The organism is Stenotrophomonas sp. 22DLJC03 (assembly GCF_056861405.1).
Window position 1 is genome coordinate 224682 of record NZ_JBSPUG010000001.1, and the last position, 57671, is coordinate 282352.

The window sequence follows — 57671 nt, forward strand, 5'->3', positions numbered from 1 at the left end:
CCAGCGCATCCTGCAGCGCCGGGCTGGTCAGGCGAACGTCGTGGCCAAGCACCACCGGACCGGGAGCGAGCTGCGCAGCCAGGGCGACACCAATGCGGCGGGCCAACTCTTCGTTCAGTTCTTCCGGCACACGGCCGCGGATATCGTAGGCCTTGAAGGCGGGCAGGGGCATCGATCAGATCCTTTGTGAGCTCAGTCTTTCATTGTAGCGCCCGACCCGTATGGGAATCGTTTCCATCAGGCAACGCCAGGTGACTGATGTTCGATATCAGGCCTGCGCTGGCCGCCTGCCGGCCCGGCCAGGGCGTTTGGCCGGTGCGCCCGGCAACGGTGCCAGCAGCGCCTGCACGTCCTCTTCGCTGAAACGTGGTCCGGCGCTGCCGCCGCCTTCAAGAATCGATTCGGCCAGCATCGCCTTGCGCTCCTGCAGCTCGGCGATCCGCTCTTCGATGCTACCGGCGGCAATCAGCCGGTAGACGAAGACCGGCTGCTGCTGGCCGATGCGATGGGCACGGTCACTCGCCTGGTTCTCGGCGGCCGGATTCCACCAGGGATCGAAGTGGATGACGGTGTCGGCAGCGGTCAGGTTCAGCCCCACGCCACCGGCCTTCAGGCTGATCAGGAACAGCGGCACTTCGCCCTGCATGAAACGCTGTACTGGCGTGACCCGGTCCTGGGTATCGCCGGTCAGGGTCACATAGGCCAGGCCCAGCCCGTCGAGCGCCTGCGCGATCAGCGCCAGCATGCCGGTGAACTGCGAGAACAACAGGATGCGGCGACCTTCCTCGACCATCGACGGCAGCATCTCACGCAACAGTTCCAACTTGGCCGAACCGGCATTGCGTGCCGGCGTTTCGCCCGGCAGCAGACGCGGATCGCAGCAGACCTGGCGCAGCTTCAGCAGCGCATCCAGTACCCTGATGTGGCTGCGTGCCAGTCCGCTGTCGCTGATCGCCTCGCGGACCTGCTTCTCCATCGCCGCACGCACGGTTTCATAGAGATCACGCTGCCCGCCCTCCATCGTTACCGCACGGGTGATGAGGGTCTTTGGTGGCAGCTCGGCAGCCACCTGGTCCTTGCGCCGGCGCAGGATGAAAGGGCGCAGCCGCTGTGCCAGCAGCTGGGCACGGCGCTGGTCGCTGCCGCGTTCGATGGGGTGGCGCCAATGCTGGTTGAACTGCTTTTCGCTGCCGAGCAGCCCGGGCAGCAGGAAGTCGAACTGCGTCCACAATTCGCCCAGATGGTTCTCCAGCGGCGTACCGGTCAGGCATAGACGGTGGCGGGCCCGCAGCGTGCGCAGCGTGACTGCCGCACGTGATTTCGGGTTCTTCACCTGCTGCGCCTCATCCAGGATCAGCAGATGGTAGGAGTGCGCCTGCAATGCCTGCTCGTCGCGCCACAGCAGGGGATAGGTGGTGAGCACGAGGTCATGTGCGGGAATCGCGTCGAACAGCGTCTCGCGGGCCGGTCCGTGCAGGGTCAGCACGCGCAGGTCCGGGGTGAAGCGTGCCGCTTCGCTCTGCCAGTTGTGCAGCAGCGAGGTCGGCACCACCAGCAGCGCCGGCCGGTCCAGACGGCCGCTTTCCTTTTCGACCAGCAGATGGGCCAGGGTCTGCAGGGTCTTGCCCAGCCCCATGTCATCGGCCAGTACGCCGCCCAGCCCCTGCTGGCGCAGGTACTGCAGCCACGACAGGCCTTCCAGCTGGTAGGGGCGCAGCGTAGCGTGCAGCCCTTTGGGGGGCGGTACCGCGGCCATGGCCGGCGCATTCAGCAGGCGCTGCACGCGCGCACGGGTATCGTCGCTGGCGTGCAGGCGCAGCTGGGCGGCTTCCTGCAGTGCCTGCAGGCGGCCGCGGTCATGTGCCTGCAGGCGCAGGGATTGTCCAGAGTCGCTGAACAGATCCGCCAGCAGCGCGATCACCGGTTTCAGGCGACCCGCCCGCAAGGCGAGGCGTTCATTGTCCGCCGTCGTCAGCAGCACGTTTTCGTCATCGCTGATCGCATCCAGCTGGCCGCGCAGCCAGCGTGGATCCGATTGCAGTACGGCCTGCAACAACGGAACCAGCGCGACGCTGCGGCCATCGACCTCGATGGTCAGGGCCAGGTCGAACGTGGCGCTGTCGGCCGGCGCCGCCTGCAGGTCCAGATCAATCTGGTCTACGCGGAAGATGCGATGGCGGAAGGCATCGTCGGTCTCCATCTTCCAGCCCAGTGCCTCCAGCCGCAGCACGTCCTCCAAAAGGAAGCGGGTCCAGTCGAAACTGCGCAGCTCGAACAGTGGCCCGCCACCATCCAGCGCGATGCGCGGTTGCCGTTCGCGGTGCAGGTGCACGCTGTGAAGTTCAGTTTCCCGCCGTGCCTCCTCGTGCAGGTCACGCGGCAGCAGGTAGAGCTGTCCCTCGGCGTCATGCACGAACAGCGACGGGTCATCGAGAAAGCGCACGTGCTCGTCGTACTCGAAGGCGACGGTAGCGACGTCCAGCCACTGCGAGGCATCGCGCTCGGTGAGCCAGGCAGGACGGTATTCCATGCTGTGCAGATGGAGAATAGGCGTCATCGCCTGGATCTGCAGGGTAGGCAGTGTCGGATGGGCGGCCGGACGCAGCGAGCCGCTGTCTCCCTCCAATGAGGTCTCCAGTGCAGCCAGCAGCACGGCGGCAACATGCTCGCATTGACCTCCCGCAGGACAGGTGCAGCGACTCTGCAGGGGGCTATGCGGTGTGCGGGCACTGGCTTCCAGGTCGATCATCACCTGCCGGGCTTCGACCTGCGCGGTCAGCAGCGGCGCCCTGTAGCCCAGTTCACGCACTGCCGATACGCGTTGTCTGCCCTTTTCCAGTGTCCCCGCATCCAGCCAGCGGGACAGTTCCCCTCCGGTGAATACTTCGGCCATGCGTCGTCCTGTCCTCTCCATCTGCCGCAGGCGTTGCCCGGGGCACGCAAGCGGGGAAGGGGACATTCTACGGATTGGCAGCCCGTCATGCCGAGTCATGCTGCGGCGCATCCCAGCCGGTAACGGGTGTGCCGCTAGAATGGCGGGATTCTCACCGGGTAGGGCAGTAGAGATGCAGCAATCGACTTCCAGCAGCACGCGCAGCAAGCGTTTCGCCTCTGCGGCAGATGCACTGCAGGGTGTGATCGCCGATGGCCAGACCCTGGCCGTGGGCGGCTTCGGCCTGTGTGGCATTCCCGAGGCGCTGATCGCCGCGCTGCGCGACAGTGGCGCCAAGGGCCTGACCGTGATCTCAAACAATGCCGGCGTTGACGGCTTCGGCCTCGGGCAGCTGCTGGAAACCCGGCAGATCAGGAAGATGATCTCGTCCTACGTGGGCGAGAACAAGGAATTCGAGCGCCAGTTCCTGGCCGGCGAGCTGGAGCTGGAATTCAATCCGCAGGGCACCCTGGCCGAGCGCCTGCGTGCCGGCGGCGCGGGCATCCCGGCGTTCTTCACCGCCACCGGGTACGGCACCGTGGTGGCCGAAGGCAAGGAAACCCGCGAGTTCGACGGCAAGCACTACGTGATGGAGACCGCGCTGCGTGCCGACGTGGCGCTGGTCAAGGCGTGGAAGGCCGACGAGGCTGGCAACCTGGTGTTCCGCAAGACCGCACGCAACTTCAATCCGGCCTGCGCGATGGCCGGCAAGGTCTGCATCGTGGAAGTGGAAGAGGTAGTGCCGGTCGGCGCGATCGATCCCGACCAGGTGCACCTGCCGGGCATCTACGTGCACCGGATCGTGCACAACCCCACCCCCGAAAAACGTATCGAACAGCGCACCATCCGCGCGGAGGGCAACTGACATGGCGTGGACCCGCGATGAAATGGCGGCACGCGCCGCCCGCGAACTGACCGACGGTGCATACGTGAACCTGGGCATCGGCCTGCCGACCCTGGTTGCCAACCATATTCCCGAAGGCGTGGACGTGTGGCTGCAGTCGGAAAACGGCCTGCTTGGCATCGGTCCGTTCCCGACCGAAGCCGAGGTCGACGCCGACCTGATCAACGCCGGCAAGCAGACCGTCACCGCGCGTGCCGGCGCCAGCTACTTCGGCAGCCACGACAGCTTCGCGATGATCCGCGGTGGCCACGTCAACCTGGCCATCCTCGGCGCCATGCAGGTCACCGACAAGGGCGACCTGGCCAACTGGATGGTGCCCGGCAAGATGGTCAAGGGCATGGGCGGGGCGATGGACCTGGTAGCTGGCGTACAGCGCGTGGTGGTGCTGATGGAGCACACCGCCAAGAACGGCGAACACAAGATCCTCGCCGAATGCACGCTGCCGCTGACCGGTGTGGGCGTGGTCGACCGCATCATCACCGACCTGGCTGTGTTCGACGTGACTGACCAGGGCCTGTTGCTGGTGGAAGCGGCACCGGGCGTCAGCGATGACGAGCTGAAGGAAAAGACCGGGGTCGCGTTCCAGCGCGGCTGATCGATACGGGGAGGGGGGCGTTGTGCCCCCTTCATCCTCAGCTGCGTCGGGCGTAGGCGTACTCGTCGCTGCTGGCATCGGCCTCGCCGAGGCACGCTGCGGCTGTCGTGACGCGCAGTCCGGCGTGTTCACAGCAGGCGCCCAGCACACGTTCAATGGCATGGGCCAGCGTTCCGTCGATCTGGCCCTTCTCGTCCTCGAACGCGCTGCGATGCAGATGCGCGTCCAGCAATGGACGCAGGGCCTGCAGCCGCCACCAGCCCATGCTGCCGGCGCCAAATTGACTGGCGTCCTCTGGTGTTTCCAGCCCAAGTCGCGCCTGCAGTCGTGCCAATGCGGGACCATTGCCGCCCACGAAGGCGGCGACGGGCAACAGATGTCCTTCGGCGACCACCATGCCCAGTGCGGGGTCGGCCTGGAACGCGGCATGGATGCGTGCGGCACGTCCGCCCTGTACCAGTCGTTGCAGTAGTTCCTGCCGCCACTGGTCGCCATCGGCGCGATGGGTCGAACGCTTCGTGTGGAGTTTCAGCACCACATCGTGATCAGCCTGCAGCAGCCGTTCGGAGACCTCAAGGAACGGAAGAATGTCGCGACCATGGTTATCTACGGCGATGACCTCACCCTGCAGCCCATGTGCCACAAGAGCCTGCCTGGCCAGATCCACCTGTTGTGCCGGCGTAGTCACCACGATTGTCCAGTCGAGGGCGGCCTCGCGCAGTGCGGACAATACCTCCGGCAGCGTTTCCAGATACCAGGCGTGGAGATGTACTGCCGGTTTCTGACGCAGTGCCGGAGCAGGCGCCAGCGCATCGCGGGTGGCCTGCAGCCAGGCATGGCCCAGCCGCGCATCCGGTTCCAGCACGGCGCCTTCTGCCCATTCGTTCCAGGCGTTGATGAAGACCATGCGCTGCGCCTGCGGTGCAGCGGACAGGCGCTCATGGATCGTGGTGCGCAGCCAGTCGCGATAACCGCGCGGTGATGCATGCAGGTAGACGCGGCCGCGACCGGAGCGACGCGCCTCATTGTCCCAGCCGGGGTTCACGCCAGGGTAGAGCGGATAGTCTGGCAGCGGCCGTGATGCGATCTCGGTGGCCAGTTCGCGCCAGTCGCGGACATCGCCATTGAAGGCCGGATTGAGCAACCATTGCTGCGCTGACAGGGAGCGCGGATTGCTCATGTTCGGCGGGAACTCTACTGCCGCATCGAAGCCGATGTCGCGGGGATCCGGGCGCTCGAAGCCCTGCACGTACGCCAGATGGATTTCGCCGACGCCATTGTCGCGGCACCAGCGGCGCCAGCGCTCGGTGGTCGCCCGGGCGTCGGGCAGCAGGTGCGGGCGATAGACCAGCAGCATTGGCCGGCCCTCGACCTTCAATGCGCGGCGGTCGCGCAGGTAGGGCGCGACATGTGCGATGAAGGCCAGATCATCCTCGGCGCTGTGCTGCTGGCCGATCAGGATGTCCTCGTCGCGGCCGTCCCAGCGTCGTGCCCAGTTCTCGTTGGCCCAGCACAGGCAGAACGGCAGTTCGATGCTGTCGTCGGCCAGCCATTGGCGCAGCGGGTCCTCCATCAAAGTGCGGCCACTGAACCAGTAGTAGTAGAAGCAGAACGCGCCGATGCCGTACTCAGCTGCGAGGCGTGCCTGGTCCCGCATCACCTGAGGGTTGCGCAGGTCGTAGAAGCCCAGGTCTGCCGGCAGGCGCGGCTGGACGTGGCCCTCGAACTGAGGCAGCGCGCGGGTCACGTTGCGCCATTCGGTAAAGCCCTTGCCCCACCAAGCGTCATTCTCGGGAAATGTGTGGAACTGCGGCAGGTAGAACGCGACCAGCGTCGCCGGCAAAGGAGACGGCAAGGTCGCCTCACGCCATGGCACGTGGCCGATCGCCGGCTCGTCTGCACGCCAGCGCAGCTGGGCGCTGGCGCCGGTGCCCCCCTCAGCCTGCTGGCCCTTGGGTGGCGGCGGTACCCAGTCGCCATGCCGCGCCAACAGCCGGGTGCGCAGCCGGTCACGCTGCGCCTGTGGCAGCGGCAAGGCCCGGAACATGGCGCGCAGCAACGGGAACAGCGATTGGCGTACGCTCATCGGGCTGGGCCCCACGAAAGGGGGCAAGCGGACGGCATCAGCATCTGGGCAATGGTCATGGGGCCATTTTCGGTGCTGGCGGTCATGACAGCAAACGCCGGCGTGCTAGCGTGTGGCCATGCTGTTCCCAGATGACCTGCCCGATGCCGACGTCCAGCACCTGCCGGGCTGGCTGGCCGCAGCCGATGCCGATCGGCTCCTGACCGCGCTGCAGGCCGAAGTCCCGTGGGAGGTCCACCGGATCCGCATGTTCGGCAACTGGGTGGATTCGCCGCGGTTGAGTTGCTGGATCGGCGATCCGCAGGCGCGCTACCGCTATTCCGGTGCTGAATTCGTGCCGCACCCCTGGCCGCTGTCGCTACAGGGTGTGCGTGAGCATCTGGAAACCAAAGGCATCGGCCGCTTCAACAGCGTGCTGCTGAATCGCTATCGCGGCGGTGGCGACTACATGGGCTGGCACAGCGACGACGAGCCGGAGCTGGGGCCGGCGCCGCTGGTCGCCTCACTCAGCCTGGGCGCAGTGCGGCGGTTCCTGCTGCGCCGGCGCGATGACCCGGCGCGGAAGGCCGAATTCCTGCTTGGCCATGGCGACCTGCTGCTGATGGCCGGCCAGACCCAGCGCTTCTACCAGCATGCGTTGCCGAAGACGGCGCGGGTGCAGGGTGAGCGCATCAACCTGACCTTCCGCTGGATTACGCCGCGTTGACGAAGAAGGGGTCAGGTCCCTTTCCTGCCGGAAAGGGACCTGACCCCGTAACTCACGTGCCCGGCGAATGCGGCGATCAGCGCGCGATGGTCGGCTGGTCGGCCTGCCCGCTCTGCAGCGTCCAACCGACCACATCCTGCGCCAGCTGCTGCAGGCCACGTTCGAAGGCGGCGGTCACCGCCGGCACGTCGGTGCTGCCGACCGGCTGCGACTGGCGGAAGGTACGGTCAGCGACCACGCGCTGGTCGGCGACGTGGATCAGCTTGGCGTTGACCTCGATCACCACCGTCGGCGTCGCCTGGCCCTGGTAGTCCGATTCGAAACGGCGCACGTCGGTGGACAGCTTGTAGTCGGCACGGATGCCGGCGGTGCTGCGGGCCACGCCACGGATACGGCCGGAATCCTCGAAGCCGCGCAGCAGGGTGTCCTCGATCATGTCGGTGGCCGGCTGCGCCCAGCTGGCCCCCTTGTAGATCTCCAGCTGCGATGGCGTCGGCCGCACGTTGATGCGTGGGCTGTCGACCATGCGTGCGGCGCTGGGCTTGGCCAGCACCAGCTGCCAGCTGGCCTGCGGCCACGCCGGATCCGGCTTCACCTGCACGGACGGCGAATACAGCGTCACCGCGGTCTTTTCGCTGCTGCCGAGGATGGAGCAGCCGCCCAGCAGGGCGACCATCGAAGCGGCCAGCAGCAGGCGCGGAAGGGTGGTCGGGCTCATTGGGGTTCGAACTCCTTCGGGGCGTCGCGGCCAAGCAGGTAGCGCGCGGGGTTGTTCTCGAGGCGGTCGCTGACCCGGCGCAGGTCGCGGATCAGCCCGCGCAGTTCGGTCAGCGTCGGGCCCAGCTGGCCGAGGCCGTCGTTGGCAAAGCTGTTGATCGCGGCACGGTTCTCGCCAAGGATCGAATCGGCGTTGCCGGCGGCCGAGTCGAGCTTGACCAGGGTGCCGTCGAGCTTGTCGATGATGCCCGGCAGCTGCTGCACCAGGTTCTTGTCCAGCCGCTCGATGGTGCCGTTGGTGGTCTTCAGCGTGGTGTCGAGGCTGCGTGCGGCGTCACGCGCGCTGAGCAGCAGTGCCTGGGTGCCCTGGTCGCGGTCGGCCAGGCCGCCGCTGATGGTTTCCAGGTTGGCCAACGTTGCGTTGATCGACGCAACGTTGCGGTCGCTGAGGATCTGGTCCATGCGCTCGACAATGCGGTTGGCGACGTCGGTGATGTTCTGCAGGGCCGACGGCGTGGTCGGAATGATCGGCGCCGGGTCCTTGTTGACGGTGGTCAGTGCCGGCGACTGCGGCGTACCACCGCTGAGCTGGATGATCGACGGGCCGGTCAGGCTGGTGATCGCCAGCTTGGCACGGGTATCGGTCTTCACCGGCGTGTTGGAGTTCAGGCGTATGCGTGCCACCACCTGGCGCGGGTCGTCCGGTACCAGGTTCAGTTCGGTGATCGAGCCCACCGCGATGCCGTTGTACTGCACCGGGCTGCCCACCGACAGGCCGGTGACCGCCTCGCGGAACACCACGCGGTATTCCTGCCAGGTGCGGTCGGAGGAGTACTTGGCGGCCCACAGGCCGAAGGCCAGCAGGGCCAGGCCGGTGATCAGGGTGAACGCGCCGATCAGCACGTAGTTGGCTTTGGTTTCCATGGCTCAGGCACTCTCGATCTGTTCGCCACGCGCGGCACGCGCGCGGGGTCCGTGGAAGTATTCCTGGATCCACGGATGATCCAGTTTCTCGATGTCAGGCAAGGGGGCGTTGGCCACCACCTTGCGGTCGGCGATCACCGCCACCCGGTCGCAGATCGCGTACAGCGTGTCCAGGTCGTGGGTGATAAGGAACACGGTCAGGCCCAGTGCTTCCTGCAGGGTCTTGATCAGGCGGTCGAACGCCGCCGCGCCGATCGGGTCCAGTCCAGCAGTGGGTTCATCCAGGAACAGCAGCGGCGGGTCCAGGGCCAATGCACGGGCCAGGCCGGCACGCTTGCGCATGCCGCCGGACAGCTGCGAGGGCAGCTTGTTGATCGCGTCGGCGGGCAGGCCGGCCAGCTTCACCTTCAGCAGCGCCAGTTCGTAGTGCCAGCGCTCGGGCAGTTCGCGGTGATGCTCCTTCAGCGGTACCTGCACGTTCTCGCCCACGGTCAGCGAAGAGAACAACGCACCGTCCTGGAACAGCACGCCGGTGTTGCGTTCGATGTGCAGGCGGCTCTCGGCGTCGTCGGCGCGCGCATCGCGGCCGAGCACTTCGATCTGCCCGGCATCAGGCACGCGCAGGCCGAGGATCGAGCGCATCAGCACCGATTTGCCGGTACCCGAACCGCCCACCACGCCGAGGATTTCGCCTCGGCGCACGTCCAGGTCCAGGTCCTCGTGCACGGTCTGGCTGCCGAAACGGTTGACCAGTCCGCGCACGCGGATGGCCAGCTCGTGGCCGTCGTCGTCCTGCATGGGAATTTCTTCGGGCGTCGGATGCGTGCTCATGTCACCAGTCCATGTGCATGAACCACAACGCCGCGAAGGCATCGATGATGATCACCAGCGAAATCGTCTGCACCACGCTGGAGGTGGTGCGTTCGCCGACCGACTGCGCCGTGCCTTCGACCTTCAGGCCTTCCAGGCAGCCGATCAGGCCGATCACCAGCGCGAACACCGGCGCCTTGGACAGGCCGACCAGCATGTGCCGCACTTCCATCGTGTCGTGCATGCGGGCGATATACATCTGCGGCGGGATATCCAGGTCGAACGCGCCGACGGTGATGCCGCCGGCCAGGCCGGCGACCATTGCAATGAAGGTCAGCAGCGGCAGGGTGACCAGCAACGCCAGCAGCCGTGGCAGTACCAGCAGGTCGATCGGGTCCAGGCCCAGCGTGCGCATCGCATCGATTTCCTCGCGCGCCTTCATCGCACCGATCTGCGCGGTGAACGCGCTGGCGGTGCGGCCGGCCAGCACGATCGCGGTCAGCAGCACGGCGAACTCGCGCAGGAAGGCGATGTTGACCAGTTCGACCACGTAAATCTCGGCGCCGAAATCGCGCAGGATGGTCGAGCCGAGGAAGGCGATCACCGCGCCGACCAGATAGGACAGCAGCGCCACCAGCGGTACCGCGTCCAGCCCGACCTGCTCCATCTGGTGCACGGTCGCGGTCATGCGGAAACGGCGCGGCTCCTTGACCAGGCGGGCGGCCTTGACCAGGTTCTCGCCAAGGAAACTGCACAGCGCCTTGATGTTGTGGCCGGTGGTGTGGACGCTGACACCCAGCCGCTCCAGCGCGGCCAGCACGCCGAAATCGCGCTTGGGCTTGGGCCGGTCGTCGGCCACTTCCTCGATGGTGCACACCAGCGCCTGATGGTCCGGACGGAACTGCAGCGCGTCCTCGCCGAGGTCGGCGCGATGGGCCACGCGCAGCACCTGCAGCACGCCCGCCGAATCCATCTTCTCGATGCCGGTGGCATCGATGCCGGTCAACGTGTCGGGAACGTCGCGCAGGACTTCGGCCGCGGCCAGCGCGGTCTTCAGGGTCCAGGTACCGGACAGGCGGATCAGGCCCGGGTCATGGGCATCCTGTTCGAGCTGGGGGGCGTGGTTCGGGGTCACTTGGGCCATTCGGGTCGCAGCATAACCGTTCTGAATCGGGCTTCGCGTCGAACTCGGATGAATTTCTCCGGTAAGCCCCAGCCTAGGTAATACTACGGCGCATGTCCGCAGACGCTCACACGATCCCCACGCCCCAGGCCACCTACGCACAGCGCGTGGCCTTTGTTTCCGAGATCGCCGGACGCCTGCACAGCTACGGCACAACGGCCCAGCGCCTGGAAACGGCAGTGGTGGCACTGGCACGCCAGCTCGATCTGGATTGTGAACCGTGGTCGAATCCCACCGGTATCATTCTCAGCTTCAGCGACCCGGCGCAGGCGATCGGCTCCAGTGACATCACCCGCGTGATCCGCCTGGCGCCCGGTGAAAACGATCTGCACAAGCTCAGCGTCGCCGACCATATCGCCGAGGAAGTGGCCAATGGGCGGATGAGCATCGCCCAGGGCCACACCGCGCTGCGCCAGCTGGACAAGGATCCGGGCCGGCGCGGCAAGCTGCGCACCATCCTTTCGTTTACTCTCGGTGCGGCCGGCGTGGCCGGCATGTGGAAGCTGCCGTGGCTGGACATCGCCACCGCCGGTGTCATCGGCTTGATGATCGGCCTGCTCGGCATGGTCACCGATCGCCGCCCGGCCACCCGCGAGGCAGCCGAGGCACTGGCTGCGCTGCTGGCCGGCCTCGTGGCCACGCTGGTGGCCTCCTTCGTTGGCGCGCTCAACCTCAACACGGTGATCATCGCCTCGCTGGTGGTGCTGCTGCCGGGCATGTCCCTGACCAATGCGGTCAACGAGCTGGCCAGCCAGCACTGGGTGTCGGGTACCGCGCGCTTCGCCGGTGCGTTGACCACCATCATGAAGCTCAGCGTAGGCGCGATGATCGCGGTGACCCTGGCCGACGTGCTCGGCCTGGATCCGGTGATCCGTGCGACGCGTCCGCAGGGGCCGTGGGTCGAGTGGGGGTCGCTGCTTACCGCGGCCTTCGCTTTCGCGATGCTGTTCAAGGCCAACCGCCGCGACTATCCGTGGGTGATCGCCGCCTCGGTGGCCGGCTATGCGATCTCAAAGTTCGGCGGCCATGCCTGGGGAGCGCCGGCAGGCATCTTCCTGTCGGCGATGCTGCTGACCGCCGGTGGCAACCTGTTCGGCCGCCTGGTCGGGCGCCCGGGCGCGATCATCCGCCTGCCCGGCATCATCATGATGGTGCCCGGCAGCACCAGCCTGCGTGGCGTGCTGACCCTGGTCCAGCAGCAGGACGTAGGCGCCGGCCAAAGCGTGTTCCTGACCGTACTGAACGTGGTGATGGCGCTGGTCGCCGGCCTGCTATTCGGCAACCTGCTGATGCCGGCCCGCAAAACCCTGTAGGTGTGGACCGTTGGTCCACACACCGAAGAATGAAAAACGCCGGCTTTCGCCGGCGTTTTTCATTGCATTCCAATCCGGCCTCAGGCCTTCTTGATCAGGAAATCTTCCGGCTTCTTGTTGCCCTTGGAGGTCAGTTCGGCCATCCAGCGCGGCTGCTTGCCACGGCCGGTCCAGGTTTCCTTCGGGTTGGCCGGGTTGCGGTACTTCGGCGCAACCTTGCCCAGCTTGCGGCCAGCGGTCTTCGAGGGGGCCTTGGCGACCTTGGCCACTTTGCGCGCGCGCGGGGCCGGGGCATCGCCGAACAGTTCCTCGATGGTGTAACCCTCGGTCTTGGCCAGCTTGATCAGCTGGGCCCGGACCTTGGTGATCGGCCGGCGCTTGGCGACGATGGTCTGCTGCTTCTTGGCGGTGCGGATCAGGGCGCCCAGCTCGCGTGCCGACAGGCCGGTCAGGTCAATGCTCATTTACGGTTACTCCGGAAACTAATGTGTGGACGGGACGAGCCAGTCCATGGCGTCGGCGGACAGAATAGTGATGAATTAATCAGAGCACAAATGCAGGCAGGACAGGGCTTGGCGGCATGCCGGCTGCATTGCGTCGATTTTGACCGGATTATGTCCGCTGCAATATCGATCAGATGAACACAACGCAAAAAAAGACCGGGGCATGCCCCGGTCATTTCTTGATCAACCCTGCAGGCGCTGCAGCAGGGTGGCCTTGTCCAGGCTTTCCGCTTCGCTGGCGCGGCGCGAGCGGTACTCGTAGGTACCGGCGGCAAGGCCACGTTCGCTCACCACCACGCGGTGCGGAATACCGATCAGTTCCATGTCGGCGAACATCGCGCCCGGGCGCAGGCCACGGTCGTCCAACGCAGCGTCCAGGCCCGCATCACGCAGTTCCTGCAGCAGGTTGGCGGCGGCGTCGGCCACGGTGGCGTCCCCCTTCGGGTTGATCACGCACACCACCACCTGCCACGGCGCCATCGCGTCCGGCCAGATGATGCCGGCATCGTCATGGTTCTGTTCGATCGCGGCAGCCACCACGCGCGAGATACCGATGCCGTAGCAACCCATCGCCATCACCGCCGCCTTGCCGTTCTCGTCCAGCACGGTGGCATCAAGCGCTCGGGCGTACGTACGGCCGAGCTGGAACACGTGACCGACTTCGATGCCGCGGGCGATCTTCAGCTCACCGCCGTCCATGGCACGATCGCCGGCACGCACGTTGCGGATGTCAGCCACTTCCGGTTCCGCCAGGTCGCGGCCCCAGTTGACGCCCGCCAGGTGGAAACCGGCTTCGTTGGCGCCGACGACGAAGTCGGACATCGCCGCCACTTCGCGGTCAGCCACCACGCGGATGGCCTTGGCCGGAGCGACCGGGCCGAGGAAGCCCGGCACGCTGCCCAGGAACTCGGCGATTTCCGCTTCACTGGCGAAGCGCTGCTCATCCAGGCCGGCAACCTTGGCCAGCTTGATCTCGTTGACCTCGTGGTCGCCACGCACCAGCACCAGCACGAACTGCTGTGCCTTGCCTTCGCCGGCGATCAGCGCCACCGATTTCACCGTGCGCTGCAGGTCGATGCCGAGCAGCGCCGCGACATCCTCGCAGGTCTTCTGGGTGGGGGTATCCACCTTGCGCATCGTTTCGGTGGCGGCCGCACGCGGCGCCGGATCGGCGGCGATCGCCGCTTCCATGTTGGCTGCGTAGTCCGAGCCGGTGGAGAACACCAGCGCGTCCTCACCGGAATCGGCGATCACGTGGAATTCCTGCGAGGCGTCACCGCCGATCGCGCCGGAATCGGCCTGCACCATGCGGAAGTCCAGGCCGAGGCGGGTGAAGATGCGGCTGTAGGCCGACTTCATGTTCTCGTACTCGCGCACCAGGCACTCATCGTGCAGGTGGAACGAATAGGCGTCCTTCATCAGGAACTCGCGTGAACGCATCACGCCGAAGCGCGGACGGATCTCGTCGCGGAACTTGGTCTGCACCTGGTAGAAGTTCACCGGCAGCTGCTTGTAGCTGGACAGCTCGCTGCGCGCGAAGTCGCAAGCGGCTTCTTCGGCGGTCGGGCTGTAGCAGAACACCTGGTCCTTGCGGTCCTTGATCTTCAGCAGCTGCGGGCCGAACTTCTGCCAGCGGCCGGTCTGCTCCCACAGTTCCTTCGGCTGGATGGTCGGGATCTGGAATTCCACGGCACCGGCACGGTCCATTTCCTCGCGGACGATGCGTTCAACCTTGCGCAGCACGCGCAGGCCCAGCGGCGACCAGGTGTACAGGCCGGATGCGAGCTTGCGGATCATGCCCGCGCGCAGCATCAGCCGGTGGCTGGTGAGCTCGGCGTCGCTGGGGGTTTCCTTGGTGGTGTGCAGGTGGAACTGGGAGAGGCGCATCGGCGGCTTCGGATAACGGCAGAGACGCCTATTCTGCCAGCCCGGCCGGGGGGAGGGGTATCGGCAGGGCTGCGCCCTGCACCCGCCTCAAGCAACGTCAACAGCAACAGCAACAGCAACAACGGGTTTCCCGTGGTAGGGCGGGGTGGGTCCGGTTGCGGGGGACGCCGTGAACCCGTCCGTGGGGGCTTGGCAGCCGCATCCATGCGGCTGACACCCCCGCAACCGGACCCACCCCGCCTCCGACAGTTTTCCGCGATCTGTCGCCCTTTTGTAGAGCCGAGCCATGCTCGGCTGTTGTTCGATCAATTCTCGAAATATTCGATTTCCATGGAGATTGATCCACGCATGACGTGGACCTACTGACCGCCGGCCAACTGTCGAAGGCGGGGTACTGTGGGTTTGCGGGGACGCCGTAAACCCGTCCGTGGGGGCTTGGTCGCCGCATCCATGCGGCTCACACCCCGCAAACCCACAGTGCCCCGCCATCCCTCAGGAAGCCGCTTTGGCATTTGACGTTGATGTGGCTTGAAGCAGGTGCAGGGCTGCAAGCCCTGCCGATACCCTCACTCCGCCGGGCAGTAGGCCTTGATGGCGGCTTCAGCCAATCCCTTCTGCGCGCTGCGCTGGTCCTGGGTCAACGCGGTATCGGCCTTGCCGTCGCCGTTGGTGTCCTGCATGACGGTGCCGGAGCCTTCCAGCAGGGCCAGGTTGGCGCGGGCGGTGCTGCACTGCTCGGGAACCGGGGTGGCTGCGGGAGCGGCGGGCGCGTCTGCTGCCGTCGCCTGCGGGCTGCGGGCCTGCTCGCGGGTCTCGAACGTCTTGCCCGCCGGCGGGGTCTCCGAATACTGGGTCACGCCATTGGCGTCCTTCCATTTATAGACCGGGCCGGCCACGGCGTTGGCACTGGCCAACAGCAGCAGGCATCCAAGGCAGGACAGGGCACGCATGGCAAACTCCACGGAATGGGCGTAGAACGCCGATTGCAGCATTGCCGCCGACCACTGGCAAGTCGATTAAACTGGATTCCATGGACCCGATCACACCGCCGCCGCGCTCGCGCACGATTTACCTGCTGCCCAACCTGTTCACCACCGCCGGGCTGTTCGCCGGCTTCTACGCGATCATCGCCGCGGCCAACGGGGATTTCGTCAATGCCAGCATCGCCGTGTTCGTAGCGGCGGTGATGGATGGCCTGGACGGGCGCGTGGCGCGCCTGACCGGCACCAGCAGCGAGTTCGGCGTGCAGTACGACTCGCTGGCCGACCTGGTCAGCTTCGGCATGGCTCCGGCGCTGGTGATGTACCACTGGTCGCTGTCGTGGCTGAAGTTCGATGACCCGCTGCTGGGGCGCGTCGGCTGGGCCGTGGCCTTCCTGTATGCCGCCTGCGCGGCACTGCGCCTTGCCCGCTTCAATACCCAGGTGGCGGTGGTCGACAAGCGCTGGTTCGTCGGCCTGGCCAGCCCGGCCGCGGCCGGGCTGATGATGTCCTTCGTCTGGGCCTTCGCCGATGGAAACCTGGGCTGGGACGGCAACCAGCTGCGCTACGTGGCGCTGGCGGTGACGATTGTCGCTGCACTGCTGATGGTCAGCCGCATCCGCTTCTGGAGCTTCAAGGGCGGTGCCGCCAAGGGCGGCCGTTCGGACCGGGTGCCATTCCTGGTGCTGGCACTGGTGCCGGTTGCCATCGCCATCGCGGTGATCGATCTGCCGCGCGTGCTGTTTGCGGTCGGCATCCTGTACGCGCTGTCCGGCCCGGTGATGTGGGCGGTGCAGCGCCTGCGCAAGAAGCCCGAGGCCGCGTGAGCCAGGACCTGCCCGTGCTGTGGTCATCGGCCCAGCAGGCCTGGCTGCAGGCCATGGGCTACACCGTCTATCACGACGGCCAGCTGGCCGCCGAACTGGATGCCGCGCTGCAGTTGAGCGTGGCCGAAGCGGAGGCCGTACAGCCGGCGGAACCGGCGCGGGCGAGCAGCCCAATCGCCCGCGAGCACCCTGCCGAAGCCGTCCCCGCGCTCCGTGCGGAACGCCCGGCTCCGCCGCGCCGCGAGACGCCGGTCAGCGCACCGGATACGGCGCCTGCGCCGGCCCGGCCGCTGCCCAGCGGCAATGCGCGGCAGCCGGTCGTGCGCCTGCCGGATCGTCTGCAGATCGCCTTGTTGCGCGCCTCCGGCTGCAATCCCAACGATCCGGCCACACAGACACTGATGGAGGGGTGGCCGCTGGACCAGCTGCGTCACGATCCGGCCGCCAAACGCGCGCTGTGGCCGCAGCTGCGCGCCCTGCGCAAGCGGGGTACGCCGTGAGTGCGGTCCGGCAGCCCGGTCCGGTCAGCCTGCGCGCGCTGCGCGAGAGCGACCTCACGGTGGTGATGGCGATCGAGGTGCGCGGTTATCCGTTTCCTTGGACCCGCGGCATCTTCGTGGATTGCCTGCGTGCCGGTTACCCCGGCCTGGTCATGGAGCGCGACGGCGAGCTGATCGGCTACGGCATGCTCAGCATCGCCGCCGACGAGGCACATGTCCTCAACATCTGCATCGATCCGTTGACGCAGTCGCGTGGCCTGGGTCGCCAGTTGCTGCGCGCGCTGGTGCAACTGGCCGGCGATCGTGGCGCGCAGCGTGTGTTCCTGGAAGTGCGGCCTTCGAATACACCGGCGCTGGCGCTGTACCACAGTGAAGGTTTCAACGAGATCGGCCGTCGCCCGCGCTACTACCCGGCGGCACAGGGCCGCGAGGACGCGGTGGTGATGGCGATCGAACTGGTCCACGGTGACCTGCAGGTGATGCCGCCGCTGTAACGAAGAAGGGTTGCCGGCCAGCGGCCGGCACTACCAGTAGCTGCCGACCTTGGTTGGCAGGAATGCGCCGACCAAGGTCGGCCACTACCAAGGCGTGCAATGGCATCTCCGGTAGCGGCCAACCTTGGTTGGCACGCCCTGCTCACGCCAACCGCAACGCCAACACACCGCCTACGATCAGCGCCGCCGCGAGCCATCGCGCACGCGGAACGCGCTCGCGCAACAGGAATGCCGAGATCAGCAGCGCGAACAGGATCGACGATTCGCGCAGCGCTGAAACCATCGCCACCGGTGCCTGGGTCATTGCCCACAGCGCCATCGCGTAAGAGGCGGTGGTGCCAGCGCCGCCGGCCAGCCCCAGCGGCCAATGCTGCCGCGCATAGGCCAGCACCGAGCCGCCGCGGGTGTACAACGCCCACAGTGGCAGTGGAATGCCTGACAGCAGGAACAGCCACAGCGTGTAACTGAGCGCGCTGCCGGACTGGCGCGCGCCCTGCGCATCGACCAGGGTGTAGGTGGCGATCATCGCCGCGGTCAGCAGCGGCAGGCGCAGCTGGCCGCCACGCGCACCCAGTGCCATGCAGAGGATGCCGGTGCTGACCAGCACAACGCCCAGCCACGCCGCCGGTGGCAGCCGCTCGCCCAGCAGCGTGCCCGCCAGGGCAACCAGAATCGGTGCGCTGCCACGCATCAGCGGATAGGCCAGGCTCATGTCGACCTGCTGGTAACACCGCGCGACCAGGCCGTAGTAGGTCACCTGCAGCAGCACCGACGCGCCCAGCCACGGCCAACTGTGTGCTGCGGGAAATGGCAGGAAGGGCAGGGCAGCGGCCGACAGCAGCGCGGCACTGCCGGTGACCAGCACCGTGCCGAGGAACTTGTCTGGTCCGCGCTTGACGATCGCATTCCAGCTGGCATGCAGGGCCGCAGCCGCGAGGACCAGCAGGAAGATGGAAAGAGGCATCCAGCGATGATGCCATGCGGGGAAATGAAAACGCCGGGCATCGCCCAGCGTTTCCGATTCTGCTTCGGTGGGTGCCAACCCTGGTTGGCACATTGCATTGGTGCGGACCGAGGTCCGCACCCACCAGCCCGGCGCTTACAGCTTCGCGCGCTGCTCGCGCAGGCCGGCCAGCTGGGTGTTCCAGTCGACCAGACGCACGCGCTCCTGCTCGACCACCGCCGGTGGCACCTTGTCGGTGAACTTGGCCAGCTTGGTCTCGCTCTTCTCCTGCTCGCCTTCCACGCGCTTGATCTCCTTGTCCAGGCGCGCACGCTCGGCGTCGAGATCAACCAGGCCTTCCAGCGGCACCAGCAGCTTCAGCTCACCGACGATCGCGGCGGCAGCTGGCGGTGCACTTTCGCCTTCAGCCAGCCACTGGATGCTGTCCAGCTTGAGCAGGAACGACAGCGACGCGCTGAAACGTTCGATGCGCACGCGATCCTGCTCCAGCCCGGCCTGCAGGCGCAGCGGCACCAGCTTGGAGGGCGCGACGTTCAGTTCACTGCGCACACGGCGCACTGCACTGATCACGGCCTTCAGCCATTCGACGTCGGCCTCGGCCTGGGCGAAATCGCCTTCGAACTCAGCGGCGGTCGGGTACGGGCGCAGCGACAGCGTGGTTTCGGCCAGGCCCAGGCGCGGCGCCAGCTGCTGCCACAGCTGTTCGGTGATGAACGGGGTCAGCGGGTGCAGCAGGCGCAGCAGCGCTTCCAGCACGTACAGCAGGGTGTGACGGGTGCTTTCGGCGTCGGCGGCATCGGCACCGTTCAGCGCCGGCTTGCTCAGTTCCAGGAACCAGTCGCAGAACTCGTTCCAGGCAAACTCGTACAGGCACTGCGCCAGCAGGTCGAAGCGGTAGTTGGCGTAGTGGCCCTGGGCCTCGCTGGACACGGCCGCAAGGCGCGAAAGGATCCAGCGCTCCGCATCGGTCCGCGGGGTCGGCACGCCGGTGAACGCTGCACCCTCGGTGTTCATCAGGGTGAAGCGGCTGGCGTTCCACAGCTTGTTGCAGAAGTTCTTGTAGCCCTCGGCGCGGTTCATGTCGAACTTGATGTCGCGGCCGTGGGTAGCCAGCGCGGCGATGGTGAAGCGCAGCGCATCGGCACCGTGAGCGGCGATGCCGTCCGGGAATTCCCTGCGGGTGGCCTTCTCGATCTTCTCCACCATCTTCGGCTGCATCAGGCCGCCGGTGCGCTTGGCGACCAGGTCGTCGATGCTGATGCCGTCGATGATGTCCAGCGGGTCGAGCACGTTGCCCTTGCTCTTGGACATCTTCTGGCCCTGGCCGTCGCGGATCAGGCCGGTGAAGTAGACGTCCTTGAACGGGATCTTCCCGACCAGGTTGTCGGTGGCCATGATCATGCGCGCCACCCAGAAGAAGATGATGTCGAAACCGGTGATCAGCACCGACGACGGCAGGTAACGGTCGAAGCCACGCTCGGCCATGGCCTGCTCGTTCGGCCAGCCAAGGGTGGAGAACGGCCACAGCTGCGAGGAGAACCAGGTCTCCAGCACGTCGCTTTCCTGGTTCAGCACCACGTCGCTGCCCAGGTTGTGCTTCGCCCGCACTTCCTCTTCGCTGCGACCGACGTAGCAGCTGCCGGTGGCTTCGTCGAACCACGCCGGAATGCGGTGGCCCCACCACAGCTGGCGGCTGATGCACCAGTCCTGGATGTTGTTCATCCAGTGGCGGTAGGTGTTGATCCAGTTCGGCGGCACGAAGGAAATACTGCCGTCTTCGACCAGCTCCAGACCACGCTTGGCCAGGTCGTCCATCTTCACGAACCACTGGTCGGTCAGGTACGGCTCGATCACCTGGCCGGTACGGTCACCGCGCGGCACCTGCAGCTTGTGCGCCTTGGTCTCGACCAGGATGCCCAGGTCTTCCAGCTCGGCCAGCACGGCCTTGCGGGCTTCGTAGCGGTCCAGGCCCTGGAAGCGTTCCGGCGCGTTTTCATTCAGCGCCGCCACCGGGGTGAACAGGTTGATCATCGGCAGGCTGTGGCGCACGCCCACTTCGTAGTCGTTGAAGTCATGCGCCGGGGTGACCTTGACCACGCCAGTGCCGAACGCGCGGTCGACGTAGTCGTCGGCGATCACCGGCACGCGGCGGCCGGTCAGCGGCAGCACCACGCTCTTGCCGATCAGGTGCGCGTAGCGCGCGTCTTCCGGGTGCACCATCACCGCGGTATCGCCCAGCAGGGTTTCCGGACGGGTAGTGGCGACGACCAGGTAGTCTCGGGTTTCGCGCAGGGTTTCCACGCCGTCGGCATCGCGCTCGACGTGCTCGTAGCTCAGGCCGTCATCCAGCGTGTAGGCGATCGACCACAGGAAGCCGTCTTCCTCGGCGCTCTCCACTTCCAGGTCGGAGATGGCGGTCTTCAGCACCGGATCCCAGTTGACCAGGCGCTGGCCGCGGTAGATCAGGCCCTGTTCGTACCAGCGCACGAAGGCTTCGTTCACCGCCGCCGAGGGCTGCGGATCCATGGTGAAGGTGCTGCGCGACCAGTCGGCCGAGGTACCGAGGCGGCGCATCTGGCGTTCGATGATGTCACCGGACTGCTGCTTCCACTCCCAGACCTTGCCGATGAAGCCCTCGCGGCCCAGCGAATCGCGGGTCTCGCCCTTGCCTTCCAGCGCCAGGTTGCGGCTGACCACCATTTCGGTGGCGATGCCGGCGTGGTCGGTACCCACCTGCCACAGCGTGTCGTAGCCGCGCATGCGGTGGTAGCGCACCAGCGCATCCATCAGGGTCTGCTGGAAGGCATGCCCCATGTGCAGGGTGCCGGTCACGTTCGGCGGCGGCAACAGGATGGTGTACGGCTCGCCCGTGCCGGACGGCTTGAAGTGGCCGGCCTTCTCCCAGGCCTCGTAGAGGTCGGTCTCGAAGGACTTCGGGTCGTAGCTGGAGGCGAGTTGGGTCATGCGGGGCAACCGGTAATCAAGGCGGAAGGGAGATCAGCGCGGCCCGAGGGCGCGCCGGATCTTCTGGTCGGTGTGGTACTGGCTGACCGCGTAGGCGGCCCAGATCGCGGCGGGCAGCCAGCCGATCAGGGTGATCTGCAGGATCAGGCAGGCGATGCCGGCAAACGGCCGGCCGATGGTGAAAAAGGACAGCCAGGGAAGAATCAGGGCGATCAGCAGGCGCATCAAGGGGTCCTCGCTGGACTTACATGTCGTGCTTGTTCAGGTCGTAACCGGCGGCCTTGTACTGGCGCCAGCGCTCGCGCAGCGGTTCGCGCGCTTCCGGGTCGGCCGGGACCACTTCCAGCACGCGCTCGCACTGGCCCAGCCAGGGTTCGTCGCGCAGGTTGATCACCAGCGGGCGGGCCGGCGCTTCGGTGCCGGGCACGGCGATCAGCACCAGGGCTTCTTCCTCGTCCATGTCTTCGCCGGCGATCTGGTGCGGGATGTAGGCATCGTTGTCGAACGCCCACAGCAGTTCGTCCAGCTCCTCGGCCTGGGCCTGGTCGCGGGCCAGCACCAGGGTGAACAGCCCAGCGTCGTTGGCCTTGCGCGCCAGCTCGCAGACCAGGCGCAGCGGCTCGGTCAGGAAGCGGGGCTTGGCGATCAGGTAGAAGTCGGCGCGGGGCATGGCAGGATCCGGGTCAGGCAGGGGCCCGGCGCTGCCGGGCGAGGCCCTGGCCGGCGGGCGCCGGCCAGGGTCGGGTACGGCATCAGGCGCGGGCGACCTGGCCCAGCAGCCACTGGCTCAGCAGGCCGACCGGGCGGCCGGTGGCCATGCCACGCTTGCCTTCATCGCTGGCCACACCGGCGATGTCCAGGTGGGCCCAGCGCTGGCCTTCGGCGAAGCGCGACAGGAAGCAGCCGGCGGTGATCGCACCGGCCCAGCGACCGCCGATGTTGTAGACGTCGGCGAAGCTGGAATCCAGCATCGGCTGGTATTCGTCCCACAGCGGCAGGCGCCAGGCGCGGTCGAACACCTGCTCGCCGGCGGCCAGCAGCTCATTGGCCAGGTCGTCGTGCTTGCTCATCAGGCCGGCGGTCTGGTGGCCGAGGGCAACCATGCAGGCGCCGGTCAGGGTGGCCACATCGACCAGCGCCTGCGGTTCGAAGCGTTGCGCGTAGGTCAGTGCGTCGCACAGGATGAGGCGGCCTTCGGCGTCGGTGTTGCCCACTTCGATGGTCTTGCCCGACATCGAGGTGATGACGTCGGACGGACGGTAGGCATTGCCGTCGATGGCGTTTTCCACCGCCGGGACCACCACCACAAGATTCAACGGCAGCTTGGCCTTGACCGCGGCGACGAAGGTGCCGATGACGTTGGCGCCACCGCACATGTCGTACTTCATCTCTTCGATGCCGCCCTGGGTCTTCAGGTTGACGCCACCGGTATCGAAGGTGATGCCCTTGCCGACCAGCACGTACGGCTTGGCGTCGCCGCCATTGTTCCACTTCAGCACGACCAGGCGCGGGCGGTTGGCCGAGCCACGGGCCACGGCCAGCAGCGAGCCCATGCCCAGCGCTTCCATCTGGTGCTCGTCGAGGATCTCGGCTTCGGCACCCTCGTGCTCGCCGGCGAACTTCACGCCGACCTCGGCCAGGTAGGCCGGGGTGCAGTAGTTCGGCGGCAGGTTGCCCAGCTCGCGGGCGAATTCGACGCCGGCGGCAATGGCCTGGCCCTGGGCCAGCGCCAGTGCATCGTCACCGGCGATCGCCAACTGGGCCAGGCCGGCGTCATCGGCCTTCTTCTTGCCCAGGGTGGCGGTGTAGCGGTAGGCGGCGTGGTCGGCGGCGATCACCGCCTGGCGGATCGCCCAGGCCGCGTCGCGGTCCTTCACTGCCACTTCGGACAGGGTGAACAGTGCGCTGCGGACAGCGCCGGCCTTCAGCGCGCGTACGGCATCGCCGACCGCCTTCAGGTACTGCGGCACGCCGAAACGGGCCGCTTCGCCCAGGCCGACCACCAGCACGCGCGGGGCGGTCACGCCCGGCAGGTCGTGCAGCAGGGTGGTCGCGCCGGTCTTGCCGGACAGGTCGCCACGCTGGGCCAGGGCGGCCAGGCGGCCACCGCTGGCGGCATCCAGTGCCTGCGCGGCCGCAGTCAGGGTATGGTCGGCATAGGCGCCGACGACCAGGCAATCAACGGCGGCCGAAGCCGCGGCGAGGTGGTTCAGGGTGAATTCGAGAGCCATTGAGCAGATTCCATTGGCAAGTCCGTACAATCGCGGACCGTTTACGCCCAGACAGTAGACTGGGCGGCACCGCGAACGAACCCCAGAGTTTAAACCACCGCCCCATGTTGAAGCTCGACCGATACCTGCTGGGCGATTTCGTCCAGAGTTTCCTGGCTACCCTGATCGTCCTGCTGGTGGTCAGCGTGGGCGGCGTGCTGGTGGACATCCTCGGCAACATCGCCGATGGGCGCCTGCCGGCCAAGCTGCTGTTCTCGCAGCTGGGCCTGCAGTTCATCGCCTACCTGCCGCTGATCCTGCCGCTGGCGCTGATGCTGGGCCTGCTGCTGGCGGTCGCCCGCCTGTACCGGGACTCGGAAATGGCGGTCATCACCGCCGTGGGCGTGGGCCCCAAGCGTCTGCTGCGGCCGCTGCTGATGCTGGTGCTGCCGGTCGTGGCCCTGGTGGGTGCCTGCTCGCTGTGGCTGGGGCCCTGGGCCGGGCGGATGGCAGAGCAGATGATCATCGAGGCCAACCGCAGCGTGCTGATGGCCGGCCTGGAGCCGGGCCGCTTCACCCCGCTGCCCAATGGCGGCGTGGTCTACCTGTCCTCGATCTCGCCCGATGGCACCCGGCTGGGCAGGGTGTTCCTGCAGCGGCAGAAGGACGACCGCCTCGAGGTGGTGTCCGCCGCCGGTGGCCGGATGTTCTTTGAAGGCGCCCGCCAGCGCTTCCTGGAGCTGGATGACGGGCACCAGGTGGAGGGCCCGGTAGCGGGTGGGCTGGACTACCGCCTGGCGACCTTCGCGCGCAACGACGTGGCCCTGCCCGACGGTGCGCAGACCCGTACCGAGAACGATCCGGAGCTGATGCCGACCACGAAGCTGTTCGGTGATGCCCGGCCCGAGGCACAGGCGCAGCTGCATCGCCGGCTGGCCCCGCCGCTGATCGCACTGGCCTTCGCCCTGTTGACCGTGCCGCTGGGCCGCAGCTCTCCGCGCCAGCAGCGCTACGGACGGATGATGCTGGCCCTGCTGGCCTACATGGTTGGCACCAACCTGATGTTCATCGGCAGCGGCTGGATTGCCACTGGCAAGATCCCGGCCGCGCTCGGCCTGTGGTGGCTGACCCTGCCGCTGTTGGGGCTGGCGATCTGGATGTATGCACGTGATGGCCGCCTGGGCCGTCCGAAGGGAGCCCACGCATGAGGCTGCGCCCGATGCGTTTCGATCTGTACCTGGGCCAGTCGGTATTCACCACGGTGCTGTTGACCTGGGCGGTGCTGGTCGGCCTGGACGTAGTGATGGCGTTCTCCGGCGAGTTCAAGGACATCGGCAAGAACGGTTATTCGCTGGGCCATGCCGCGGCATGGGTGCTGTATACGGTGCCGCGCCGCGCTTACACCATGTTCCCGACCGCCGCGGTGATCGGTGCGCTGATGGGCCTGGGCCAGCTGGCGGCCACGTCCGAACTGACCGCGCTGCGCGCGCTGGGGCTGTCGCGCAAGCGCCTGAGCGTGTCGGTGGCGATCGCGCTGTCACTGCTCACCGCAATGATGGTGCTCAGCGCCGAAACGCTGGGACCCTGGGGCCAGGATCGTGCCGATGCGCTGAAGTCCAGCGCCAAATGGGGCCAGGACATTTCCACTGCACGCTACTCCGGGCTGTGGGCGCGGGAGGGCGACACCTTCCTCAGCGCCGCCGGTGGCGAAGAGCAGCTGGTGGGTGACAAGGGCACGCGGTTGATCCTGCGCGACGTGCGCCTGTACCGCATCGCCGAGGACGGACAGATCGCCTCGCTGACCCACGCGGCCACCGCCGAGCACGACAACGATGGCTGGGTGTTGACCGGTGTGCGCCGGGATACGTTCGGCGAACGTTCGGCCACGCGCGAGGAAGTGGCGCGCGAGCCGTGGAATTCCAAGCTGGATGCCGGCGCGCTGGCGACCGGTATCGCCAAGCCGCGCAACCTCAGCGTGGCCGAGCTCCGTACCAGCATCGAGTACCGCGAACGCAATGGGCTGGATGCGCGCGACTATGAGGATGTGTACTGGAGCCGTTGGTTCTACCCGATGAACGTGCTGGCGCTGTGCCTGGCGGCGGTGCCGTTCGCATTCGGCTCGCTGCGCAGCGGCGGCATGGGCAAGCGCCTGTTCCTGGGCATCCTGTTCGCGCTGGGATTCTGGTTGCTGCAGCTGTTCTTCGGCCGCATGGCCGGTGCGCTGAAGTTCGATTACCGCATTGCCTATGCGCTGCCACCGATCGTGATGCTGGCGATATCCGGACTGCTGTTCCGGCGCAAATCGGGCTGATTCCGGTAGCGCCGGGCAGGACGGCCAACGCGCGGATTTCTGTAGAGCCGAGCCTATGCTCGGCTGCTTTTCGCGCATCGCAGGCTAGCCGAGCATGGGCTCGGCTCTACATGAGCGCCGTGCAGCATCGGATTTGAAGGGTGGCAAATCACCGCTTCGGCATGCGCACCAGCCGCGTGCCGCTGGCACGGTCGTGCCAGGTCAGCCGTTGGCGGTCGAACCACGCCCACCAGAAGCCGATGCCGCCCAGCAGCAGAGACAGCGTGCCCACCGCGAAACGCAGCCACAGCTGCCGGCGTCGCAGCGGCGTGCCATCGCTTGATTCCAGCTTCAGCCGCCATGGCCGCATGCCCAGTGTCTGCCCGCCGCGGCGCCAGCTGGCGGTGGCGTACCACCCGGTGATCGCCCAGCACACCGCCCACAGCAGCCACTGCCAGGCACTGAACGGTGCGATGTTCTCGCGCTGGGTGTGGCTGTCGAGGGTGTAGGCGAGGGTGAACAGCGTGCCGGCCAGCATCCACAGGGCCAGCACCGGCAACGTGTCGTAGACCATTGCCAGCATACGCCACAGCAGCAGTGCGCGCGGGCGGGGAATCTCGGTGGCGGCCGCAGTGGCCGTGTCGGTGGCAGGGCGGGACATGCGCCGAGCATACGCAATGCTGGCCGCATCCGCAGTCGCCCTCGTATCCTGCACGCATGGCCCTTGTTTCCACCCCCGCCGAACGCCGCCAGCTGGTGCAGCAACTGCCCGAGCTCCGGGCCGATGACAGCCTGCGCATCCAGCGCTTCCTCGATGCGATCTGGGCCGAGAACGGCCTGGCCCGCGCCACCCTCGACAGCTACCGGCGCGACCTGGAAGGGTTGGCACGCTGGATCGATGGGCGCGAGGGTGGCCTGGCCGGCATCGAACGTCCCGGGTTGTTCGACTACCTGGCGTGGCGTACCCGGCATGGCTGGTCGCCGCGCAGCAACGCGCGCCTGCTGTCGGCGCTGCGCGCGTTCTTCGCTGATGGTCTGCGCCGGGGTGATCGCAGCGAGGACCCCAGTGCACTGCTGGATCCGCCGAAGCTGCCGAGGCTGCTGCCCAAGGCGTTGGCCGAAAGCCAGATCGACGCACTGCTGGCGGCGCCGGACATCGACAGCCCGCTGGGCCTGCGCGATCGCGCCATGCTAGAGCTGATGTATGCCGCCGGGCTGCGCGTGAGCGAGCTGGTGCTGCTGCCGGCCACGGCGGTCAACCTGCGTCAGGGAGTGTTGCGGGTCACCGGCAAAGGCAGCAAGGAACGGCTGGTGCCGTTGGGCGAGGAGTCGCAGCATTGGCTGGAGCGCTATCTGCAGCAGTCGCGGCCGCTGCTGGTCGGCAAGGGCAAGGTGCAGGCCTTGGCCGATGGGCAGACCCCATTGTTTGTAGAGCCGACGCTGCATGCGCTGACCCGCCAGGCGTTCTGGCATCTGGTCAAGCGCCACGCGCAGGTGGCGGGCATCGATCCGGCACGGATCAGCCCGCATGGCCTGCGCCACAGCTTCGCCACCCACCTGCTCAACCGCGGTGCCGACCTGCGCGCGCTGCAGATGCTGCTGGGGCACAGCTCGCTATCGACCACCCAGATCTACACGCTGGTGGCGCGCGAACACCTGCAGAAACTGCACGCCCGCCATCACCCGCGCGGCTGAGCGGGGGCCTGAACCCGGGCCCCGGGCCGTGCGCAATGTCGCGGCCCGGTACAGGTGGCTGTGTCAGAATCCGGGGTCTTCTTCTGCTGCGGACCGCTCCATGCTCCGATTTGCCATCGCCGCCGTGTTCGGTGCGCTCAGCCTGACTGCCTGCGCCCAGCCGGCCCCGCCGGCCGCCAAGGCACCCGCTACCGCTGCTGCGGCCAAGGCTGCCAGCCCGGCTGCCAACGGCTCGGCCGACCAGGCCGTGCGTGCCGCGCTGACCGCGCTCAATCCGGGTTTCGAAGTGGATTACATCGGCGCCGCGCCGTTCCCCGGCTTCCGCGAAGTGGTGGTCTCCGGCCAGCTGCTGTACGTGTCCGATGACGGTCGCTACCTGTTCCAGTCGCAGCCCTACGACACCCGCGCCAAGGGCCCGGCCAACAGCGAGGGCCTGCTGGGCTACCGCCGCGACCTGCTGGCCAAGGCCAACCACGGCGACCGCATCGTGTTCGCTGCGCCCAATGCCAAGTACACCATCAGCGTGTTCACCGACATCGAGTGTGGCTACTGCCGCAAGCTGCACCAGGACATCGCCGAGCTCAACCGCAACGGCATCAGTGTCGAGTACCTCGCGTTCCCGCGCATGGGCCTGGGCAGCAAGGACTACACCGACATGATCTCGGTCTGGTGTGCGGCCGATCGTCGCCAGGCGCTGACCAGCGCCAAGCGCGGTGGCAGCGTGCCGGCCAAGAACTGCACCAACCCGGTGGCGATGCAGTACGCACTGGGCCAGCAGCTGGGCGTGAACGGTACCCCGGCGATCTTCGCCCCGGACGGTACCCAGCTGGGCGGCTACCTGCCGCCGGCGCAGCTGCGCGCCGCGTTGGAAAAGCTGTCGGCCAAGCGCTGATCAGGACACCGCCGGGCCATGCCCGGCGGATGCATCATGCGAGCGAAGCCGGGGATGCGTGTCGCACCCCCGGCTTTTTCTTTATTGCAGGCCGTCACTGACCGCCTTGGTCAGCGTGCCCTGCGCATCGTCACCACTGAACTCCCAGACGAACGCGCCACCCAGGCCCTGGGTTTTCACGTAACCCATCTTGCGGGTGATGTTGGCCGGGGTATCGAAGCTCCACAACGTGCTGCCGTTGTAGATCCAGGTGGCACCGGCGGTGTTGTCGGTGTAGCCCGGCCACGCCAGGTTCTTCAGTACCTTCCAGTCTTCGATGCCGGCCTCGTAGGTGCCCGGGGCGGCGCCGGTCGCGGTCTGGTACAGGCCGTTGTTGGCGTTGGCCACACCGGTCCAGCCACGCCCGTAGTAACCAATGCCCAGGTTGAGCTTGGCTGCAGGCACGCCACGGCTGATGAAGGCCTCGATGGCGTCGTTGCTGTTGTACAGCTTCTGGTCGCCGGTCGAAGGATCATTGGGTGAATCGAACAGCGCCGACTGGTGATTGGTCTTCGCATCCCACGCGCCGTGGAAGTCGTAGGTCATCACGTTGATGTAGTCCAGGTACGGGTGGTACGCGGCCGGATCGGTGACGCGGATCTTGTCGATGCCGGCGCCCACCGCCACCGTCAGCAACAGGCCCGGGCGCACCGCATCGAGCTGGCGGCGGAATTCGGCCATCAGCGCGGTGAAGTTGGCGTTGTCTTCCGGCTTGCCACATTCGATGCCACACGCCACCGGGTATTCCCAGTCGATGTCGATGCCGTCGAACACGCCCAGCGCGGCACCGGCGCCACCGGCACCGTCGGTCACCGGCAGGTTGCCCTTGATGTAAGCGTCGATGCACGAGGCGACGAAGGCCTGGCGGTTTTCCGGGCGCGCCGCGCTGGAGAAGCCGCGCGACCAGGTCCAGCCACCCAGCGAGATCAGCACCTTCATGCCCGGGTACTTGGCCTTGAGCTGCTTGAGCTGGTTCCAGTTGCCGCGCAGCGGCTGGTCCCAGGTATCGGCGCTGCCACTGACACTCTCGGCGGCGCTGAAGGCCTTGGTGTAATCGGCGAAGGCGTCGCCACCGGCACCGCTGTTCGGATCCGACGGTTGGGTGATGCCCACTTCGCAGCGGTTGTTGCGCACGTTGCCGAAGGCGTAGTTGATGTGGGTCAGGCGCGCGGCCGAACCGCTGCTGTCGATGTTCTTGACCCGGTAGTTGCGGCCGTAGATGCCCCACTGGGTGAAGTAACCGATGACCCGCTTGCCGGTGCCGCCGCCATTGCCGGCCAGCGTGGTGGCGCTGATTTCGGTGCTCTGTGCCGACGCATTGCCGGCGTTGTCGCGGGCGCGCACGCGGTAGCGGTAGGTGGTCGACGCGGTCAGCCCGCCATCGACATAGCTGGCACTGGACGGCGAGCCGACCAGGCTGCCGTTGCGGTACACGTCATAGCCGACCAGGCCGCTGCCGCCGGTGTTGTCGGTGGAGGGGCTCCAGCTCAGCGCGATGCTGTTGGCGGTGCGGGTGCCGACCGCCAGCCCGCCCGGCACGCTCGGCGCGGTGGTATCGCCACTGGCGGCGTTGACGGTGATGCTGATGGTCGCCGTGCTGGCGGTGGCGTTGTTGTTGTCGGTGGCTACTGCGCGAAGGGTGTGGCTGCCGGCGCTGGCATTGGCCCAGCTGGCCGCATACGGCGCATTGGTGGCCACGCCCAGCGAGCTGCCATCGCGGAAGAATTCGACCTTGGCGACGCTTCCGTCCGCATCGCTGGCATTGGCGGTCACGTTGACCGTGCTGCCGGCGCTGAAGGTGGCGCCATTGGCCGGCGAGGTCAGGCTGACCACCGGCGGCTGGTTGCTGCCGCTGCCATCACAGGCACCGAGGTTGGTGTAGTAGGGCGCACCGGCCGGATGGTCCGGCGGCGCGTTCCAGATGTCCTGGTTCGCCCGATAGAGGACGCCTCCCTTCTGCAGGGTATCGCCGGCCCGGTAGATCTTGGCCTGGTCCCACTGGGCCACCCCGGCACAGCTGGCGGCCTGCGCCAGGCCGGGCAGGGCAACGGCCCCGGCAAGGGCCAGCAGCCAGGCCAGACGGCGCGGGCGACAGCGGTGGAGGGAGCGTTCGGCACTGCGGACATCGGCACTCAGCACAAGCGGGTCGTACATGGTGTGTCTCCGATCGATCGGTTGGCGCGCGGGCCCGGATGGCGCCGCACGTAACGCAGGTCCGGACATCGCCCGGGAAGGCGACGGAGGGGGACGGACGGAGGTACCTGGGAGGCCGGGGAGAGAGTCCGGCGCCAGGTAGGGACAACGTTGTCATCAATCGCGTGGTCAATCCGTGAGCAAGCGCATGGTTCGGGGATTCGGGCGGAGAGCGGCGCTGCGCGCGGTCGGCAGCCATCGGCGGAGCCCACTCGTGGCTGGGGCTTTCCGCGAACAGCGGATTTCTGGGGGTTGGCCGGATGGGTGGGCTGCGCAGGGGACGCTGCAAGTACGTCCATGTAAGCTCGATCGCCGCATCCATGCGGCTCACGCCCCTGCGCAGCCCACCCATCCGGCCCCTGACAGATTCCTGCGCGGTCAGCCACGAAAGGCAGAACAAAAAAATCAAAGGCAGAAGCCGGTCGCTTCGCTCTTCAATGCCTGATTTCCGATGTTCCCTGGTTGCCGGCCAGCGGCCGGCATTACCGCAGAGCATCCACGCATGGCGTGGATCGACCGCAGATCGCGGAAATCTGTCGGGGGGCGGGGTGATGGGGGCCAGCAGGACCGTTGGCGCCATGGATGGCGCCATCGAGCCCCCATGGATGGGTTTACGGCGTGTCCTGCTGGCCCCCATCACCCCGCCAGCCCACGGAATGCCTGCTGTTGCCTTGGCCGTTGCTGTTGCTGTTGCCGTTGCCGTTGCCTTGGCCTCTGCGGGTGCCGGGCGCCGCCCGGCCAGAGCCCATCCGCCGCTTCCGGTACAATGTCGGGCCCGTTTCCCAACTACGGTTCCCCGGACATGATGGTCCTCGAGGGCGCGCCCGCCCTGTCGCCGTTCCGCCGCGAACGTCTTGAATCCCGCCTGCAGTCCATCGCTCCCTCCCTGCGCATCAGCGGTGCCTGGCACGTCTACTTCGTGCAGGCCGAGGGCACTGCCGCCCCCGACGTCGATACCCTGTGCCGCATCCTGGAAGCCCGCCCGCAGTCCGAGGCGGTCGCTGACGGTGCGGTCAGCCGCATCGTGGTGCCGCGCCTGGGCACGCTGTCGCCGTGGTCGAGCAAGGCCAGCGAACTGGTCCGCGGTGCCGGCCAGCCGGTGAGCCGGGTCGAACGCGGCCTGCGCATCGACGTGCAGGGCTGGCCGACAGACGCCGCCGCCCAGCAGGCACTGGTCAAGGTGCTGCACGACCCGATGACGCAGTCGGTGCTGGAGAGCGTCGATCAGGGTCAGTCCCTGTTCTCGACCCCGGCCCGTGGCGAACTGGAGCGCGTGCCCGTGGACCAGCTGGAGGCCGCCAACCAGCGCCTCGGCCTGGCCATGGCGCAGGACGAAATCGACTACCTGCGCGAGCGCTTCACCGCGCTGGGCCGGTCGCCGTCGGACGTGGAACTGATGATGTTCGCGCAGGCCAATTCCGAGCACTGCCGGCACAAGATCTTCAACGCCAGCTGGACCATCGACGGCCAGGAGCAGGACCGCTCGCTGTTCCGGATGATCAAGAACACCCACCAGCAGACCCCGCAGCACACGCTCAGCGCGTACAGCGACAACGCGGCGGTGATCGAAGGCCATCCGGCCTCGCGCTATCGCCCGGACCCGGCCAGCGGCGAGTACCGCCGCGAACCGCAGGTGCCCAGCGCGTTCCAGATCAAGGTGGAAACGCACAATCACCCGACCGCGATCGCGCCGTTCCCGGGCGCGTCGACCGGCGCTGGTGGTGAAATCCGCGACGAAGGTGCGACCGGTCGTGGCGGCAAGCCGAAGGCCGGCCTGAGCGGATTCTCGGTCTCGCACCTGCGCATTCCCGAGCTGCCGCAGCCGTGGGAAGCGCCGCGTGCGCTGAACCCGCGCATGGCCCCGGCGCTGGAGATCATGACCGACGGCCCGCTCGGCGGCGCCGCGTTCAACAACGAATTCGGCCGCCCGGCGCTGCTCGGCTACTTCCGCAGTTTCGAACTGCCGGAAGGCGCCGACCTAGTGCGCGCCTACGACAAGCCGATCATGCTGGCTGGTGGCCTCGGCGCCATCGATCGCGTGCAGGTCGACAAGATCCTGCTGCAGGACGGCGATGCCGTGATCGTGCTCGGCGGCCCGGCGATGCTGATCGGCCTCGGCGGCGGTGCCGCCAGTTCGGTCGCTTCCGGTGAGAGCGCCGAGGACCTGGACTTCGCCAGCGTGCAGCGTGACAACCCGGAAATGGAGCGTCGCTGCCAGGAGGTCATCGACCGCTGCGTGGCGATGGGCGCTGACAATCCGATCAAGTTCTTCCATGACGTCGGTGCCGGTGGCCTGTCCAACGCCATTCCCGAACTGCTGCACGATTCCGGCGTGGGCGGCATCATCGACCTGGGCAAGGTGCCCACCGACGATCCGTCGCTGTCGCCGATGCAGCTGTGGTGCAACGAGTCGCAGGAGCGCTACGTGCTCGGCGTGGCGCAGGAGCGCCTGGCCGAATTCGCCGCGCTGTGCGCTCGTGAGCGCTGCCCGTTCGCTGCGGTCGGTGTCGCCACCGCAGCCGAACACCTGGTGGTGGCCTATGGCGCCGTGCCGGGCAACATTCCGGCCGACGCGCCGATCGACCTGCCGATGGACGTGCTGTTCGGCAAGCCGCCGAAGATGCACCGCGATACCGCGCACCCGCCGGCACCGCGCTGGCCGGCATTGAAGACCGGTGGCCTGGATCTGCAGGAAGCCGGTCTGCGCGTGCTCGCACACCCGACCGCGGCCTCCAAGAACTTCCTGGTCACCATCGGCGACCGCAGCGTGGGCGGCCTGACCGCGCGCGAGCAGATGGTCGGCCCGTGGCAGCTGCCGGTGGCCGACGTGGCGATCACCCTGGCCGATTTCGACGGCGTGGCCGGCGAGGCGATGGCACTGGGCGAACGCACGCCGCTGGCGCTGCTGGACGCGGCGGCCTCGGCCCGCATGGCCGTTGGCGAAGCGCTGACCAACCTGTGCGCGGCCCCGGTCGATGCGCTGGATGAAGTCAAGTTGTCGGCGAACTGGATGGCCGCTGCCGGCCACCCGGGCGAAGACGCGCTGCTGTACGACGCGGTGAAGGCGGTGGGCATGGAACTGTGCCCGCAGCTGGACATCAGCATCCCGGTGGGCAAGGACTCGCTGTCGATGCAGGCGCAGTGGCATGACCAGGGACAGGCACACAAGAGCGTGTCGCCGGTGTCGCTGGTCATCACCGCGTTCGCGCCGGTGGCCGATGCGCGCCAGCAGCTGACCCCGCTGCTGGACCGCGATATCGACAGTGAGCTGTGGTTGATCGGCCTCGGTGCCGGCAAGCAGCGCCTGGGCGGTTCGATCCTGGCCCAGGTGCATGCCGACCACGGCGACCTGCCGGCCTTCGCCGGTGCCGCCCCGGACCTGGACGACCCGCAGCGCCTGCGTGGCTTCTTCGAGCTGATCCGCGATGCACGCCAGGCCGGCCTGTTGCGCGCGTACCACGACCGCAGCGACGGTGGTGCGTTCGCCGCGCTGTGCGAAATGGCCTTCACCTCGCGCCTGGGCCTGGACATCACCCTCGATGCCTGGGGCGATGACCCGTTCCGCAGCCTGTTCAACGAAGAACTGGGTGCAGTGGTGCAGATCGCGCGCGAAGACCGCGCTGCCTTCGCCGACCTGGTCGAGCGCCATGCCCTGACCGAATGCGCGCAGCGCATCGCCAAGCCGACCACCGCACCGGTGGTGCGCGTGTCGCTGGGCGGCGAGAACCTGGCTGAATGGCGCTGGGACGCGCTGTTCGATGCCTGGTGGTCGGTCACCCATGCCATGCAGAAGCGCCGTGACAACCCGGCCAACGCCGACGCCGAGCGCGAGATTGCCCGCGCCTTCACGGCGCCGGGCCTGAAGCCGAAGCTCAGCTTCGACCTCAACGAAGACGTGGCCGCTCCGTTCATCAGCACCGGTGCGCGTCCGCGCGTGGCCGTGCTGCGCGAGCAGGGCGTCAATGGTCAGATCGAAATGGCGAATATCTTCGAACGTGCAGGCTTCCGCGCGTTCGACGTGCACATGAGCGACCTCATCGAATGCCGCGTGGCGCTGCAGGACTTCACCGGCCTGGTCGCCTGCGGTGGCTTCAGCTACGGCGACGTGCTGGGTGCCGGCCGTGGCTGGGCGACCTCGATCCTGGAGCGCAGCGCGCTGCGTGATGCCTTTGCTGCGTTCTTCGCCCGCGAGGACAGCTTCGCGCTGGGTGTGTGCAACGGCTGCCAGATGATGAGCCAGCTGAAGGGCATCATCCCCGGTGCCGAGCACTGGCCGCAGTTCCGTCGCAATGCCAGCGAGCAGTTCGAAGCCCGCACTGCACTGCTGGAGGTGGTGGAATCGCCGTCGATCCTGCTGCGTGGCATGGCCGGATCACGCCTGCAGGTGGCGGTGGCGCATGGTGAAGGCCAAGCGGTGTTCGACAACGCCGTCGACCAGGCCGCCGCGCGCGTCTCGCTGCGCTACATCGATGGCAATGGCAACGTCGCCAGCCAGTACCCGCTGAATCCGAACGGTTCGCCGGACGGTATCACCGGCCTGACCAGCACCGACGGCCGTGTCACCATCATGATGCCGCACCCGGAACGCACCCCGCGCGCGCTCAACATGAGCTGGGCCCCGGCCGAGTGGCAGGGCGATTCGCCGTGGATGCGCATGTTCCGCAACGCGCGGGTGTGGTGCGGCTGATCGCACTGCATCGCGCAGGCCTCAATGCCAACGCGTATGGAAAAACCCGCCGTTGATCGGCGGGTTTTTCTTTGCGCGATTGAAACTCCAGTTGTGACCGCTAGTTACATGCATTTTCATGCGTCGAGGAATCGTCACGCATGCATAACAAAATCCTTTCATAAACAGGTGAAATAGTGATGTGCTTCACGGCAATAGGATTTGCCGTGTCAAAGTCTTGACGATCTGCAAAGTTGCCGTTAACACTTGAACCCCGTTTCAGAATCATTCATTTCGCAGTAACCGCTTGGCGCACGCGCTGGGTTTTCTGTCGCTGCGCGCCGTTCGGCAATACCCCGCAGTAAATCACGCGAATAAACGCCCCCAGGGGACGTTGGGCCGGAAAGCCCAGCGGTGGCGTTGCTTTGCCCAAAACCAGTCCAATCAGGAGCCGTACCGATGAATCGGATTTATCGCAAGGTCTGGAACAAAGCATTGGGTCAGTTGGTGGTGGCCTCGGAACTGGCCTCCTCCGGCAGCAGCGGCGGGGTCGTCGACCAGCGCCGCGATGCAACGCAGGCTGCGCCCGCACGGTTGGCGATGGCACTGGGCCTGGTATTGGGATTGGGCATGAGCGGTATCGCTGCGGCACAGTCGGTGCAGATCGGCGGCAGCGCCACCTGCGTCGCATTCAGCGGCAAGCTGCTCGAAAAGTGCCTGATCGAAGGCACGGCTACGGCCAAGGGCAGCAACGCGGTGGCGATCGGCAGCAACAGCAGCGCCAGTGCTGCCAACAGCGTGGCGCTCGGCGCCGGCTCCAAGGCCACCCGTGCAAACACCGTTTCCGTCGGTGACACCGGCAAGGAACGGCAGATCACCAATGTTGCCGCAGGCAGCCAGGCCACCGATGCGGTGAACAAGGCGCAGCTCGATGCGCAGGCGCGTGCAACGCAGGCCGCGCTGGCCGACGTCGCCGCAGACGGTAACCGTTATTTCAAGGCCGACGGCGCTGGCGATGACAGCGACGCGGCGAAGATCGACGGGCAGGGCGCTCTGGCGGCCGGTGCCGGCGCACAGTCGCTGGCCAACGCCACCACGGCAGTCGGCACGCAGGCCATCGCCGCTGGCATCGGCGCGAGCGCCTTCGGCCAGGGCGCACTCGCGCTCGGCGATGCCAGCGTCGTGGTCGGGCAGAGCGCCGCGGCATTCGGTCTCGGCGACACCGCAGTTGGCGCAAGCGCTACCGCCGCCAGCGAAAACGGCGCGGCTACCGCACTCGGTGCACTGTCCGAAGCCACCGCTGATGGTGCGACGGCCGTCGGCGGCGGTGCCGTTGCGATGGGCCCGGGCAGCACCGCGCTCGGTCGCGGCGCTACCGCCGCCAACGAAGCGTCGATTGCAGTGGGTGCATTCAGCACCGCCGTCGGTGAATACAGCACGGCGCTGGGCTCGAACTCCGCTGCGGTGGCCACCGGCAGCGTGGCGCTCGGTGCCGGCTCGCTGGCCGACCGCGTTGATACCGTGTCCGTCGGTGCCGCCGAATACGGCCTGACCCGCCAGATCACCAGCGTGGCTGCCGGTACGGAAGATAACGATGCGGTCAACGTCGGCCAGTTGAAGGGCGTTGCCGCCGTGGCCGATGCCACCGCCAAGCGCTTCCAGGCCACCGGCAGCAGCAACAGTGATGCCGGTGCGCTGGCCGAGGGCGACGACGCACTGGCTGCAGGCGAGGCCGCCAACGCGATCGGCAACGGTGCTACTGCAGTTGGCGCTGGTGCTGGCGCCGTCGCGCAGAACGCCACCGCCGTCGGCAACAACGCGTTGGCCTCGGGCCAGAACAGTGCAGCGTTCGGCAACAACGCACAGGCCAACGGCCCGGGCAGTGTTGCCGTGGGCGGTGCTGCGGTGGACGCCAACGGCAACCCGCTGATCACCAGCGGTGGCGTACCGGTGGAAACCGGCGCCACCAGCGCCGGCGTCGGTGGCACTGCCGTCGGTGCCAGCGCTGAAGCCAGCGGCTTTGCCGCGTCGTCCTACGGCGTGGGTGCCTATGCTGCCGGCGCACAAGCGTCGGCGTTCGGTGCGGTGGCCAATGCCATCGGTGATTACTCCACCGCGTTGGGTACGCAGAGCAATGCCACCGGCACCAGCAGCGTCGCCATCGGCGGCCCGGCCGATCTGATTCCCGGCCTGGGCTTCTTCGTGCAGACCCAGGCCAGTGGCGAAGCCGCGACCGCCGTCGGCGCGGGCGCCATTGCCAGTGGCGATCGCGCGGTGGCCAACGGCAGCCTGAGCGAGGCCTCCGGTGCCGAAGCCACTGCCGTTGGCTACTTCGCCTATGCACCGGGCGAGAACGCCAGTGCCCTCGGCGCTCAGACCTGGGCCAGTGGCGCGCAGAGCACTGCCGTGGGCTACTACGCCACCGCACGCGGCGCCAACAGCGTCGCGCTCGGCGCGAATTCCGAAGCGGTGCGCGCCAACAGCGTGGCGGTGGGCAGTGCCGGCAACGAGCGGCAGATCACCAGCGTTGCCGCCGGCAGCGAAGCTACTGATGCGGTGAACAAGGCGCAGCTGGATGCCGTGGCCAGCACCGCCGACACCACCGCTCGTTTCTTCCAGGCGCAGCCGGAGGCGGGCAGTGACGCCGGCGCACTGGCTGATGGCGAGGGCGCCATCGCCGTCGGTTCCTCGAGCAATGCGATCGGTGCCGGCGCCGTTGCGCATGGCGCCGCCGCGTCGGCCATCGGCGATGACAGTGTGGCGGTAGGCCGCAACAGTGCTGCCACCGGCAATGGTGGCGTTGCCATCGGTGGCCTCGGCCAGGCCTATGATGAATTCAACCAGCCGATCATCGGTGCCGACGGCAAGGCACAACAGGTCGGCACCACCGCCGTTGCCGATGCCACCGCAGTCGGCAGCGGCGCACAGGCCACCGGGGCTGCCAGCAGCGCATTCGGCAATGCTGCCAAGGCCAGTGGTGACAACAGCTTCGCCGCAGGCGGCAAGTCACGCGCCACCGGCAGCTATGCGGTTGCAGTCGGCGACAGTGCGTTCGCCAGCAGCGATGACAGCACCGCCGTCGGTGGATACAGCTGGGCCACCGCCAGTGGCGCCGCGGCATTCGGTTCGGGTGCATGGGCGACTGCCACCAACGCGTCGGCGTTCGGCAACGCGGCCTGGGCCAGCGGCAGCGGCGCAACGTCCATCGGTTACAACAGCTGGGCCAACGGTGCCAGCTCCACCGCTGTCGGTCGCGGCGCCTTCGGCTATGGCGACAACAGCGTGGCGTTGGGCTTCCAGGCGCTGGGCAACAGCATCAACAGCATCGCCATCGGCACCAATACGGTGGCCGGTGGTGAAAGTGCCATCGCGCTCGGTGCCGGCAGCAATGCCAGCGCCAGCAACACGGTCGCGCTGGGCGCCGGTTCGGTCGCCAATCGCGCGCGCACGGTGTCGGTGGGCAGCGCCGGCAACGAACGCCAGGTCACCAACGTCGCCGCCGGCACCCAGGCCACCGATGCGGTGAACAAGGCGCAGCTGGATGCGGTTGCGACCACGGCGACAACCACCAGCCGCTTCTTCCAGGCCAGCGGCAACGGCGATGACGTAGCCGGTGCGCTCGTGGACGGTGACAACGCACTGGCCGCCGGTGATGCGGCCAATGCCATCGGCAATGGCGCCACTGCGCTGGGCAGCGGCGCCAATGCGTTGGCCAACAATGCGCAGGCGGTGGGCTTCAATGCCCTTGCCAGCGCAGCCAATGCCAGCGCCGTCGGCGCCAACGCACAGGCCACCGGCGAGTACGCCACCGCGCACGGTGCGGAAAGCGAGGCCAGCGGCGAGCAGAGTGCAGCGTTCGGTGCGGCCAGCATCGCCAGCGGTGCCGGCAGTACCGCTACCGGCGTGCTGTCCGAAGCCTCTGGCGAAGAAGCCGTAGCTGTGGGTTACTTCAGCAATGCCAGCGGTGACGCGGCAACCGCCGTGGGTAGCGAAAGCGTGGCCAGCGGCACGGCGTCAGCGGCGTTCGGTATCGGTGCCGAAGCCACCGGTGGTTACAGCACCGCCATCGGTGGCTATGCACAGGCATCGGCGTTCAACGCCACCGCGTTCGGCAACTTCGCCAACGCCTCCGGCTCCAACAGCGTGGCAGTGGGTGGCGACTCGGAAGCGTCCGGCGCCTACAGCACCGCCACCGGCCAGGGCAGCCTGGCCACCGGCACCAACAGTGTCGCCGTCGGCGGCTCGCTGTTCGGCGTGCTGGCCACCGAGGCCTCGGGCAACTACTCCACTGCGGTGGGTGGTGGTGCCTGGTCGGGGGGCATCAACAGCACCGCACTGGGCAACGCCGCCGAATCGCGTGGTGCCAACAGCGTGGCGCTGGGTGCGGACTCGATTGCAGACCGGGACAACACCGTATCGGTGGGCGGCGGCGGCAATACCCGCCAGATCACCAACGTGGCCGACGGCACCCAGGGCAACGACGCGGTCAACAAGAACCAGCTCGATGCAGTGGCTGCTGCGGCGGAAAAGACCAGCAAGCAGTTCCAGGCCAGCGGCAATGCCGATGGCGAAACCGGGGCGCTGGTCGAGGGTGACAATGCGCTGGCCGCAGGTGACGCCGCCAATGCCATCGGCAACGGTGCCACCGCGCTCGGCAGTGGTGCCAACGCGATCGCGGCCAACGCCACGGCGGTAGGCTTCGATGCGCTGGCCACCGGCAACAACGCGGCTGCTCTGGGCAGCACGGCACAGGCCACCGGCGAAGACAGCCTGGCGCTGGGCAGTGGTGCCAGTGCCAGTGAACTGGGCGCCAGTGCCACCGGCGCGCGTGCGCAGGCCAGTGGTGCGTACAGCACCGCCAGCGGCGCCGAAGCCAATGCCAGCGGCACCCAGGCATTGGCCAGTGGCTTCCGCAGCGCCGCGTCGGCCGATGGCACCACCGCCGTCGGCGGCTATGCCGAAGCCAGCGGTCGGCTCGGCACGGCATTGGGCTACGGCTCGGCAGCCAGTGGTGCCAACACCACGGCAGTCGGCTTCGGTGCCGCTGCGGCCGGTACCGGCGCCGTTGCCGTGGGTCAGTCCAGCGAAGCCAGTGGCGAAGAAAGCGTGGCGATCGGTGGCAGCACCTTCTTCGGCCTGATCCCGTCGCGTGCCAGTGGTACCGGTGCGGCAGCATTCGGCGCAGGCGCCTGGGCAACCGAAGACTACGCCACGGCGATCGGCTGGAACTCGTGGGCGGCAGGCAGCAGTGCCACCGCACTGGGTGCCAACGCCACCGCCAATGGCAGCAACAGCGTCGCGCTGGGCGCCGGTTCCAAGGCCGACCGTGACAACACCGTGGCTGTCGGCAAGACCGGTGGCGAGCGCCAGGTGACCCATGTCGCAGCCGGCAGCGAAGCCACCGATGCGGTGAACAAGGGCCAGCTGGATGCAGTGGCCAGTGTCGCCGACAAGACCAGCCGCCAGTTCCAGGCCAGCGGCAATGCCGATGGCGAGGCCGGTGCACTGGTGGATGGTGACAACGCACTGGCTGCCGGTAATGCGGCCAACGCCATCGGCAACGGCGCCACCGCACTGGGCAGCGGAGCCAACGCGATGGCGGCCAATGCCACCGCGGTGGGCTTCGATGCGCTGGCTACCGGCAACAATGCCGCTGCACTGGGCAACACGGCGCAGGCCAGCGGTGTCGACAGCGTCGCCCTCGGCAGTGGCGCCAGTGCCAGTGAGCTGGGTGCCAGCGCCACCGGTGCCGGCGCCAAGGCCAAGGGCGCCTACAGCACCGCCAGCGGTGCGCAGGCCACCGCCAGCGGCACGCAGTCGCAGGCCAATGGTTTCCGCGCCAGTGCTTCGGCTGACGGCGCGTCGGCCATCGGCAGCTACGCCGATGCCAGCGGCCGTCTTGGCACCGCAGTCGGTTATGGCAGCAAGGCCACCGGCGCCAATGCGACAGCGGTCGGTGTCAGCGCCAATGCCAGCGCTGCCAGCAGCGTCGCGCTGGGTGCTGGTTCGGTTGCCGACCGTGCCAACACCGTGTCGGTCGGCAGTGCCAGCAGCGATCGCCAGATCACCCGTGTCGCCGCCGGTACCGAGCGTACCGATGCGGTCAACCGTGGCCAGCTGGATGCCGTTGCCGCCACCGCAGACGGCACGGCGCGCTACGTCAAGGCCACCGGCAGCGGCACGGCCAGCGCCAGCGGTACCGACGCCGCAGCCATCGGTTCGGCAGCCAGTGCCAGTGGTGCACGCAGCAACGCGCTGGGTGCCAACGCGCTGGCCATCGGCAACGGTGCATTGGCCCTGGGTACCAGTGCCGGTGCAACAGGTGCCAACTCGGTCGCGCTCGGCGCGGGTTCGCGAGCGCTCGATGCCAACGTGGTGTCGGTCGGTGGTGGCAACGGCACCGATGGTCCGGCCACGCGCCGCATCGTCAATGTGGCCGATGGCCGCATCGCCGCCGGCAGCACCGATGCGATCACCGGTTCGCAGCTCAACGTCACCAACCAGCGCGTGGGCGCAGTGGAAACCCGCGTCGGTGATTTCGATTCGCGCATCGCCACCGTTGAAACCACGGCGGCCAGCGCGGTGGGCTACGACGACGCCAGCCGTGATCGCCTGACCCTGTCCGGCTTCCAGGGCACCACCATCGACAACGTCGGTGCCGGCAGCATTGCGGCAGGCAGCCGGCAGGCGATCAACGGCGGCCAGTTGTTCCAGTCGCTCAGCGATGCCGCCAGCTTCCTCGGCGGTGGTGCCAGTGTCGGCATGCAGGGTGTGTTCGTGGCGCCGAACTATGTGATCCAGGGTGCTACCTACAGCAACGTCGGCGATGCACTGGGCGCACTCGACCGCAAGGTCAGCGAGATCGACCGCCGCAGCGCCGGTGGCACGCGTGCCGGTGCGTCCAGCCTGCGCGCGATGAGCGCCTCGCTGGATGACACTTCGTTGGCCAGCACCGCCGATGCCCCTGTGACGGCGGATGCGGCAGCGGCCAGCACCGCACGCGTGCAGGGCACGCCGACGGCCGCCGCAGCAGGTGCCGGCATTCCGGTCGGCACCCCGGCGAGCGGCCTCAATGCCGTCGCCATGGGGGATGGCGCCGTCGCCAGCGGTGCCTCGTCCACTGCCATCGGCCAGGGGGCGAATGCCAGTGCGGCCAATGCCGTGGCGCTGGGACAGGGCTCGGTCGCCGATCGTGCCAACACGGTGTCGGTGGGCAGCGAGGGCAACGAACGCCAGGTCACCAACGTGGCGGCCGGTACCACGGCTACCGATGCGGTCAACAAGGGCCAGCTTGATCGTGGCATGGCCACGGCCAACAGCTACACCGACAGCCGCGTCCAGGCTGTCACCGACAGCTTCGATGTGTTCAAGGGCGAGATCGACGGACGCCTGCGCCACATGGATCGCCGCATCGACCGCCAGGGCGCGATGAGCGCAGCAATGCTCAACATGGCCACCAGTGCTGCCGGTATCCGTACCCAGAACCGGGTCGGCGTCGGCATCGGTTTCCAGGGCGGCGAATCGGCGTTGTCGCTGGGCTACCAGCGTGCGATCAGCGATCACGCCACGGTCACCTTCGGCGGTGCCTTCAGCAGTGACGACAGCTCGGTCGGCGTCGGTGCCGGCTTCGGCTGGTAAGCCATTCCATCGCGCCGGCGGCCACCCACGCCGGCGCAGCACCTGCAGTGAGGGCCTGGGGGGAGGTCACGGCAATCCCGGCTGGGCCGGCCGGGAGTCGTCAAGGAATGATGGCCGCAGTGTTGGTTCGAACCATGACCCAGAAGAGGAATTTCGACGTGATCAAGAAGCAGAACCTTCGCATCAATGTGCTTGCCGCCGCCGTGCTGTCGATGACGGCCGTCGGTGCCGTCCACGCCGCCGGCCTGCCTACCCGTGAGCCGGTGCGCCAGGCCAGCACCGCCCAACCGGGTGCTGAGCGCATCATCGTCAAGTACCGGGCCGGCGCTGCTGCCGCCACCGACCGCTCGGCGAAGCTGTCCACCGTGCAGTCGGCGCTGACCCGGGCCAGCCTGTCCGGCGGTACCTCACGTGCCAGTACCCTCGGCCCGCAGGTGGTACGCAAGCTCGCTACCGGTGCGGACCTGATCCGCGTGCAGGGCCGCCTGGCCCCGGCCGAACTGCAGCGCGTGCTGAAGGAACTGAAGGCCGACCCGTCGGTGCAGTACGCCGAAGCCGATGTGAAGCTGCGCCGCAGCGAACTGCGTGCCGGCAACGTACAGCCTGCGCTGGTGCCGAACGATCCCTTCTACCAGCAGAACCAGTGGCACCTGCACAACGCCGTCGGCGGCATCAACGCACCGGCGGCGTGGGATGTCTCGCAGGGTGAGGGCATCGTGGTGGCGGTGATCGATACCGGCATCCTGCCGCAGCATCCGGACCTGGTCGGCAACCTGCTGGAGGGTTACGACTTCATCAGCGATGCGGAGACCTCGCGGCGCCCGACCAACGATCGCGTGCCGGGCGCGCAGGACTACGGTGATTGGGTCGAGAACGACAACGAGTGCTATGACGGCTCGCTGGCCGAGGACAGTTCCTGGCACGGCACGCACGTTGCTGGCACCGTGGCCGAGCAGACCAACAACGGCGTCGGCATGGCCGGTGTCGCCTACAAGGCCAAGGTGCTGCCGGTGCGCGTGCTGGGCAAGTGCGGCGGCTACCTGTCCGACATCGCCGATGCGGTGGTCTGGGCATCGGGTGGCACGGTGACCGGCATCCCGGCCAACACCAATCCGGCCGAGATCATCAACATGAGCCTGGGCGGCGGTGGCGCCTGCGCCAGCACCTACCAGGACGCCATCAACGGCGCCATCTCGCGCGGTACCACGGTGGTGGTGGCCGCCGGCAATGAAACCGACAACGCGTCCAAGTACCAGCCGGCCAGCTGCGAAGGCGTGGTGACTGTGGGTGCCACCCGCATCACCGGCGGCATCACTTACTACTCCAACTACGGTACCCGCGTGGATCTTTCCGGCCCGGGCGGTGGCGGCAGCGTCGATGGCAATCCCGGTGGCTACATCTGGCAGACCGGCTCCAATGCGGCGACCACGCCGGAATCGGGCACGCCGGGCTACATGGGCATGGGCGGTACCTCGATGGCCTCGCCGCATGTGGCAGCCGTTGCCGCACTGGTGCAGAGCGCGCTGATCGCCAAGGGCAAGGATCCGCTGACCCCGGCGGCGATGCGGACCCTGCTGAAGGAAACCGCGCGTCCGTTCCCGGTCGCCATTCCGGCGGCCACCCCGATCGGTACCGGCATCCTCGATGCCAAGGCCGCGCTGGCCAAGGCACTTGAAGAACCATGCACCGAGAACTGCGGGCCGGTGGCCACGCCACTGACCAACAAGGCGGCCATCGGTGGCCTGTCAGGTGCAGCCGGCAGCAGCAAGCTCTACAGCTTCGAAGCGGCTGCCGGCAAGCAGTTCAGCGTGATCACCTACGGTGGCACCGGCAACGTTTCGGTCTACGTGGCTGAAGGCCGTGAGCCCAGTGCCAGCGACAATGATGCCAAGTCGACCCGTCCGGGCACCTCCGAGACAGTGCGGGTGACCAAGCCGGTGGCGACCACCTACTACATCAAGGTGGTGGGTGAAGCGGCCTACAGCGGGGTGAGCATTCTCGCCACGCAGTAAGCTTGAACTGTCGTAGTTGAATGGCCGAAGCCCGTCATCCCATGTGACGGGCTTCGTCTTTTTACGAAAGGTGGCGGAGGGGCGGCGGAAATCATGGCTTAACTGCTAAAGTCGAACCGATTGACAGGAGAGTCATGTGAACGCGCTTGCTGCAACCGCTGCCGACACCGCCGAAGGTCGCATCCTGGATGCGTTGCTGGCGCGTGGCCGGCTGAAGGAAGGCGACCTGGCACGGGCGCGGCCGCTGCACGCCGAAGCCGGTGGCAGCCTGCTCGGCCTGCTGGTGCGGCTGGGGCTGGTCTCCGAACGTGACCAGGCGCAGGCCAGCGCCGAGGTGCTGGGGCTGCCGCTGCTGGAAGGAAAGCAGCTGCCCGAGGCGCCGCCACAGGGGCTGGCCGAGGGCCTGCCGCTGTCGCTGCGCTTCCTCAAGCAGTTCCATGTGTGCCCGTTGGCGCTTGATGAACAGGGCGTGCGGCTGTGGCTGGCCGATGCCCACGATCCCTATCCGCAGCAGGCCGTGCAGCTGGCATTGGGCGTACCGGTGACGCCAGTGCTGGGCATGCGCGCCGAGATCGATGATCTGGTCGAGCGCTGGTTCGGCCAGGGCCGTAGTGCGATGGGCGCGATTGTCGAGACCGCCGATGGCGAGGGCGGTGCGGTGGATGACATCGAGCACCTGCGCGACCTTGCCTCGGAAGCGCCGGTGATCCGCCTGGTCAACCTGGTGATACAGCGCGCGGTGGAGCTGCGCGCCTCGGACATCCATGTCGAACCGTTCGAAAGCCGGTTGAAGGTCCGTTACCGCGTCGATGGCGTGCTGGTGGAGGGCGAAAGCCCGCCGGCCAACCTCACCGCGGCGGTGATCAGTCGCATCAAGATCATGGCCCGGCTCAACATCGCCGAGCGCCGCCTGCCGCAGGATGGCCGCATCATGCTGCGCGTGCAGGGCAAGGAACTGGACCTGCGCGTCAGTACCGTGCCGACCGCGCACGGCGAAAGCGTGGTGATGCGCCTGCTCGACCGCGAAACGGTGGTGTTCGATTTCCATCGCCTCGGCTTCACCGACGCCTTCCTGCCGCAGTTCCGCAAGGTGCTGGAACAGCCGCACGGCATCCTGCTGGTGACCGGCCCGACCGGTTCGGGCAAGACCACCACGCTCTATACCGCGCTGAGCCAGCTGAACACTGCCGACGTCAAGATCATCACGGTCGAAGACCCGGTCGAGTACCAGATCGAGGGCATCAACCAGATCCAGGCCAAGCCGCAGATCGGGCTGGACTTCGCCAATGCCCTGCGCAGCATCGTGCGCCAGGACCCGGACATCATCATGATCGGCGAAATGCGCGACCTGGAAACCGCGCGCATCGCGATCCAGTCGGCGCTGACCGGCCACCTGGTGCTGTCCACCCTGCATACCAACAATGCGGCCGGCGGCATCACCCGCCTGCTCGACATGGGCGTGGAAGACTATCTGCTCACCTCCACCATCAACGGCATCCTCGCCCAGCGCCTGGTGCGCCGGCTGGAACCGACCCACGCCGAACGCTACGAAGCCTCGCCGGAGGAGATCGAACGCTTCGAACTGCGCCGCCTGCAGCCGCAGGGGCCGATCCACCTGTACCGCCCTAAGCCCTCGGCGCTGGCACCGACCGGCTACCTGGGACGTACCACCATCATGGAATTCCTGGTGATGAACGACGCGCTGCGGCGTGCGGTGATGCGCCGTGATGGCATGGGCGAGATCGAGCGCATCGCCCGCGAGGCCGGCATGCGCACCATGTACGAGGATGGCCTGTCCAAGGCGCTGAGCGGGCAGACGACCATCGAGGAAGTGCTGCGCGTGACCGAGGAAAGCTGATGCGCGCAGGACGCAGGGGCTGACATGCCGAACTACCGCTACAAGGCGCTCAACACGCACGGCGAGATCTTCGACGGGCAGATGGAAGCGGCCAGCGAGGCCGAGCTGGTCGCGCGCCTGCAGGACCAGGGCCACCTTCCGATGGAGACGCAGCTGGCTGACGGCGGCGCGATCGGCGGCAGCACCTGGCGCAACCTGTTCCGCCAACGCCCGCTGCAGGGCGCGGCACTGCTGCAGTTCACCCAGCAGCTGGCGACACTGCTCGGTGCCGGCCAGCCACTCGACCGCGCGCTGTCGATCCTGCTCGGCCTGCCGGAAGACGAACGTTCGCGGCGTGCGATCACCGACATCCGCGACGTGGTGCGCGGTGGTGCGCCGCTGTCCACTGCGCTGGAGCGTCAGCACGGGCTGTTCTCGCGCCTGTACGTGAACATGGTGCGCGCCGGCGAGGCGGGTGGCAGCCTGCACGACACCCTGCAGCGGCTGGCTGACTACCTTGAACGCAGCCGTGCGCTGCAGGGCAAGGTGATCAACGCGCTGGTGTACCCGGCCATCCTGCTGGTGGTGGTGGGCGGTGCACTGCTGTTCCTGCTCGGCTATGTGGTGCCGCAGTTCGCGCAGATGTACGAGAGCCTGGACGTGGCGCTGCCGTGGTTCACCAACGCGGTGCTGCAGTTGGGCCTGTTCGTGCGCGACTGGTGGGTGCTGCTGCTGGTGGTGCCCGCCGTGCTGGCGCTGTTCTTCGAACGCAAGGCGCGGCAACCGGTGTTCCGCCTGGCGCTGGATGGCTGGCTGCTGCAGCGGCGCGGCATCGGCCGCCTGCTGGGCGAACTGGAAACCGCACGGCTGGCACGCACGCTGGGTACCCTGTTGCGCAACGGCGTGCCATTGCTGGGCGCGCTGGGCATCGCCCGCAACGTGCTGGGCAACCGCGCGCTGGCCGCCGATGTCGAGGCCGCCGCGGATGAAGTGAAGAACGGCGCCGGCCTGTCGCTGGCGCTGTCGCGCGGCAAGCGGTTCCCGCGGCTGGCCCTGCAGATGATACAGGTGGGCGAGGAATCCGGCGCACTCGATACCATGCTGCTGAAGGCGGCCGATACCTTCGAACAGGACAGTGCCCGCCGCATCGACCGCCTGCTGGCAGCGATGGTGCCGGCGATCACCCTGGTGCTGGCCTCGGTGGTCGGCGCGGTGATCGTGGCCGTGCTGGTGCCGCTGTACGACCTGACCAATGCCATCGGTTGACGATGGATTCCTACGCAACCCCGACACTTCGTAACTGAAAGGACCGACCATGATTGCTTCCCGTCGACCGATCCGCCTTTCCTTCACCGCCGCGCGCAACCAGTCAGGCATGAGCCTGCTGGAAATCATCATCGTCATCGTGCTGATCGGTGCGGTGCTGACCCTGGTCGCGAGCCGCGTGCTGGGCGGCGCCGATCGCGGCAAGGCCAACATCGCCAAGGCGCAGGTGCAGACCGTCGCGTCCAAGGTCGACAACTACCAGATCGATACCGGCAAGCTGCCTGGCTCGCTCAACGATCTGGTGACCGCACCGGCGGGCGTCGGCGGCTGGCTGGGTCCGTATGCCAAGCCGGCTGACCTGAACGATCCGTGGGGCCACGCGCTGGAATACCGTGCGCCGGGTGAAGGCCAGCCGTACGAGCTGATCAGCCTCGGCAAGGATGGCAAGGCCGGCGGCAGCAGCGTCGACGCCGACATCCGCTACCAGCCTTGATCCTGCATGACGTATTTCCTGCCGCGCCGGCTGCCTCGCCCGCGCCTGCACGGCAGGCGCGCAGCGGGCCTGTCGCTGCTGGAAATGCTGCTGGTGATCGCGCTGATCGCAGCGATCGGCCTGATCACTGCTGCCGGCCTGTCACGTGGCTTTGCCGGCATGCAACTGCGCAGTGCCGGCAAGGACATCGCCAACCAGCTGCGGGTGGTACGCGCGCAGGCGATCACCCGGGGTGAACCGCAGCGCTTCGTGATTGAACCGGCGCGACGCCGCTGGGAAGGTGCCAATCAACGCCAGGGTGAAGTGCCTGCGCAGCTGCAGGTGCAGTTCGAAGGCGCCGCGCAGCTGGCCACCGCACCGGGGCAGGGCGTGATCGAGTTCCATCCCGATGGTGGTTCCAGTGGCGGCCGCATCCGCCTGCAGCGCGACGGTGCCGAGTGGCGCATCGATGTTGGCTGGCTGACCGGCGAAGTGCGCTCCGGCCCATGGCGGGCGCAATGAAGCGGCGTGCGCGTGGCTTCACCCTGCTGGAAGTGATCATCGCCTTCGCCCTGCTCGGGTTGGCGCTGACGCTGCTGCTGGGCAGCCTGTCCGGTGGTGCGAAGCAGGTACGCGAGGCCGGGCTGCGCACGCGCGCGGTGCTGCATGCGCAGTCGCTGCTGGCCGAGACGGGAGTCGCCACGCCGCTGCAGGTCGGCCGCCAGCAGGGCGACTGGGAGCAGGGCCGCTATCACTGGGAGCTGCAGGTGCAGCCGTGGGTGGAGCCGCGTGCAGGTAGCGTGGTGCAGTCACAGTCGCCGGGTGCGCCCTGGCTGGCCGAGCTGCAGCTGCAGGTGCGCTGGGGTGACAGCGAGCGCGAACAGCTGCGCTGGCGCAGCCTGCGCCTGCTGCCGCCGGATCTGGAGAGCGCGCGATGAAACGGCGCGCTGCGGGTTTCACCCTGATCGAGGTGATGCTGGCCACGGTGCTGTTGGCCGGCGGGCTGGCCCTGGCGTTCGCCAGCGTGCGCTCGGCGATGGCGGTCAGCCAGCGCGGCGAGCAGATCGCTGCCGAGAGCGAACGCATGCGCGCGGTGCAGGCGCTGCTGCGGCGGCAGCTGGCCGGCGCGCTGCGCACACCGCTGGAAGTACCCGACCCCACCCGTGAGCCGATCTTCTTCCAGGGCGAAGAACAGCGCATGCTGTTCGCCGCCGACCTGCCCGGCTATCTCGGCCGCGGCGGACCGTACCTGCACGCGTTGCAGGTGGACGGCCGCAGTGGCCAGCAGCGCCTGCTGCTGGACCTGGTGCTGCTGCAGGAGGGCGAGCGCATCGCAGAAACGCCGCCGCGTCCACCGGAAGTGCTGGTGGACGGCCTGAAGTCGGTGCAACTGCGCTATCGCGGCATTGACGCCAGCACCGGCCAGGTGACCGATTGGCTGCCGCGCTGGGACGATACGCGGCGCCTGCCGATGCTGGTGGAAGTACAGATCGTGCCGGCCAAGGGCGCGCCCTGGCCGGTGCTGGTGGTCGCACCGCGTGCCGGTGGCAGCGGAGGTGCGCGATGAACCGGCAGGGTGGCGCCGCGCTGGTGCTGGTGTTGTGGCTGATCGCGTTGATGACTGCACTGGTCGGCGCCTTTGCACTGAGCGCGCGGGTCGAGCACCTGCAGCAGCGGGTGCTGGATGACGACGCGCGCGGCCAGGAGCGTGCACGGGCCGGCCTGGAATACGCGCTGATGCGCCTGTCCGCCGATCCGCAGCGGGCCCCGTGGCGGGCCGATGGCCGTACCTATCGCTGGACGTTCGATGACGCCAGCATCGAGATCAAGGTGCTGGACGAGAACGGCAAGATCAACCTGAATCTGGCCGATGTGGCCCTGCTGACCGCTTTCCTCAAGGCGCTGGGCGAAGACGAAGGAGCCGCACGGCAGCTGGCCGGTGCCATCGTCGACTGGCGCGACGAGGACAGTCTGCTGCAGCCCGGTGGCGGTGCCGAGGCGCCCGACTATGCCGCGGCCGGGTTGCCGTATGGCCCGCGCAACAAGCGTTTCGAGACCCTGGGCGAACTGCAGCGGGTGCTCGGCATGCCCGGGCCGTTGTACCAGAAGATGCTGCCGCACCTGACCCTGTACAGCCGCCAGGCACGCCCGGATCCGCAGTTCGCCAGCGCACCGGTGCTGACCGCATTGGGGCTGGATGCCGACACCGTGCTGGCCCAGCGCGCCCAGCAGGAGCGTGATGCCGATACCGCTGCGGGTGCGACAACGCTTGCCAGCAGCAGTGGCACCTATAGTATCGAGTCCCGTGTCATCGACGGCAGTGGACGCCGGTCGGTGTTGCAGGCAGTGGTTCGCAATGGCTCGGGCGGGGTTCCCGGGCGGTCCTACACAGTGCTTCGCTGGGAGCAGGGAATGACAGCAAGATGACGGCTTGGCAGGACAGTCTGCGGCAGGTTCAGGGCCGGATCGGCCCGGGCGCTGGCCGCTTCCTGCGCTGGTGGCGGCAATCGCTGCTGGCGTGGGTGCCGGCACGTTGGCAGTGGGCGCTGGGTTGGGCACAGGCGCGCCTGCTGCTGCTGCGCGAGGGTGACCAGCTGCAGGTCTGGCGTGAGGCCGGCGAACGCCGCGAAGCGGTGGCGACCTTGCCGTGGCCGTTGTCGCCGGCCGAACTGGACCGCGTTCTGGAGCCGCGCCTGCGCAGCCTGCCGCGGGTGTGGCTGTTGCCGGCCAGTGAAGTGCTGCGCCGCCATCTTCGGCTGCCGGCGGCGGCGGCCGACCGCCTGCGCGCGGTGGTCGGCTTCGAGATCGACCGGCAGACACCGTTCGAATCCAGCCAGGTCAGCTATGACGTGCGTGAACTGGGCAGCGCCGGCGAAGGCCAGTTGCAGGTTGAACTGATCGCCTGGCCGCTGCGCGAGCTGGAGGCCTGGCGTGGCAGCGTGGGCGAGTGGGCCGATATGTTGGCCGCCGTCGACGCGATTGATGCGAAGGGCGATCCGCTGCACGTGAATCTGCTGCCGCCCGCGCAGCGCCAGCTGCGACCGGACCCGATGCGGCGCTGGAACCTGCTGCTGGCCCTGGCCGCGCTGGTGATGCTGGTGCTGGCCGCCCTGCAGCTGCTCGACAACCGCCGCGCCGCCGCCGATGAACTGCGTGCCCAGGTTGAACGCAGCGCGCGCAGTGCGCGTGGCGTGGCCAGCGAACGTGCGCAGCTGCAGGCGCTGATCGACGGTGCCGCGTTCCTCGAAAAGCAGCGCAGCCAGCGCGCCGGCACGGTGGAAATCTGGAATGAACTGACCCGGCGCCTGCCGGAGGGCACCTACCTGGAAAAACTGGCCATCGAGAACAACAACCTGCAGCTGATCGGGCTCAGCCGCGAGGCCTCGCAGCTGGTGCAGCTGCTGCAGGATGCGCCGCAGTGGCGCAAGGTCAACCTGACCGGCGTGCTGCAGGCCGACGGTGCGGCCAGTGGCCGTGACCGTTTCACCATGACCGCTGAACTGCAGCCGATGGCGGCTGCGGCTCCGGAAGGGGAGGCGGCCGATGCCGATGCCAAGCGCGCGCCGTGACCGCTGGCTGGCACTGGCACTGCTGCTGGCAGTGCTCGGCCTGGCCTATCTGTTGCTGGTGCACCCCTGGTTCACCCAGCCGCTGCGTGAGATCGATGCCGATGTGGCTGCCCTGCGCGAGCGCGAGCAGCGTGTACAGGCGCAGCTGCAGCAGCAGCCGCAGATCGAACAGCGCCTGCGCGCTACCCGCGAAGCGTTGCAGCAGCGGCCGGGCTTCCTGCGCGAAGCCACCGCCGAAGCCGCCGCCGCCGCGCTGGGTGGCAAGCTGCAGGATGCCGTGGCGATGGCCAGCCCGGGTAACCGCAGCTGCACCATCAGCAACCGTACGCCGCTGACCGACAACCGTCGCGATGCCGAGTTCGTGCGCGTCGCCATGCAGGTACGCCTGCGTTGCGGCGTGGCCGAACTGGCCACCGTGCTGCACAGCCTGGAAACCGGCAGCCCGCGCCTGTTAGTCGACAACCTCAACCTGATCGCACAGCGTTTCCAGCAATCGCCGAACGAATCCGGGCTGGGCCTGGATGTGTCCTTCGAACTGGCCGGTTATCTGTTGCCGGGTGCTGCGGCCGAAGGGGCCGCGCCAACACCCGCGAACGGGCCGGCCGCCACCCCGCAGCCGCCTGCAGCGGCACCGGTGGCTGCACCGGTACCGGATGCACCGGCCGAGGGACAGGAGGTGGCTGATGAAACTTGAGCAGATCAGCCTGCGCACCGGTTTCCTGCTGGCCCTGGCGGGCTGGGCGGCAGCAGTCTGGCTGGCCACCGGCTTCGGCCTCGGCAGCCAGTTGCCGGGCGCCGATGGCAATGCCGATGCGGCGCCGTCACTGCCCGGCCTGCCGTCGCTTGCCGCCGAACGCATGGCCAGTGCGGACAGCTACAGCGCGATCGGCGAGCGCCCGTTGTTCGCCGAGGACCGCAAGCCAAAGCCCTATCTGCTTGGTGGCAGCGAGCCCGCTGCCAGCGCCGCATTGCGCCTGACCGGCGTGCTGCTGACCGGCGATTTCGGCATGGCCACGTTCACTACCGAACAGAACCGCTCGCTGCGCCTGCGCCTCAATGGTGAGGCCGTTGATGGCTGGCAGCTGGTCGCGCTGGCGCCACGCCAGGCTACCGTGATCGGTCCCGGTGGCAACCAGGTGCTGGAGCTGGCGGTGTTCAACGGTCAGGGCGGTGAGCCGCCCACCGTGCTGCGCGGCGCCAACGGTGCACCGCAGGCGGGTGGAATCATTGTGCCGCCCCCGGCAGGTGCTCCCCCGCCACCGCCTGCCGCTGCAGCAACGGCACAGCAGCCGCCAGGTGGCAGCGCAGCACCGGCGGCCACACCGGCGGCCGCTACGCCTCCCGCCAACACCAACGGTCCCAGCGAAGCGCAGATGCAGGCCATCCGCGAACGCATCCAGGCCCGCCGCCGCCAGCTGCAGCAACAACAGCAGCAACAACCGTCGCCGCCCCCGGGCGATGGCACCAACCGATAGAGTGAATGCATGAACCTGCGTTTCCTTCCCTGGTCCTTTGCCCTCGCGCTGCTGGTTGGCTGCAGCACGGTGTCCGCGCCGCACGTGCAGCGCAAAGGCAACCTGACGTCCACGACCGATGCCGGCCAGGCGGCGGAAGTGGCTGCCGATGCCGCCCGTGACAGCCAGGGCGCGCCTCAGGCGGTCATCCGCCGCGGCACCGGCACCATGATCAACCGCGAAGCCGCGCGCGCGCCGGCGCCGGCACTGCACGGGGCCAGTACCGGCGAGGCCACCTTCAACTTCGAGGGGGAATCGGTGCACGCGGTGGTCAAGGCCATCCTCGGTGACATGCTCGGGCAGAACTACGTGATCGCACCGGGCGTGCAGGGCACGGTCACCCTGGCCACGCCGAAGCCGGTGTCGCCGGCACAGGCGCTGAACCTGCTGGAGATGGTGCTGGGCTGGAACAACGCACGCATGGTGTACAGCGGTGGTCGCTACAACATCGTGGCCGCCGACCAGGCATTGGCCGGCACTGTCGCACCAAGTACGGCGCCGGCGGCCAGCGCACGCGGTTTCGAGGTCCGGGTGATCCCGCTGCAGTTCATCTCCGCAACTGAAATGAAGAAGGTGCTGGAGCCGTACGCGCGCCCCAACGCCATCGTCAACGTCGACAGCGGCCGCAACGTGATCACCCTTGGTGGCACCCGCGCCGAGCTGGAAAACTACATGCGCACCGTCGAGATCTTCGACGTCGACTGGTTGTCGGGCATGTCGGTGGGCGTGTTCCCGATCCAGTCGGGCAAGGCCGAGCAGGTTGCAGCCGATCTGGAAAAGGTGTTCGGTGAAGAGAGCAAGACCCCCAGCGCCGGCATGTTCCGCTTCCTGCCGCTTGAGAACGCCAACGCGGTGCTGGTGATCACCCCGCAGGTGCGTTACCTGGACCAGATCCAGCAATGGCTGGATCGCATCGATACCGCCGGTGGCAGCGCCCGCCTGTTCTCCTATGAGCTGCGCTACATCAAGGCACGCGACCTCGCCGAACGCCTCAGTGAAGCCTTCGCCAGCAGCGGCAACCGCGGCGGGTCCAGCTCCGGCTCATTGGCGCCCGGCGCGATTCCGTCGCAGTTGGGCAGCGATGGTGATCGTGGCATGGACAGCAACAACAGCAGCAACTTCGGTTCGACGTCAGGCAGTGGTTCCAGTGGTACCGGCAACGGCAGCATGAACCTGCCGCAGCGCCAGGCCGGCAACGTCAGCGTCAGCCTGGAAGTGGAGGGCGACCGTGTCGGCGTGTCGGCGGTGGAAGAGACCAACACCCTGCTGGTCCGTTCGAGCCCGCAGGCCTGGCGCTCGATCCGCGAGGTGATCGAGAAGCTGGACGTGATGCCGCTGCAGGTGCACATCGAAGCGCAGGTGGCCGAAGTCGCACTGACCGGCGACCTGAAGTACGGCGTGAACTGGTTCTTCGACAACGCCGTAGCCGGGCGTGCACTGGGCGGCGCGCTGGGTGCGCTGACGCTGCCGCCGGCCGCCGGCGGTTCGTGGAGCACCTTCGCGGGCGCGGTGACCGGTGCCGAAGGCGCTGGTTGGGCGTTCACCGGCCACAATGGCGCAGCGGTGGTGAGCGCGCTGGACAAGGTCACCGATGTACGCCTGCTGCAGACCCCTTCGGTGTTCGTGCGCAACAACGCCGAAGCCACGCTCAACGTGGGCGACAAGGTGCCGATCAACACCACCACGGTGAACACCGGCATCGGCACCAGCAGCTACAGCTCGGTGCAGTACATCGACACCGGCGTGATCCTCAAGGTACGCCCGCGGGTGACCCGCGACGGCACGGTGTTCCTCGACATCGTGCAGGAAGTGAGCAGCGCTTCCGACGTGCCGGAGAACTGCAACCCGACCGAGCGCAACTGCAACCCGCGCATCTCCACCAAGAAGCTGTCGACCGAAGCGGCGGTGCAGAGCGGTGACACCATCATGCTGGCCGGCCTGATCACCGATACGGCCACCGATGGCAGCAGCGGCATTCCAGGCCTGAGCCGGATTCCGGTGGTGGGCGCGCTGTTCGGGCAGAAGACCCGCACCAGCCGTCGTTCGGAAGTGATCGTGCTGCTGACGCCGAGCATCGTCCGCAACAGCCAGGAAGCGCGCAACCTGACCGACGAGTACAGCCAGCGCTTCCGCGCGATGGAACCGCTGAACCAGCCGCGCGCAAAGAAGTAAGGGGTTTACGGCCGGGCTGCGCCCGGCAACCGCAGAGGCCAGAGCTGGAGCAACAGCAACAGCAACAGCAACAGCGGGTTTCTGCGGGATGGCGGGGCGGTGTGGGTTGTCAAGACACGCCGTAAACCCGTCCCTGGGGGCTCGATGGCGCCATCCATGGCGCCAACGGTCCTGCCAACCCACACCGCCCCACCCCTGACAGATTCCTGCGGCTGTTGGTAGGTGTCGACCTTGGTCGACACGGTAGATCCACGCCATGCGTGGATGCATGTCTGTCAGATTTCGAAATCAGAAAATGGGGGTCAGATCCGTTTTCCTCTGGAAAACGGATCTGACCCCCATCGGCATGTCCAGCAGATCGCAGAAATCTGTCGAAGGCGGGGTGGGTCCGGTTGCGGGGGACGCTGCAAGTACGTCCATGTAAGCTCGGTCGCCGCATCCATGCGGCTCACGCCCCTGCAACCGGACCCACCCCGCCATCCCACAGGAACCCAGCCTTTGCTTCGGCTGTTGCTGTTGCTCCGGCCTGAAGCGGGCGCCGGGTGCAACCCGGCCGATACCCTCCCAGTGCTAGGCTGTGTCCACCGACAACCACGGAGGCGGGATGGGGGCGATCGTGTTGTTGCCGCTGTGCGTGGACGATGCTGCGCTCGACCGCTGCCTGGCCGCGCTGGATGCCGGCACCGCGCCGGGAACCGCGGTCTGGCTGGCCGATGACGCGCAGACCGGGCCGCGTGCGCAGGCGGTGGTGGAGCACTGGTTGGCGCATACGCCGTTGCAGGCCGAATACACCCGCCGCGCGCGGCCGCTGGGCGAGGTCGCCCATCTGGATGAGATGCTGCGCGCCTGCGAGGGCCTGGACGTGGCCGTGCTGGCGCCGGACAGCGTGCCCGCACCCGGCTGGCTGCAGCAGCTGCAGGACGCCTTCGCCCGCGATGCCGCCATCGCCACCGCAACACCGTGGTGCAATGCCGGCGAAACCGCCGCGTGGCCGCGATTGGGCGAAATCAATCCCGAGCCCGAGGACCCGGCGCTGCTGGCACACGCCTGTGCCACGCTGCCAGTGCTGCATCCGGAGCTGCCCTCGGCAGTCACCCACGCGGTACTGGTGCGCGGCAACGCGCGTCGCCGCGCCGGTGGCCTGGACGTGGAGAGTTATGCGGGGTGGAACGCGGCGCTGGTCGACCTGAGCCTGCGCATGGCCGGGCTGGGCTGGCGCAATGTCCTGTGCGAAACAGCCTTCGTCGGCCGCGCAGGGGAGGCCATCAGCCGCGATGGCGATCTTGAAGCGCTGGCCGCGCGCTGGCCGGCCTGGGTGCCGCGGCTGGCCGATTTCCTGATGCACGATCCGTTGCACGGGATGCGCGCCGATCTGCAGCAGCGCATGCAGCAGGCGATAATACCGGCCGAGCAGGGTGACCTGTTCGTCCCGTCATCCGCGCCGGAGCCTCACGCTTGAATGTTGCCATTGCCGCCATCGTCGTCACCTACCAGAGCGGCAGCACCATCGATGCCTGCCTCTCACGGCTGCGCCAAGCGCAGGACGTGGCCGAGATCCGGGTGATCGACAATGGTTCGGTGGATGGCACGCTGGAGATCGTGCAGCGACACGCCAGCCATGACCCGCGTGTGCGCTTCATCGGTAATCCGGACAATCCCGGCTTCGCCGCCGCCAACAACCAGGGCGTGGCCGATTCGGGCAGCCCGTGGCTGGCCTTCATCAATCCGGACCTGATGGTCGAACCGGAAACGCTGGCCGGATTGCGCAGCCGCGCCGACGCGCTCGGTGACTGCCTGCTCGGTGTCGAACAGCTGGATGAGCATGGCCACGCCGATGAGGCCGTGCGCCGCCGCGACCCGGATTTCCTGTTGATGCTGCGCTCGCCGGGCAAAGGCTCGAAACTGGCCGTTCCCCGT

Annotated in this window: 43 protein-coding genes and 1 pseudogene (2 of these 44 cut by a window edge); 27 read left to right on the forward strand and 17 right to left on the reverse strand. The window is 67.7% G+C overall.

Features of this window, described 5'->3' with window-relative positions:
* Both AC13GA_RS01015 and AC13GA_RS01020 read right to left on the reverse strand, forming a co-directional pair.
* On the reverse strand, positions 1–172 hold the 5' portion of the coding sequence (locus AC13GA_RS01015; RefSeq protein WP_046983189.1) for a phosphohexomutase domain-containing protein. The gene continues 1175 nt to the left of window position 1, outside the view; 172 of the gene's 1347 nt are visible here — the first part of the coding sequence; its start codon is at positions 170–172; the stop codon falls past the left edge of the window.
* 96 nt (positions 173–268) lie between these two features.
* On the reverse strand, positions 269–2893 hold the full coding sequence (locus AC13GA_RS01020; protein WP_482997380.1) for a DEAD/DEAH box helicase: 2625 nt from the start codon (positions 2891–2893) through the stop codon (positions 269–271).
* Positions 2894–3065: 172 nt separating this feature from the next.
* Between AC13GA_RS01020 and AC13GA_RS01025 the strand changes: the two genes are divergently transcribed.
* On the forward strand, positions 3066–3797 hold the full coding sequence (locus AC13GA_RS01025; protein ID WP_046983187.1) for a CoA transferase subunit A: 732 nt from the start codon (positions 3066–3068) through the stop codon (positions 3795–3797).
* 1 nt (position 3798) lies between these two features.
* On the forward strand, positions 3799–4431 hold the full coding sequence (locus tag AC13GA_RS01030; protein WP_046983186.1) for a CoA transferase subunit B: 633 nt from the start codon (positions 3799–3801) through the stop codon (positions 4429–4431).
* A 37-nt stretch (positions 4432–4468) separates the two neighbouring features.
* Here AC13GA_RS01030 and AC13GA_RS01035 read toward each other — a convergent pair whose 3' ends face one another.
* Positions 4469–6517, reverse strand: coding sequence for a glycoside hydrolase family 99-like domain-containing protein (locus tag AC13GA_RS01035; protein WP_253077841.1), 2049 nt, complete (start codon positions 6515–6517; stop codon positions 4469–4471).
* Between the two features lie 118 nt (positions 6518–6635).
* Between AC13GA_RS01035 and AC13GA_RS01040 the strand changes: the two genes are divergently transcribed.
* Entirely contained in the window at positions 6636–7223 is a 588-nt protein-coding gene (locus AC13GA_RS01040) for an alpha-ketoglutarate-dependent dioxygenase AlkB family protein (protein WP_482997381.1), read from the forward strand.
* Positions 7224–7299: 76 nt separating this feature from the next.
* Here AC13GA_RS01040 and AC13GA_RS01045 read toward each other — a convergent pair whose 3' ends face one another.
* From AC13GA_RS01045 to AC13GA_RS01060, 4 genes are read right to left on the reverse strand one after another with little or no spacing between them, the layout of a single operon-like run.
* Positions 7300–7941, reverse strand: a complete 642-nt coding sequence (locus AC13GA_RS01045; RefSeq protein WP_046983183.1) for an ABC-type transport auxiliary lipoprotein family protein — start codon at positions 7939–7941, stop codon at positions 7300–7302.
* On the reverse strand, positions 7938–8864 hold the full coding sequence (locus AC13GA_RS01050) for an MlaD family protein (RefSeq protein ID WP_046983182.1): 927 nt from the start codon (positions 8862–8864) through the stop codon (positions 7938–7940). The genes AC13GA_RS01045 and AC13GA_RS01050 overlap by 4 nt, the downstream gene beginning before the upstream one ends.
* 3 nt (positions 8865–8867) lie before the next feature.
* A complete protein-coding gene (locus AC13GA_RS01055) occupies positions 8868–9695 on the reverse strand; it encodes an ABC transporter ATP-binding protein (RefSeq protein ID WP_046983181.1) in 828 nt (275 codons plus the stop codon).
* Position 9696: 1 nt separating this feature from the next.
* Positions 9697–10818: an ABC transporter permease gene (locus AC13GA_RS01060; RefSeq protein ID WP_046983180.1), complete on the reverse strand. Its 1122-nt coding sequence runs from the start codon at positions 10816–10818 to the stop codon at positions 9697–9699.
* Between the two features lie 92 nt (positions 10819–10910).
* On the opposite strand from AC13GA_RS01060, the gene AC13GA_RS01065 reads away from it, so the two are divergent.
* Complete coding sequence (locus AC13GA_RS01065) at positions 10911–12170, forward strand: threonine/serine exporter family protein (RefSeq protein ID WP_004142069.1); 1260 nt, start codon at positions 10911–10913, stop codon at positions 12168–12170.
* Between the two features lie 86 nt (positions 12171–12256).
* Here the strand turns inward: AC13GA_RS01065 and AC13GA_RS01070 are convergent.
* From AC13GA_RS01070 to AC13GA_RS01080, 3 genes and pseudogenes are all read right to left on the reverse strand, one after another.
* Positions 12257–12634: pseudogene (locus tag AC13GA_RS01070) on the reverse strand (H-NS histone family protein); the annotation flags it as partial.
* 222 nt (positions 12635–12856) lie between these two features.
* Positions 12857–14560: a proline--tRNA ligase gene (locus tag AC13GA_RS01075; protein ID WP_426354420.1), complete on the reverse strand. Its 1704-nt coding sequence runs from the start codon at positions 14558–14560 to the stop codon at positions 12857–12859.
* 566 nt (positions 14561–15126) lie between these two features.
* On the reverse strand, positions 15127–15510 hold the full coding sequence (locus AC13GA_RS01080) for a DUF4124 domain-containing protein (protein ID WP_046983861.1): 384 nt from the start codon (positions 15508–15510) through the stop codon (positions 15127–15129).
* A gap of 80 nt (positions 15511–15590) precedes the next feature.
* On the opposite strand from AC13GA_RS01080, the gene pssA reads away from it, so the two are divergent.
* The 3 genes from pssA to rimI are packed head-to-tail and all read left to right on the forward strand — an operon-like array spanning position 15591 to position 17361.
* Positions 15591–16367: a CDP-diacylglycerol--serine O-phosphatidyltransferase gene (pssA, locus tag AC13GA_RS01085; protein WP_046983850.1), complete on the forward strand. Its 777-nt coding sequence runs from the start codon at positions 15591–15593 to the stop codon at positions 16365–16367.
* Entirely contained in the window at positions 16364–16867 is a 504-nt protein-coding gene (locus AC13GA_RS01090; protein WP_482997382.1) for a hypothetical protein, read from the forward strand. The genes pssA and AC13GA_RS01090 overlap by 4 nt, the downstream gene beginning before the upstream one ends.
* Positions 16864–17361 (forward strand): ribosomal protein S18-alanine N-acetyltransferase, encoded by a 498-nt coding sequence (gene rimI, locus AC13GA_RS01095; RefSeq protein WP_046983852.1) that lies wholly within the window; start codon positions 16864–16866, stop codon positions 17359–17361. Before AC13GA_RS01090 ends, rimI begins: the two co-directional genes overlap by 4 nt.
* 142 nt (positions 17362–17503) lie before the next feature.
* Here the strand turns inward: rimI and AC13GA_RS01100 are convergent, their stop codons facing one another.
* The 5 genes from AC13GA_RS01100 to AC13GA_RS01120 all read right to left on the reverse strand — a co-directional run bounded on the left by AC13GA_RS01100 (position 17504) and on the right by AC13GA_RS01120 (position 23520).
* Complete coding sequence (locus AC13GA_RS01100; RefSeq protein ID WP_253077837.1) at positions 17504–18325, reverse strand: EamA family transporter; 822 nt, start codon at positions 18323–18325, stop codon at positions 17504–17506.
* 135 nt (positions 18326–18460) lie between these two features.
* Complete coding sequence (locus tag AC13GA_RS01105) at positions 18461–21289, reverse strand: valine--tRNA ligase (RefSeq protein ID WP_136638612.1); 2829 nt, start codon at positions 21287–21289, stop codon at positions 18461–18463.
* 33 nt (positions 21290–21322) lie between these two features.
* On the reverse strand, positions 21323–21514 hold the full coding sequence (locus tag AC13GA_RS01110) for a YqaE/Pmp3 family membrane protein (RefSeq protein ID WP_426354411.1): 192 nt from the start codon (positions 21512–21514) through the stop codon (positions 21323–21325).
* 19 nt (positions 21515–21533) lie between these two features.
* A complete protein-coding gene (locus AC13GA_RS01115) occupies positions 21534–21959 on the reverse strand; it encodes a DNA polymerase III subunit chi (protein WP_005415211.1) in 426 nt (141 codons plus the stop codon).
* Between the two features lie 82 nt (positions 21960–22041).
* The gene (locus AC13GA_RS01120; RefSeq protein WP_482997383.1) at positions 22042–23520 is read right to left on the reverse strand and encodes a leucyl aminopeptidase; all 1479 of its coding nucleotides are present in this window, start codon (positions 23518–23520) and stop codon (positions 22042–22044) included.
* Positions 23521–23624: 104 nt separating this feature from the next.
* Here AC13GA_RS01120 and lptF point away from each other — a divergent pair, with 104 nt between their 5' ends.
* Positions 23625–24707 carry an LPS export ABC transporter permease LptF gene (lptF, locus tag AC13GA_RS01125; RefSeq protein WP_426354409.1) on the forward strand — a complete coding sequence of 361 codons (1083 nt, stop codon included), beginning with the start codon at positions 23625–23627 and terminating at the stop codon, positions 24705–24707.
* Positions 24704–25810 carry an LPS export ABC transporter permease LptG gene (gene lptG, locus AC13GA_RS01130; protein WP_046983856.1) on the forward strand — a complete coding sequence of 369 codons (1107 nt, stop codon included), beginning with the start codon at positions 24704–24706 and terminating at the stop codon, positions 25808–25810. The genes lptF and lptG overlap by 4 nt, the downstream gene beginning before the upstream one ends.
* 148 nt (positions 25811–25958) lie before the next feature.
* Here lptG and AC13GA_RS01135 read toward each other — a convergent pair whose 3' ends face one another.
* Positions 25959–26450 carry an RDD family protein gene (locus AC13GA_RS01135; protein ID WP_482997384.1) on the reverse strand — a complete coding sequence of 164 codons (492 nt, stop codon included), beginning with the start codon at positions 26448–26450 and terminating at the stop codon, positions 25959–25961.
* Positions 26451–26506: 56 nt separating this feature from the next.
* Between AC13GA_RS01135 and xerD the strand changes: the two genes are divergently transcribed.
* Positions 26507–27484: a site-specific tyrosine recombinase XerD gene (xerD, locus tag AC13GA_RS01140; RefSeq protein ID WP_046983858.1), complete on the forward strand. Its 978-nt coding sequence runs from the start codon at positions 26507–26509 to the stop codon at positions 27482–27484.
* Between the two features lie 100 nt (positions 27485–27584).
* Entirely contained in the window at positions 27585–28376 is a 792-nt protein-coding gene (locus AC13GA_RS01145; RefSeq protein ID WP_046983859.1) for a DsbC family protein, read from the forward strand.
* A gap of 81 nt (positions 28377–28457) precedes the next feature.
* Here the strand turns inward: AC13GA_RS01145 and AC13GA_RS01150 are convergent, their stop codons facing one another.
* Positions 28458–30569, reverse strand: a complete 2112-nt coding sequence (locus AC13GA_RS01150) for a glycosyl hydrolase family 18 protein (RefSeq protein ID WP_482997385.1) — start codon at positions 30567–30569, stop codon at positions 28458–28460.
* A gap of 841 nt (positions 30570–31410) precedes the next feature.
* On the opposite strand from AC13GA_RS01150, the gene purL reads away from it, so the two are divergent.
* From purL to AC13GA_RS01230, 16 genes are all read left to right on the forward strand, one after another.
* Positions 31411–35295 carry a phosphoribosylformylglycinamidine synthase gene (gene purL / locus AC13GA_RS01155; RefSeq protein WP_482997386.1) on the forward strand — a complete coding sequence of 1295 codons (3885 nt, stop codon included), beginning with the start codon at positions 31411–31413 and terminating at the stop codon, positions 35293–35295.
* 438 nt (positions 35296–35733) lie between these two features.
* Positions 35734–42912: an ESPR-type extended signal peptide-containing protein gene (locus tag AC13GA_RS01160; protein WP_482997387.1), complete on the forward strand. Its 7179-nt coding sequence runs from the start codon at positions 35734–35736 to the stop codon at positions 42910–42912.
* Between the two features lie 158 nt (positions 42913–43070).
* Positions 43071–44924 (forward strand): S8 family peptidase, encoded by a 1854-nt coding sequence (locus AC13GA_RS01165; RefSeq protein WP_482997690.1) that lies wholly within the window; start codon positions 43071–43073, stop codon positions 44922–44924.
* Positions 44925–45060: 136 nt separating this feature from the next.
* Positions 45061–46782 carry a type II secretion system ATPase GspE gene (gene gspE / locus AC13GA_RS01170; RefSeq protein WP_136638604.1) on the forward strand — a complete coding sequence of 574 codons (1722 nt, stop codon included), beginning with the start codon at positions 45061–45063 and terminating at the stop codon, positions 46780–46782.
* Positions 46783–46806: 24 nt separating this feature from the next.
* Positions 46807–48027 (forward strand): type II secretion system protein XpsF, encoded by a 1221-nt coding sequence (xpsF, locus tag AC13GA_RS01175; protein WP_136638603.1) that lies wholly within the window; start codon positions 46807–46809, stop codon positions 48025–48027.
* 49 nt (positions 48028–48076) lie between these two features.
* Positions 48077–48520: a type II secretion system major pseudopilin GspG gene (gspG, locus tag AC13GA_RS01180; RefSeq protein ID WP_004142831.1), complete on the forward strand. Its 444-nt coding sequence runs from the start codon at positions 48077–48079 to the stop codon at positions 48518–48520.
* Positions 48521–48526: 6 nt separating this feature from the next.
* Positions 48527–49021, forward strand: a complete 495-nt coding sequence (xpsH, locus tag AC13GA_RS01185; protein WP_136638602.1) for a type II secretion system protein XpsH — start codon at positions 48527–48529, stop codon at positions 49019–49021.
* A complete protein-coding gene (gene xpsI / locus AC13GA_RS01190; RefSeq protein ID WP_136638601.1) occupies positions 49018–49437 on the forward strand; it encodes a type II secretion system protein XpsI in 420 nt (139 codons plus the stop codon). The genes xpsH and xpsI overlap by 4 nt, the downstream gene beginning before the upstream one ends.
* Positions 49434–50066, forward strand: coding sequence for a type II secretion system protein J (locus AC13GA_RS01195; protein WP_136638600.1), 633 nt, complete (start codon positions 49434–49436; stop codon positions 50064–50066). The genes xpsI and AC13GA_RS01195 overlap by 4 nt, the downstream gene beginning before the upstream one ends.
* Complete coding sequence (locus tag AC13GA_RS01200) at positions 50063–50926, forward strand: type II secretion system minor pseudopilin (RefSeq protein WP_004142842.1); 864 nt, start codon at positions 50063–50065, stop codon at positions 50924–50926. The genes AC13GA_RS01195 and AC13GA_RS01200 overlap by 4 nt, the downstream gene beginning before the upstream one ends.
* Positions 50923–52068 (forward strand): PilN domain-containing protein, encoded by a 1146-nt coding sequence (locus AC13GA_RS01205; protein WP_482997388.1) that lies wholly within the window; start codon positions 50923–50925, stop codon positions 52066–52068. Before AC13GA_RS01200 ends, AC13GA_RS01205 begins: the two co-directional genes overlap by 4 nt.
* On the forward strand, positions 52043–52762 hold the full coding sequence (gspM, locus tag AC13GA_RS01210) for a type II secretion system protein GspM (RefSeq protein ID WP_482997389.1): 720 nt from the start codon (positions 52043–52045) through the stop codon (positions 52760–52762). The genes AC13GA_RS01205 and gspM overlap by 26 nt, the downstream gene beginning before the upstream one ends.
* Complete coding sequence (locus AC13GA_RS01215; RefSeq protein ID WP_430766212.1) at positions 52752–53543, forward strand: hypothetical protein; 792 nt, start codon at positions 52752–52754, stop codon at positions 53541–53543. The genes gspM and AC13GA_RS01215 overlap by 11 nt, the downstream gene beginning before the upstream one ends.
* Positions 53544–53552: 9 nt before the next feature.
* Positions 53553–55754 (forward strand): type II secretion system secretin GspD, encoded by a 2202-nt coding sequence (gspD, locus tag AC13GA_RS01220; protein WP_136638596.1) that lies wholly within the window; start codon positions 53553–53555, stop codon positions 55752–55754.
* A gap of 604 nt (positions 55755–56358) precedes the next feature.
* Entirely contained in the window at positions 56359–57213 is an 855-nt protein-coding gene (locus AC13GA_RS01225; protein WP_046982655.1) for a glycosyltransferase family 2 protein, read from the forward strand.
* A protein-coding gene (locus AC13GA_RS01230) for a glycosyltransferase family 2 protein (protein ID WP_046982656.1) crosses the window boundary here: on the forward strand, positions 57210–57671 show its 5' portion. It continues 378 nt past the right edge of the window; only the first 462 of its 840 coding nucleotides appear in the window; the start codon lies at positions 57210–57212; its stop codon lies beyond the right edge, outside the window. Before AC13GA_RS01225 ends, AC13GA_RS01230 begins: the two co-directional genes overlap by 4 nt.

Coding starts and splice junctions, on each gene's coding strand:
- AC13GA_RS01105 (WP_136638612.1), bottom strand. CDS start 21,289: ATGACCCAACTCGCCTCCAGCTACGACCCGAAGTCCTTCGAGACCGAC.
- AC13GA_RS01045 (WP_046983183.1), bottom strand. CDS start 7,941: ATGAGCCCGACCACCCTTCCGCGCCTGCTGCTGGCCGCTTCGATGGTC.
- AC13GA_RS01025 (WP_046983187.1), top strand. CDS start 3,066: ATGCAGCAATCGACTTCCAGCAGCACGCGCAGCAAGCGTTTCGCCTCT.
- AC13GA_RS01225 (WP_046982655.1), top strand. CDS start 56,359: ATGGGGGCGATCGTGTTGTTGCCGCTGTGCGTGGACGATGCTGCGCTC.
- xpsI (WP_136638601.1), top strand. CDS start 49,018: ATGAAGCGGCGTGCGCGTGGCTTCACCCTGCTGGAAGTGATCATCGCC.
- lptG (WP_046983856.1), top strand. CDS start 24,704: ATGAGGCTGCGCCCGATGCGTTTCGATCTGTACCTGGGCCAGTCGGTA.
- gspM (WP_482997389.1), top strand. CDS start 52,043: ATGCCGATGCCAAGCGCGCGCCGTGACCGCTGGCTGGCACTGGCACTG.
- AC13GA_RS01075 (WP_426354420.1), bottom strand. CDS start 14,560: ATGCGCCTCTCCCAGTTCCACCTGCACACCACCAAGGAAACCCCCAGC.
- AC13GA_RS01100 (WP_253077837.1), bottom strand. CDS start 18,325: ATGCCTCTTTCCATCTTCCTGCTGGTCCTCGCGGCTGCGGCCCTGCAT.
- AC13GA_RS01160 (WP_482997387.1), top strand. CDS start 35,734: ATGAATCGGATTTATCGCAAGGTCTGGAACAAAGCATTGGGTCAGTTG.
- AC13GA_RS01080 (WP_046983861.1), bottom strand. CDS start 15,510: ATGCGTGCCCTGTCCTGCCTTGGATGCCTGCTGCTGTTGGCCAGTGCC.
- AC13GA_RS01200 (WP_004142842.1), top strand. CDS start 50,063: ATGAACCGGCAGGGTGGCGCCGCGCTGGTGCTGGTGTTGTGGCTGATC.
- AC13GA_RS01215 (WP_430766212.1), top strand. CDS start 52,752: ATGAAACTTGAGCAGATCAGCCTGCGCACCGGTTTCCTGCTGGCCCTG.
- AC13GA_RS01135 (WP_482997384.1), bottom strand. CDS start 26,450: ATGTCCCGCCCTGCCACCGACACGGCCACTGCGGCCGCCACCGAGATT.
- AC13GA_RS01040 (WP_482997381.1), top strand. CDS start 6,636: ATGCTGTTCCCAGATGACCTGCCCGATGCCGACGTCCAGCACCTGCCG.
- AC13GA_RS01065 (WP_004142069.1), top strand. CDS start 10,911: ATGTCCGCAGACGCTCACACGATCCCCACGCCCCAGGCCACCTACGCA.
- AC13GA_RS01050 (WP_046983182.1), bottom strand. CDS start 8,864: ATGGAAACCAAAGCCAACTACGTGCTGATCGGCGCGTTCACCCTGATC.
- AC13GA_RS01055 (WP_046983181.1), bottom strand. CDS start 9,695: ATGAGCACGCATCCGACGCCCGAAGAAATTCCCATGCAGGACGACGAC.
- AC13GA_RS01195 (WP_136638600.1), top strand. CDS start 49,434: ATGAAACGGCGCGCTGCGGGTTTCACCCTGATCGAGGTGATGCTGGCC.
- purL (WP_482997386.1), top strand. CDS start 31,411: ATGATGGTCCTCGAGGGCGCGCCCGCCCTGTCGCCGTTCCGCCGCGAA.
- AC13GA_RS01035 (WP_253077841.1), bottom strand. CDS start 6,517: ATGAGCGTACGCCAATCGCTGTTCCCGTTGCTGCGCGCCATGTTCCGG.
- AC13GA_RS01205 (WP_482997388.1), top strand. CDS start 50,923: ATGACGGCTTGGCAGGACAGTCTGCGGCAGGTTCAGGGCCGGATCGGC.
- AC13GA_RS01120 (WP_482997383.1), bottom strand. CDS start 23,520: ATGGCTCTCGAATTCACCCTGAACCACCTCGCCGCGGCTTCGGCCGCC.
- AC13GA_RS01030 (WP_046983186.1), top strand. CDS start 3,799: ATGGCGTGGACCCGCGATGAAATGGCGGCACGCGCCGCCCGCGAACTG.
- AC13GA_RS01150 (WP_482997385.1), bottom strand. CDS start 30,569: ATGTACGACCCGCTTGTGCTGAGTGCCGATGTCCGCAGTGCCGAACGC.
- AC13GA_RS01110 (WP_426354411.1), bottom strand. CDS start 21,514: ATGCGCCTGCTGATCGCCCTGATTCTTCCCTGGCTGTCCTTTTTCACC.
- lptF (WP_426354409.1), top strand. CDS start 23,625: ATGTTGAAGCTCGACCGATACCTGCTGGGCGATTTCGTCCAGAGTTTC.
- AC13GA_RS01020 (WP_482997380.1), bottom strand. CDS start 2,893: ATGGCCGAAGTATTCACCGGAGGGGAACTGTCCCGCTGGCTGGATGCG.
- xpsF (WP_136638603.1), top strand. CDS start 46,807: ATGCCGAACTACCGCTACAAGGCGCTCAACACGCACGGCGAGATCTTC.
- gspG (WP_004142831.1), top strand. CDS start 48,077: ATGATTGCTTCCCGTCGACCGATCCGCCTTTCCTTCACCGCCGCGCGC.
- xerD (WP_046983858.1), top strand. CDS start 26,507: ATGGCCCTTGTTTCCACCCCCGCCGAACGCCGCCAGCTGGTGCAGCAA.
- xpsH (WP_136638602.1), top strand. CDS start 48,527: ATGACGTATTTCCTGCCGCGCCGGCTGCCTCGCCCGCGCCTGCACGGC.
- AC13GA_RS01115 (WP_005415211.1), bottom strand. CDS start 21,959: ATGCCCCGCGCCGACTTCTACCTGATCGCCAAGCCCCGCTTCCTGACC.
- pssA (WP_046983850.1), top strand. CDS start 15,591: ATGGACCCGATCACACCGCCGCCGCGCTCGCGCACGATTTACCTGCTG.
- AC13GA_RS01060 (WP_046983180.1), bottom strand. CDS start 10,818: ATGGCCCAAGTGACCCCGAACCACGCCCCCCAGCTCGAACAGGATGCC.
- gspD (WP_136638596.1), top strand. CDS start 53,553: ATGAACCTGCGTTTCCTTCCCTGGTCCTTTGCCCTCGCGCTGCTGGTT.
- AC13GA_RS01145 (WP_046983859.1), top strand. CDS start 27,585: ATGCTCCGATTTGCCATCGCCGCCGTGTTCGGTGCGCTCAGCCTGACT.